General features: G+C 38.0%; 47 protein-coding genes. 35 read left to right on the plus strand and 12 right to left on the minus strand.

What is annotated here, in order from left to right:
• On the plus strand, positions 1–1,450 hold a 1,450-nt coding region (locus CXF64_RS04925; RefSeq protein ID WP_101216482.1), incomplete at its 5' end, for a DUF3466 family protein.
• 120 nt (positions 1,451–1,570) lie between these two features.
• On the opposite strand, the gene CXF64_RS04930 is transcribed toward CXF64_RS04925, so the two are convergent.
• Positions 1,571–2,077, minus strand: a complete 507-nt coding sequence (locus CXF64_RS04930; RefSeq protein ID WP_007586895.1) for a DUF2062 domain-containing protein — start codon at positions 2,075–2,077, stop codon at positions 1,571–1,573.
• Between CXF64_RS04930 and CXF64_RS04935 the strand changes: the two genes are divergently transcribed.
• From CXF64_RS04935 to tcdA, 7 genes are read left to right on the plus strand one after another with little or no spacing between them, the layout of a single operon-like run.
• Positions 2,057–4,324: a DNA internalization-related competence protein ComEC/Rec2 gene (locus CXF64_RS04935; RefSeq protein ID WP_101216483.1), complete on the plus strand. Its 2,268-nt coding sequence runs from the start codon at positions 2,057–2,059 to the stop codon at positions 4,322–4,324. The genes CXF64_RS04930 and CXF64_RS04935 overlap by 21 nt on opposite strands.
• 60 nt (positions 4,325–4,384) lie before the next feature.
• Entirely contained in the window at positions 4,385–6,130 is a 1,746-nt protein-coding gene (msbA, locus tag CXF64_RS04940; protein ID WP_033027175.1) for a lipid A export permease/ATP-binding protein MsbA, read from the plus strand.
• Positions 6,127–7,107 (plus strand): tetraacyldisaccharide 4'-kinase, encoded by a 981-nt coding sequence (gene lpxK, locus CXF64_RS04945; RefSeq protein WP_101216484.1) that lies wholly within the window; start codon positions 6,127–6,129, stop codon positions 7,105–7,107. The genes msbA and lpxK overlap by 4 nt, the downstream gene beginning before the upstream one ends.
• Positions 7,097–7,294 (plus strand): Trm112 family protein, encoded by a 198-nt coding sequence (locus CXF64_RS04950; RefSeq protein ID WP_002961789.1) that lies wholly within the window; start codon positions 7,097–7,099, stop codon positions 7,292–7,294. The genes lpxK and CXF64_RS04950 overlap by 11 nt, the downstream gene beginning before the upstream one ends.
• Positions 7,282–8,043: a 3-deoxy-manno-octulosonate cytidylyltransferase gene (gene kdsB, locus CXF64_RS04955; RefSeq protein WP_010552668.1), complete on the plus strand. Its 762-nt coding sequence runs from the start codon at positions 7,282–7,284 to the stop codon at positions 8,041–8,043. Before CXF64_RS04950 ends, kdsB begins: the two co-directional genes overlap by 13 nt.
• Positions 8,040–8,720, plus strand: a complete 681-nt coding sequence (locus CXF64_RS04960) for a TIGR01621 family pseudouridine synthase (protein WP_101216485.1) — start codon at positions 8,040–8,042, stop codon at positions 8,718–8,720. The genes kdsB and CXF64_RS04960 overlap by 4 nt, the downstream gene beginning before the upstream one ends.
• Positions 8,721–9,518: a tRNA cyclic N6-threonylcarbamoyladenosine(37) synthase TcdA gene (tcdA, locus tag CXF64_RS04965; protein WP_101216486.1), complete on the plus strand. Its 798-nt coding sequence runs from the start codon at positions 8,721–8,723 to the stop codon at positions 9,516–9,518. It abuts the gene before it with no gap.
• A gap of 6 nt (positions 9,519–9,524) precedes the next feature.
• Here the strand turns inward: tcdA and CXF64_RS04970 are convergent, their stop codons facing one another.
• From CXF64_RS04970 to CXF64_RS04980, 3 genes are all read right to left on the minus strand, one after another.
• On the minus strand, positions 9,525–9,941 hold the full coding sequence (locus CXF64_RS04970; RefSeq protein WP_007586879.1) for a SufE family protein: 417 nt from the start codon (positions 9,939–9,941) through the stop codon (positions 9,525–9,527).
• A gap of 33 nt (positions 9,942–9,974) precedes the next feature.
• Positions 9,975–11,201 carry a SufS family cysteine desulfurase gene (locus tag CXF64_RS04975; protein ID WP_101216487.1) on the minus strand — a complete coding sequence of 409 codons (1,227 nt, stop codon included), beginning with the start codon at positions 11,199–11,201 and terminating at the stop codon, positions 9,975–9,977.
• Between the two features lie 115 nt (positions 11,202–11,316).
• On the minus strand, positions 11,317–12,603 hold the full coding sequence (locus tag CXF64_RS04980) for a citrate synthase (protein WP_007586875.1): 1,287 nt from the start codon (positions 12,601–12,603) through the stop codon (positions 11,317–11,319).
• A 420-nt stretch (positions 12,604–13,023) separates the two neighbouring features.
• Here CXF64_RS04980 and sdhC point away from each other — a divergent pair, with 420 nt between their 5' ends.
• The 8 genes from sdhC (at position 13,024) to sucD (ending at position 22,890) form a co-directional block, all read left to right on the plus strand.
• Positions 13,024–13,401 carry a succinate dehydrogenase, cytochrome b556 subunit gene (gene sdhC / locus CXF64_RS04985; protein WP_076914908.1) on the plus strand — a complete coding sequence of 126 codons (378 nt, stop codon included), beginning with the start codon at positions 13,024–13,026 and terminating at the stop codon, positions 13,399–13,401.
• Positions 13,392–13,739, plus strand: coding sequence for a succinate dehydrogenase, hydrophobic membrane anchor protein (gene sdhD, locus CXF64_RS04990; protein ID WP_007586873.1), 348 nt, complete (start codon positions 13,392–13,394; stop codon positions 13,737–13,739). Before sdhC ends, sdhD begins: the two co-directional genes overlap by 10 nt.
• Positions 13,740–15,512, plus strand: a complete 1,773-nt coding sequence (gene sdhA / locus CXF64_RS04995) for a succinate dehydrogenase flavoprotein subunit (protein ID WP_007375750.1) — start codon at positions 13,740–13,742, stop codon at positions 15,510–15,512. It abuts the gene before it with no gap.
• Positions 15,513–15,522: 10 nt separating this feature from the next.
• On the plus strand, positions 15,523–16,239 hold the full coding sequence (locus CXF64_RS05000; protein ID WP_007375751.1) for a succinate dehydrogenase iron-sulfur subunit: 717 nt from the start codon (positions 15,523–15,525) through the stop codon (positions 16,237–16,239).
• A 94-nt stretch (positions 16,240–16,333) separates the two neighbouring features.
• Positions 16,334–19,153 (plus strand): 2-oxoglutarate dehydrogenase E1 component, encoded by a 2,820-nt coding sequence (sucA, locus tag CXF64_RS05005; RefSeq protein ID WP_010552673.1) that lies wholly within the window; start codon positions 16,334–16,336, stop codon positions 19,151–19,153.
• A 3-nt stretch (positions 19,154–19,156) separates the two neighbouring features.
• Positions 19,157–20,674 carry a 2-oxoglutarate dehydrogenase complex dihydrolipoyllysine-residue succinyltransferase gene (gene odhB / locus CXF64_RS05010; RefSeq protein WP_007586871.1) on the plus strand — a complete coding sequence of 506 codons (1,518 nt, stop codon included), beginning with the start codon at positions 19,157–19,159 and terminating at the stop codon, positions 20,672–20,674.
• A gap of 177 nt (positions 20,675–20,851) precedes the next feature.
• Positions 20,852–22,018 carry an ADP-forming succinate--CoA ligase subunit beta gene (sucC, locus tag CXF64_RS05015; protein WP_007586870.1) on the plus strand — a complete coding sequence of 389 codons (1,167 nt, stop codon included), beginning with the start codon at positions 20,852–20,854 and terminating at the stop codon, positions 22,016–22,018.
• Complete coding sequence (gene sucD / locus CXF64_RS05020) at positions 22,018–22,890, plus strand: succinate--CoA ligase subunit alpha (protein ID WP_010552674.1); 873 nt, start codon at positions 22,018–22,020, stop codon at positions 22,888–22,890. Before sucC ends, sucD begins: the two co-directional genes overlap by 1 nt.
• 60 nt (positions 22,891–22,950) lie before the next feature.
• Here sucD and CXF64_RS05025 read toward each other — a convergent pair whose 3' ends face one another.
• Positions 22,951–24,021 carry a DUF3083 family protein gene (locus CXF64_RS05025; protein WP_101216488.1) on the minus strand — a complete coding sequence of 357 codons (1,071 nt, stop codon included), beginning with the start codon at positions 24,019–24,021 and terminating at the stop codon, positions 22,951–22,953.
• Between the two features lie 218 nt (positions 24,022–24,239).
• Between CXF64_RS05025 and glnS the strand changes: the two genes are divergently transcribed.
• Complete coding sequence (gene glnS / locus CXF64_RS05030; protein WP_010552676.1) at positions 24,240–25,898, plus strand: glutamine--tRNA ligase; 1,659 nt, start codon at positions 24,240–24,242, stop codon at positions 25,896–25,898.
• Positions 25,899–26,206: 308 nt separating this feature from the next.
• Here glnS and fur read toward each other — a convergent pair whose 3' ends face one another.
• The 5 genes from fur to CXF64_RS05060 all read right to left on the minus strand — a co-directional run bounded on the left by fur (position 26,207) and on the right by CXF64_RS05060 (position 28,744).
• The gene (gene fur / locus CXF64_RS05040) at positions 26,207–26,650 is read right to left on the minus strand and encodes a ferric iron uptake transcriptional regulator (protein ID WP_007586857.1); all 444 of its coding nucleotides are present in this window, start codon (positions 26,648–26,650) and stop codon (positions 26,207–26,209) included.
• A gap of 186 nt (positions 26,651–26,836) precedes the next feature.
• Positions 26,837–27,364: a flavodoxin FldA gene (fldA, locus tag CXF64_RS05045; protein WP_007586856.1), complete on the minus strand. Its 528-nt coding sequence runs from the start codon at positions 27,362–27,364 to the stop codon at positions 26,837–26,839.
• 14 nt (positions 27,365–27,378) lie between these two features.
• Complete coding sequence (ybfE, locus tag CXF64_RS05050; RefSeq protein WP_002962928.1) at positions 27,379–27,657, minus strand: LexA regulated protein; 279 nt, start codon at positions 27,655–27,657, stop codon at positions 27,379–27,381.
• A gap of 2 nt (positions 27,658–27,659) precedes the next feature.
• The gene (locus CXF64_RS05055) at positions 27,660–27,881 is read right to left on the minus strand and encodes a DUF2788 domain-containing protein (RefSeq protein WP_002962930.1); all 222 of its coding nucleotides are present in this window, start codon (positions 27,879–27,881) and stop codon (positions 27,660–27,662) included.
• 95 nt (positions 27,882–27,976) lie between these two features.
• Positions 27,977–28,744 carry an alpha/beta fold hydrolase gene (locus CXF64_RS05060; RefSeq protein ID WP_101216490.1) on the minus strand — a complete coding sequence of 256 codons (768 nt, stop codon included), beginning with the start codon at positions 28,742–28,744 and terminating at the stop codon, positions 27,977–27,979.
• Positions 28,745–28,964: 220 nt separating this feature from the next.
• On the opposite strand from CXF64_RS05060, the gene seqA reads away from it, so the two are divergent.
• From seqA to CXF64_RS05095, 7 genes are all read left to right on the plus strand, one after another.
• Positions 28,965–29,561: a replication initiation negative regulator SeqA gene (seqA, locus tag CXF64_RS05065; protein ID WP_024589204.1), complete on the plus strand. Its 597-nt coding sequence runs from the start codon at positions 28,965–28,967 to the stop codon at positions 29,559–29,561.
• 9 nt (positions 29,562–29,570) lie between these two features.
• Positions 29,571–31,208: a phosphoglucomutase (alpha-D-glucose-1,6-bisphosphate-dependent) gene (gene pgm, locus CXF64_RS05070; protein ID WP_101216491.1), complete on the plus strand. Its 1,638-nt coding sequence runs from the start codon at positions 29,571–29,573 to the stop codon at positions 31,206–31,208.
• A 121-nt stretch (positions 31,209–31,329) separates the two neighbouring features.
• Positions 31,330–32,382 (plus strand): succinylglutamate desuccinylase, encoded by a 1,053-nt coding sequence (astE, locus tag CXF64_RS05075; protein WP_101216492.1) that lies wholly within the window; start codon positions 31,330–31,332, stop codon positions 32,380–32,382.
• A gap of 265 nt (positions 32,383–32,647) precedes the next feature.
• Entirely contained in the window at positions 32,648–33,862 is a 1,215-nt protein-coding gene (locus CXF64_RS05080) for a thiamine pyrophosphate-dependent dehydrogenase E1 component subunit alpha (RefSeq protein WP_101216493.1), read from the plus strand.
• A complete protein-coding gene (locus tag CXF64_RS05085; protein WP_101216494.1) occupies positions 33,862–34,839 on the plus strand; it encodes an alpha-ketoacid dehydrogenase subunit beta in 978 nt (325 codons plus the stop codon). The genes CXF64_RS05080 and CXF64_RS05085 overlap by 1 nt, the downstream gene beginning before the upstream one ends.
• A gap of 8 nt (positions 34,840–34,847) precedes the next feature.
• Entirely contained in the window at positions 34,848–36,431 is a 1,584-nt protein-coding gene (locus CXF64_RS05090) for a dihydrolipoyllysine-residue acetyltransferase (RefSeq protein WP_101216495.1), read from the plus strand.
• Positions 36,432–36,580: 149 nt separating this feature from the next.
• Entirely contained in the window at positions 36,581–36,946 is a 366-nt protein-coding gene (locus tag CXF64_RS05095) for a DUF805 domain-containing protein (protein ID WP_101216496.1), read from the plus strand.
• A gap of 69 nt (positions 36,947–37,015) precedes the next feature.
• Here CXF64_RS05095 and CXF64_RS05100 read toward each other — a convergent pair whose 3' ends face one another.
• Together CXF64_RS05100 and CXF64_RS05105 are read right to left on the minus strand one after the other, a co-directional pair.
• Positions 37,016–38,191 (minus strand): putative manganese transporter, encoded by a 1,176-nt coding sequence (locus tag CXF64_RS05100; RefSeq protein WP_101216497.1) that lies wholly within the window; start codon positions 38,189–38,191, stop codon positions 37,016–37,018.
• 160 nt (positions 38,192–38,351) lie between these two features.
• Positions 38,352–39,977, minus strand: coding sequence for a M28 family metallopeptidase (locus CXF64_RS05105; protein WP_101216498.1), 1,626 nt, complete (start codon positions 39,975–39,977; stop codon positions 38,352–38,354).
• 113 nt (positions 39,978–40,090) lie between these two features.
• Here CXF64_RS05105 and CXF64_RS05110 point away from each other — a divergent pair, with 113 nt between their 5' ends.
• The 11 genes from CXF64_RS05110 to CXF64_RS05155 form a co-directional block, all read left to right on the plus strand.
• Positions 40,091–40,903: a DUF3025 domain-containing protein gene (locus tag CXF64_RS05110; protein ID WP_101216499.1), complete on the plus strand. Its 813-nt coding sequence runs from the start codon at positions 40,091–40,093 to the stop codon at positions 40,901–40,903.
• Positions 40,900–41,688 (plus strand): ABC transporter ATP-binding protein, encoded by a 789-nt coding sequence (locus CXF64_RS05115; RefSeq protein WP_101216500.1) that lies wholly within the window; start codon positions 40,900–40,902, stop codon positions 41,686–41,688. Before CXF64_RS05110 ends, CXF64_RS05115 begins: the two co-directional genes overlap by 4 nt.
• Positions 41,681–42,889: an ABC transporter permease gene (locus tag CXF64_RS05120; protein ID WP_101216501.1), complete on the plus strand. Its 1,209-nt coding sequence runs from the start codon at positions 41,681–41,683 to the stop codon at positions 42,887–42,889. The genes CXF64_RS05115 and CXF64_RS05120 overlap by 8 nt, the downstream gene beginning before the upstream one ends.
• 138 nt (positions 42,890–43,027) lie before the next feature.
• Positions 43,028–43,582 (plus strand): hypothetical protein, encoded by a 555-nt coding sequence (locus CXF64_RS05125; protein WP_101216502.1) that lies wholly within the window; start codon positions 43,028–43,030, stop codon positions 43,580–43,582.
• A 170-nt stretch (positions 43,583–43,752) separates the two neighbouring features.
• Positions 43,753–44,019 carry a hypothetical protein gene (locus tag CXF64_RS05130; protein WP_101216503.1) on the plus strand — a complete coding sequence of 89 codons (267 nt, stop codon included), beginning with the start codon at positions 43,753–43,755 and terminating at the stop codon, positions 44,017–44,019.
• Positions 44,020–44,254: 235 nt separating this feature from the next.
• Complete coding sequence (locus CXF64_RS05135; RefSeq protein ID WP_133120251.1) at positions 44,255–44,953, plus strand: hypothetical protein; 699 nt, start codon at positions 44,255–44,257, stop codon at positions 44,951–44,953.
• 93 nt (positions 44,954–45,046) lie between these two features.
• Complete coding sequence (locus tag CXF64_RS20755) at positions 45,047–45,184, plus strand: hypothetical protein (RefSeq protein WP_157823661.1); 138 nt, start codon at positions 45,047–45,049, stop codon at positions 45,182–45,184.
• A gap of 20 nt (positions 45,185–45,204) precedes the next feature.
• Positions 45,205–45,627 (plus strand): hypothetical protein, encoded by a 423-nt coding sequence (locus tag CXF64_RS05140; RefSeq protein WP_101216505.1) that lies wholly within the window; start codon positions 45,205–45,207, stop codon positions 45,625–45,627.
• Positions 45,624–46,040: a hypothetical protein gene (locus CXF64_RS05145; RefSeq protein ID WP_101216506.1), complete on the plus strand. Its 417-nt coding sequence runs from the start codon at positions 45,624–45,626 to the stop codon at positions 46,038–46,040. The genes CXF64_RS05140 and CXF64_RS05145 overlap by 4 nt, the downstream gene beginning before the upstream one ends.
• Before the next feature lie 100 nt (positions 46,041–46,140).
• Positions 46,141–47,304, plus strand: coding sequence for a hypothetical protein (locus CXF64_RS05150; protein WP_101216507.1), 1,164 nt, complete (start codon positions 46,141–46,143; stop codon positions 47,302–47,304).
• Between the two features lie 90 nt (positions 47,305–47,394).
• On the plus strand, positions 47,395–47,639 hold a 245-nt coding region (locus tag CXF64_RS05155; RefSeq protein WP_157823662.1), incomplete at its 3' end, for a hypothetical protein.

Consider the following 47,639-nt stretch of genomic DNA (forward strand, 5'->3'; position numbering starts at 1 on the left):
TAATGATGCAGTACTTACTAATTCTGATGCACATACTTTCATGGTTAGTTTTTTATCTTCAATTTCTACAAATTTTGAATATCAAAAATTAAGCTCATTAGTTGGCATAAAGTACAATGACACACAAGTAACAGAGCAACCGTTATTTGATGTTGCATCTGTTGATTATGATGGCTTAACGCGTTCAACTATTAACCTTTTTAATGCTGTAAGTGAAGACGGCGTTACTGTTGGTTGGGGCGGTGCTCCTTACGATAAAGTATCTTTTACACCTGATGGTGAAGATGATGCAGAAACGTGGTTCACACATGAGTTTATAGAACGTGGGATTGTAATAAGTGCTGATGGCAGTATAAGTGTTGAGTTAGAGCCTGAGTTTAATGAATACGGTGGCACAAGCCGCGCTAACGATATTGTCAAAACAAATAGTGGTTACACTGTTGTAGGTAATATCTCTACAAGTATTCCTGATGACAGACAAGATAATATTGATGATAACTGTGATAATGAAGACGAACCAACGTCAGTGTGTATCAATTTATTAAATTCTAATATTTCACGAGGCTTATTTAATAAGCGTGCTGTTAAATGGGAACTTGATGAATCGTTAAATATTATTTCTGTTGAAGAGCTTGGTATGGCACTTACACCTGATGAAGGTGAAACGGAAGATGACGCATTTACGAGTACTGCTCTAGCAGTGAACAACAACGGTACAATTGTAGGTTCATCAAATACGCGTTATTACAAAAATGATGATACGATTCTTACAATGCCAGTCTATTTTAAAGACGGTGCAGTCACTGACTTTATTAATCAAGAAGATGACTGGCAGGCTGGTAAATCAATCGCTATTAATGATAATGATGTAATTACAGGTTATGCGACAAAGCGTATTGAAGGTACTCTTCGTAATAAATTCTTCTATCATGACATCGAAACAGGTAATACAGTTTTTCCAACTGATTATTTTTCAAGCTCAAGTTCTTATGGCAACGATATAAATAATCAAGGTTATATTGTAGGCGAAGGGGAAGTGGGTGTATCTGATAGCTCACGACTTAAAGAAGCCTTTATTTACAAAATTGGTGAAGATAAAATCACTAATCTAAACGATTTACTGCCTTGTTATGATACTGATGGCGAAACTGATTATGCTTATTCTATGGTTGAAGCAACAGCTATCAATGAAAATAATGAAATATTTGGTACTGCGACTAAGACAGTTGAAAAACTTGATTCTTTAGGCGGTGTTGTAACTGATATCAATGGTGAAATTGAATATGAAAGTATTGCAGTTGCAGTTAAGTTAACGCCAATTGCAAATGGTGAAGTAGAAAACTGTGCTCCAGTAGAAGCAGAAGTCTATGAGCGTAACTCTGCTAGCTTTCCTTGGTATACATTATTGCTATTACCATTAGTTGGCTTAAGACGTATATTTCGCTTTTAAAGTTTAATAATATTGATTATAAAAAAACCAACTTAATAAAGTTGGTTTTTTTTCGTCTATAATATTTTATAAGATTAGGATTGCCATGAATCTTATAATTATTATTTAGCTTTAACGCTACTAATTATTTCGCGATAACCATGCCTTTTTAACAGAACGGCGCCAAATAATATCAATACCAAAATAGCCGATAATTGATGCAATAGAAGCACATACTAACGAACCTAGTAAAAATGCAGGACCAATAGTTTCTATGCTCTCAAGAAACCAAGACCAACTAGCTTCAAATACAAAGTGTTGCTCAGGCTGATTAAGTATTAATGTACCCACTAAGTATGAGCCATAAAAAATAGGTGGCATAGTTAGAGGGTTTGTAAGCCATACTAATGCTACTGAGATAGGTAAATTAACTCTAAATAATATAGCGCCGGCTGCTGCTAAAACCATTTGAAAAGGAACAGGGATGAAAGCAAAAAATAACCCGACTGCAAATGCACCTCGAGCAGAACGTCTATTTAAATGCCAAAGATTTGCATCTTGTAAAAGGCGTCCAAATATTCTTAGTGATTTATGATGTCTAATTTTATTTGGATCAGGTAAAAATCTTTGGATCGTTTTTTTAGCCATTTAAAGCAACCATTTACATCAGTGTGGATAAGTCTTGGGTTTGTAATTGGCTGTATAGCAACCGTATTTTATTATCAAACTCTCGAATTTACAGTATTTACAATTTTCATTGTTATAGTGAGCGCTTATTTTAAGCCGTTTTTAAATGTATTGTTAGGCTTTATTTGTGCAATTTGCTTCGTTGGTCTGCATTTTTACGTTTTTTATAGTTTTGAAATACCAAAACCGGATGAAAAGTATGCACTTGATTCTACATTAATTGTTGAAGAGGTTATTTCTGACAAAAAACCTCAATATATTAAAGTTAAAATAGTGGCATTAGAAGGGAGTAATTTTTCGGATTTTAGAGCACCCAAAGCAATGCTCAGTGTTAATTCTGCACAGCCTTTAATAGTAGGTGATGAATTTTCTGCTTTAATTCATTTAAAACATTTTCGTAGTAATAAAAATTTTAATGTATTTGATAATGAACGTTATGCTTTTATAAGTAGAATATTATTTAAAGGTAAAGTGCTTAATAAAAATCTTAATATTATAAATAGCGACAAACAAAGCATAATTTTAGATTATCAGCACTTCCTTAAAAACACTTATACGGATACAAAATTACAGTGGCTCTATTATGCATTGCTTAGCGGTGAAAAATCTTTGATGAGCTACGCTGACAAACAATTAATGCAATCTCTTGGGCTAAGTCATTTACTTGCTATATCGGGGTTACATATTGGTTTGATTTTTAGCTTCGGTTATCTATTTACTCGATTCATTTTTGCAAAAATTAATTCTTCGATTGGGCAATCATTCAACCTGACTCTTTATTACAGTTCATGCGGATTTTTAGTAGCCTTGGTTTATGTGTACTTAAGTGACTTTTTAGTATCGGCAACGCGAGCGCTTATCATGCTGGGTTGTTATTTATTATTGTATTTTCTTGCTAAGCAGCCGCTGCGTTGGCGGAGCATTTTATTTGCCTTGGTTATTGTTTTTATTGTTAACCCATTTAATTTACTCAATCCAGGTCTCTACTTTTCATTTTTAGCTGTTGCTATCATTTTTACAGTTATTAATAAATTACCAATATTAAACACTCGCATAAAAAACAAAGTTATTTCACTGTTTGTTATTCAAATAGCGTTATTTATTGGTTTATTGCCACTTTCACTCTATTTTTTTAATGGGGTAAGTATTGCAGGTTTGATAATAAACTTAATTGCTATACCGCTGCTTTCAATCATTATCTTACCTTTTTTAATTGTTTTTACATTACTGAGTATTTTCTTAGATATAAGTATTTTAATAAACCTGTTTGATACAGGCTTATATGCGCTATTTAAATTGCTTAATGAAATACCAGAATCGTTAAGATGGATAACGACTGGCAGAATTGACTCAATATTTGTCGTTTTTACTTATATTATTATGTTGATGGTTTATTTTCTTCCTTATAAATGGCTCGCTTTTATTCCAGCAATAACGCTTTTATTAAATTATTGGCTAACAGAAAAGTCTAAGTGGCAACTACATGTATTTGATGTTGGGCATGGACTTATGGCATTAATTGAAAAAGATAAACAAGTGCTTATTTATGATTTTGGCCCCAGTTATTTCAATCGCTTTAGCCGTGCGCGAAGTATTTTATTGCCTTATATTAAAGCAAATAATTTAACAGTGAAAACGGCGATTCTAAGTCATGAAGATAATGATCACGCTGGAGGATTACAACATTTCATAGATGCTGGCTTTGGTGAAACATTACAACAATTTCATCCTAAAAATACACATAATGTATGTGAAGTCATAAACATTGATTTTGCTGGATTAAAAGTACAAAGCTTTAGTACAAAAGGGTTTGGAAATGAAAATGATGATTCATGCGTTGTTAGGGTATCAGATAATACTCATAGCGTGTTACTTACCGGTGATATATCAAAGGCGCGTGAAGCATCGTTATTAGCGGATAATACATCATTAAAAAGTACAGTAATGTTAAGCCCGCATCATGGCAGCGATACATCCTCAAGTGTTAATTTTATAAATAACGTTGCTCCCCAAGTAGTCATTCATTCAAGTGCCTATAAAGGGCAATGGGAATTCCCCAAGCCCATTGTCGTTGAACGGTATAACCAAATAAATGCTCAGCAATTTACGACAGGCGTTGAAGGGCAAATTAGTATTAAATTTTATGCAAAGAATTTGGCTATAGAAACAGCAAGAGGGCAGGAAAGTTACTGGTTTATCAAAGATTGACGTTTAGTTTTATCTCATCGGAGGATACAATACAGATTGTTTCTGTATTTAGAGAGTGTTATGGATCAAAGTACTACACAAATTTATAAACGTCTTGTCTCATATGTTGGCACCTACAAAAGCGTCGCATTTGTCGCAATTATTGGGATGATAGGCTATTCAGCAATGGATGCTTTATTTATTCAATTAATGAAGCCGTTTATTGATCAAGGTTTGAACCAGCGTAATACAGAAGTTTTAAAGTACGCTCCTTTTGTCGTTATCGCGTTAGTTCTAGGGCGTGGTGTTTTTAACTTTATGTCTTCTTACTGCTTAAGTTATGTAGGCTCCCAAGTTGTACGCTCTTTACGCCAAGAGTTATTTGAGCACATATTGCACTTACCCGTTTCTTTTCATGACAAAAACTCAACGGGAGATTTAATTTCAAAAATCACATTTGATACAGAACAAGTTCAACAAGCGATTACTAAAGCCTTGCTAATAGTTGTACGTGAAGGGGCATTTGTTGTATTTTTACTTGCGGTAATGTTCTATACCAGTTGGCAACTATCACTGATATTTTTAGTGATCATCCCACTTGTTGCTATTATTGTCGCCGTCGTCTCTAAACGTTTTCGCCACATTTCTAAAAACATTCAATCTGCCATGGGGCAAGTTACCCGTAGCTCAGAACAAATGCTGAGCGGACATAAAGTTATTCATGGTTTTGGTGGTCAAGATCAAGAGATTAATCACTTCTCGAAAATTAATAATCATAATCGTCAGCAACGTATCAAAATGGACGCAACTAAAGCGCTTAGTGTGTCTATAATTCAAATTTTAGCGGCAAGTGCCATGGCAGTTATTTTGTGGGCGGTGTCGTTGCCATCAATGATTGATACGATTACATCTGGTGACTTCATGGCATTAATTGCCTCAATGATGATGTTATTGCGTCCGCTAAAACAACTTGCCAATGTTAATAGTGATATGCAACGTGGTATCTCTGCCGCGCAAAGTATATTTTTAGTTTTAGACGAAGAAATGGAAAAAGATACAGGCACTGTTTCGGTTGATAAAGTTAAAGGTTTAATTGAAGTTAAGAACGTAACCTTTAAGTACCCAACGAAAGATGAAGCTGTATTAAACGATTTGTCGCTAACGATTGAGGCGGGTGAAAGTATTGCTTTAGTTGGGCGCTCAGGTTCAGGTAAGTCCACAATTTCTAACTTGTTACCCCGCTATTATGATTTAGAACTACCGAGTGAAATATTACTTGATGGCATAGCACTGCAGGACTATAAATTAACTGATCTGCGTCGCCAATTTGCTTTAGTGTCTCAGCAGGTCGTGTTATTTAACGATACGATTGCTAACAATATTTGTTATGGCATAAAGCACGATGTGTCTGTTGAAGAGTTAGAACAAGTTGCCAAACAAGCGCACGTGTGGGAATTTGTTAAAGACCTGCCAGAGCAATTAAACACCATGGTAGGCGAAAATGGGGTAATGCTCTCAGGTGGTCAACGCCAGCGAATAGCGATAGCGCGTGCAATATTAAAAGATGCACCTATTTTGATTTTAGATGAGGCAACGTCAGCACTTGATACCGAATCTGAAAAGCTTATTCAGCAAGCGTTAGAAACGCTAATGAAAGATAAAACCTCTATTGTTATAGCACATCGCTTATCTACTATTGAAAACAGTGACCGAATTTATGTTATTGATAACGGTCGTGTGATAGAAAGTGGCGATCATAGTAGCTTATTAGCAAATGACGGTACTTATTCAGCACTTTGCAAAATGCAGTTTGGTGATCAGGCGTGAGCAAAATAGAGCAAAGCTGGTATAAACCATTTGGTCTAATTACTTTATTGTTATTACCATTAAGTGCTTTGTTTTGGGTTGTATCGGCATTTCGAAAACTCTTGTACAGCGCTAAAATACTTAAACCTTTTGAGTGCAAAACGCCTGTTATTGTAGTCGGCAATATAAGCGTAGGCGGCAATGGTAAAACACCTTTTGTTTTGTGGTTGTATGGTCATTTAACAGAGCAAGGTTTATCAGTGGGAATTATTAGTAGAGGATATGGTGGGCAATCAGAAAATTACCCGCTGTTAGTTACTGGCCTTATAGGTGCTCAGCAGGCTGGAGATGAGCCCGTACTTTTATACCATCGTTTAAAGTGCCCAATAGCGGTTGGGCCTAATAGACAACACAATATCGATTTATTAGAAAAAAATTATACGCTTGATGTCATTATTTCTGATGATGGGATGCAGCATTATAAAATGCCTCGTAGCATTGAGTGTTGTATTGTTGATAGTGAACGCCGCTTTGGTAATGGTTTTGTTATGCCCGCAGGGCCACTACGCGAAACAACTAAACGCTTACAAAGTGTTGATATAGTAATTGAAAATGGCGGTGAGGCTAATAATAGCTACGTGCTGCAAGTAAGTAACCTTCGCTTAGTTAATTCAAGTGATGATGCAAAAAGTAACGTAAGCGAGGCACATGCAATAAGTGCAATTGGGAACCCTAAACGGTTTGAAAACTCATTAGAAGCACAAAATATTAAGCTATTGTCGACTCATCATTTTAGAGATCATTATGCTTATACAGCAGATGATTTTACCCAGTTTGGTGATGATTGCATTATAATGACCGAAAAAGACGCGGTTAAATGTAAGTCCTTTGCAAAACCTAATTGGTATTATTTACCTATAGATGCAGAGCCTTCCGATAGCGTAATAAACACATTAAATTCATTATTAAAAGAAAAAGGAATACTCAATGGCCTTTGATACAAAATTACTCGAGATAATTGCCTGCCCAGTTTGTAAGGGTAAACTACGCTTTGATAGAGAAAACAACGAACTAATTAGTACTGCAGCTAAGCTTGCTTACCCCGTTCAAGATGATATTCCAGTATTGCTTGAAAACGAAGCACGTGAGTTATCTTTAGAAGAGGTTGAAAAGTGGAATTCGTAGTTGTAATTCCTGCACGTTTTGCATCAACCCGACTACCGGGTAAGCCGCTTGCTGATATTTGCGGTAAGCCAATGGTTCAACATGTTTACGAAAAAGCATGTTTATCAGGTGCAAGTAAAGTGGTTATAGCAACCGATCATCAAAAAGTGTTTGATGCAGTAAGTTTATTTACTAGTGATGTTGTAATGACTCGCGAAGATCACCAATCGGGTACTGAGCGTTTAGCCGAAGTAGTTGATTTACTTGATCTCGACAGCGATACAATTGTGGTTAATGTACAAGGCGATGAGCCCTTACTTGCGCCAGAAAATGTATCCCAAGTTGCTGCACTATTAAGTGATTCAACAGCACCAATGGCAACGTTAAGTGTTGCTATTGAAGAGCGTGATGAAGTATTTAATCCTAATGCCGTTAAAGTGGTTAGCGATATAAATAAAAATGCGCTGTATTTTTCTCGTGCAAGTATTCCGTTTGATAGAAGCACAATGATGAATGACAGCAGTGCTCTTAATTTAGCGCCATTTCAGCGCCACGTAGGTATTTATGCGTACAGAGCGGGTTTTATTAAACAATATATAGAATTGAGCGTATCGCCACTTGAGCTACTTGAATCGCTTGAGCAGTTACGTGTGTTGTATCATGGTTATAAAATCAAAATAGAGCAAGCTCAAATAGCACCCCATGCTGGAGTTGATACGCCCGATGACTTAGCTAAAGTGATAGCGCATATTAAAAGTAAAAACGTGTGAGTGAGCAAGTAAGTAAGATATTAAAAGTTGTTTATACACATAACGATTTTTATATTTTAGAAAAGCCAGCGGGTCTTAATTTTCATTCAGAAGATGGCCCCGGCTTTGTTGTGTTAGCCGAACAACAATTATCGCAAAAGCTTTATGCCGTTCATCGTTTAGATAAAGTGACATCAGGGCTGATTATTTTAGCGCGAAACAAAGCCGCTGCGGCCAGCTTTACTGTTATGTTTACTGAGCATGCGATTGCTAAATTTTATTTAGCGGTTAGTGACGCTAAACCGAAAAAGAAGCAGGGGTGGATCAAAGGCGATATGGCTAAATCTCGCCGTGGCTCGTTTAAGTTACTAACGAGTAAGCTGAATCCTGCAATCACCCGATTTTATTCGCTAAGCTATAAGCCTGGGTTTAGAGGGTATATTTTAAAACCTTACTCAGGAAAGACGCATCAATTAAGAGTGGCACTAAAAAGTGTTGGCTCACCTATTTTAGGCGATGCAATGTATTCAGGCACGCCATCAAATCGTACCTATTTACATGCATATGCGTTGAGCTTTTTATGGCAAGGTGAACAAATACAGCTAACTTTATTACCCGATAATGGTGATGAGTATTTGGCGTTAATTAAACATCAAGATTTTCAAGCATGGCAATCGCCATGGCAACTGGATTGGTAAATGAGCGAAAAAGTTACAGATATACGTTTTGGTGGTATTAAACGTTTATATGGTCATCAACAGTTTGATTGGCTTCAAGAAGCACATTTTTGTGTAGTAGGGATTGGTGGTGTAGGGAGCTGGACAGCAGAAGCACTTGCACGTACTGGTGTTGGTAAAATAACATTGATTGATTTGGATGATATTTGCGCGACTAACGTCAATAGACAAATTCATGCGTTAACGGGCACTATTGGTCAAGCTAAAGTAGATGCAATGAAAGCGCGCTGCGAGCTTATTAATTCACAGTGCCAAGTTAATGTAATAGATGACTTTATTACGCTTGATAATATTCAAGAGCATATTCAAGGTTTTGATTATGTGATTGATTGTATTGATGCAGTTAAAGAAAAAGCAGCATTAATTGCTCACTGTAAACGTAATAAACTACCTATAATTACAACTGGTGGTGCTGGCGGGCAAACAGATCCTAGCCAAATAACTTTTGGTGATGTAGCTAAAACTACGCAAGACCCATTGCTTGCAAAAGTACGTTATATTTTGCGTAAGCAGTATAATTTTAGTAATAATCCTAAACGTAAGTTTAATATTGATTGTGTTTACTCAACAGAGCAACTGGTTTACCCAGGAAGCGATGGCAGTGTATGTCATGCAAAGCAAAGTGCTGATGGCTCGATGAATATGGATTGTAATAATGGTTTTGGATCTGTGACTATGATCACAGGAAGCTTCGGCTTTTTTGTTGCGGCAAAAGCGGTGCGTAAATATCTAGATAAAAAACAACGCTCGCAAGCTTAGTTTTTGCTAACTAAGCTTTTGTTGTGCCATGGTTTGTATTTTATCAACCATGGCTTTAATACCATTACCACGTGATGCGCTTAAGTGGCTTATAAGGCCGAGCTTTTCAAATTCTTCATACGCATTTTTATTCACTACTTGCTCTGGTGTGAGGCCATTGTAAAGCGCTAAAATAATGGCTAATAATCCTTTTACTATACGTGTATCTGAGTCACCAATTACAACAAGTGTATTTTCTGTTAAATCAAATTCAACAAACATCCATACTTTGCTTTCACAGCCAGGTACAAGTGCATCATCAGTTTTCAAAACATCAGCTAAAACAGGTAAAGTTTTTCCTAAAAGCATTATCTCACGATATTTTTGCTGCCAAGCGGGCGCATTTTTTATAGATTCTGTGACTTTGTTAAACGTATTTGTCATGAGTTATCCTAATTAATTCTATTAAAGTGACGTTTAGTCCAGTAAAGCGATACATTTTTTAAGTGAATCAATGAATATATCTACATCTTCATAGGTATTATAAAAACAAAAGCTCGCTCTTAGCGTTCCATTAAGCCCTAAATGTGTCATTAATGGCTGTGTACAATGGTGTCCACTCCTTACTGCAACCCCGTACCCGTCAAGTAAAGTTGCCAAATCATAAGGATGTTCATCATTTAAGTTGAAACAGAATGTACCAATATTGTCAGATAGGTTGCTGTATATTGTAATACCATCAACCTTTACCAATTTTTGAGCTGCATAACTAAACAATTTTTGCTCATATTGCTGAATTTTTGCGTGATCTAATTCATTTAAATAGTCTAATGCGGCACCAAAGCCTAAAACTCCAGAGATATTTGGTGTTCCAGTTTCAAATTTTGCAGGCGCAGGACGATAAGTACTGTGAGTTAAGTACACTTTATCGATCATTTCCCCACCTGATTGGTAAATCTCAAGGGTATTTAATTGCTCATATCGACCATAAAGCACACCTAATCCTGTTGGGCCGAGCATTTTATGGCTTGAGCAGACATAAAAGTCACAGTTTAATTCACGTAAATCGGGTTTTAAATGCAGTGCACCTTGTGCACCATCGACTAAAACAAGAGAATTGACGTCTTTTGCAGCTCTAATTAGTGGTTTTAAATCGGTTATATTACCCAGTGTGTTAGATGCTTGTGTAATAGCTAATAGGGCAGGTTTTGTTTCTTTTATAAATTCACAGCATTCTTTAGTGTTCAGCGTGCCATTTTTATTTAGTGGAAGCGCTATTAATTTAGCACCCGTTTGTTGACTCACTATTTGCCAAGGCACTATATTTGCATGATGCTCAAGCGGAGATATCATTATGGTATGACTTTCATTTAAGCGCTTTTTTAATCCGTTAGCGACCAAGTTAATGGCTTCTGTAGCGCCTTTAGTCCATACAATCTCTTTACTAAATACATTGAAATACTCTGCAGTTTTATCCCGTACTTGTTCATATGAATAAGTTGCTTGCTCGCTAAGTGTATGGCGTCCACGGTGTACATTAGCGTTTTGAAACGTATAGAATTCAGTAATTGTATCTATAACTGATTGAGGCTTTTGTGAGGTTGCTGCTGAGTCTAAATAAACAAGCGGGCAGCCGTTTATTGTTTGATTTAATGTTGGGAAGTCGTTTCTAATTTTATTTATATCAAACTTTAAAGCAAGCATGGCTCATCTACATAGTGTTTTTAAGGCAGGAATTGTAATCGGTTTATGATAATTCTCAAGTGTTGTTAATAAAAAAGGCCGCAAAATGCGGCCTTTTTAAACTAACCAACGTTAATTAACGCTTGTCAGTTGATACGTAGTCACGTTGAGTGTAACCAGTATAAAGTTGACGAGGGCGGCTGATCTTATGACCAGGTTGAGATAGCATCTCATCCCAGTGAGTGATCCAACCAACAGTACGTGCCATTGCAAAGATTACAGTGAACATGCTTGTTGGAATACCAATCGCTTTTAAGATAATACCAGAGTAGAAATCTACATTAGGGTATAGTTTTTTCTCTACAAAGTATGGGTCTTCAAGCGCAATTTGCTCAAGCTTCATAGCAATATCAAGAAGTGGATCTTGGATATTCAGCTCAGCTAAAACTTCGTGACACGTTTGACGCATTACTGTAGCGCGTGGGTCAAAGTTTTTGTAAACACGGTGTCCAAAGCCCATAAGGCGAAACGGGTCAGCTTTATCTTTAGCTTTAGCTACGTATTCATCAATACGGTCAACAGAGCCAATCTCTTCTAACATGTTTAAACATGCTTCATTAGCGCCGCCGTGAGCAGGGCCCCATAAAGATGCAATACCAGCTGCAATACATGCATACGGGTTAGCACCAGATGAACCAGCAAGACGAACTGTTGAAGTTGATGCATTTTGTTCATGATCTGCATGAAGCATAAAGATTTTATCCATTGCTTTTGCAGTTACAGGATTAACTTTATATTCTTCAGCAGGTACAGAGAACATCATGTGTAAGAAGTTTTCTGCGTAGCTTAAATCGTTACGTGGGTATACAAACGGTTGGCCGATATTTGTTTTATAAGCCATTGCCGCGATTGTTGGTAACTTAGCAACAAGCTTAACTGCGCTTGTTTTACGTTGTTCAGCATCAGTAATATCAAGGTCTTCATGATAGAAAGATGATAATGCACCTACTACGCCACAAAGCATTGCCATTGGGTGAGCGTCAAAGCGGAAACCTTGGAAAAAGTTAGCAATCTTCTCGTCAAGCATAGTGCTTGTAGTGATTTCATTCTTAAAAACTTCATATTGTTCTTTAGAAGGTAACTCACCATTTAAAAGTAAGTAACAAAGTTCAATGTAATTTGAGTCTTCAGCTAATTGCTCAATTGGGTAACCACGGTGAAGTAGTACACCTTTACCACCATCAATATAGGTGATTGCAGATTCACAAGAACCAGTCGACATGAAACCTGGGTCATAAGTAAAGTGACCGTGTGAACCTAACGTACGTACGTCGATTACATCTTGGCCAGCAGTGCCTTGATAAATTGGAAGTTCGATTGGATCTAGTCCATCAATTTGGACTGTGGCTTTTTTATCTGCCATCGTTATGTATCTCCTATTAAGATATCTATTCTGATTTTTAGATTTTAAAGTTCTGAAATCTGTTTTAAGCACATCTTCTCATTTTAACGTGAAAGAGGGGGTTAAAGTCAATTTTTATAAACATTATGCATATATGTATAATAAATATTCGGTATTAATTAAATATAATACTATTGGCTAATTCGCAAACATCTCTAAATAAACAAGAATTGTAAAAAGCCCTGTGGGTATATATACTAACGGTGGTTTTAAACCGTATTGTATTTGGGTAAACATATTCTTAACAGCTTAAAATTTACAGGTTTGTGAACTTTAATTGTTTTGGTACGTTTATTTTGATAGTTCCATCAGTAATATTTGGTGGGTTTTTAGAAAAACAAGTAGATGAGCTCCACTGTGAGCAAAGATGGGCAAGTAACTGTGAAAAAGCAAAGACCTGTAAATCTAGATCTAACAACTATATCTATGCCGGCAACGGCTAAAGCTTCAATTTTTCACCGCGTCACCGGTGTTGCATTATTTTTTGCTTTAACGTTTGTCATTTGGGCTTGGTCTGAGTCTCTCTCTTCAGCTGAAAGTTTTGAATTCGTCAAGGGTCTGTTTAACGGATTCATTGCCAAATTTATAGCTTGGGGCACTGTTTCTGTATTAGGTTATCACCTTATTGGTGGTATCCGTCATATGATTATGGATATGGGACATTGGGAAGAACTTGAATCAGGTAACCTCAGCGCTAAAGTTTCAATGGCTCTTGGTGTTGTGTTTGCCGTATTGGCAGGGGTGTGGATATGGTTTTAAATCAAGCAACTCTAAAACGTGATGGTGTACAAGATTTCGTATCTTTACGTACCACGGCATTAATAATCAGCGCTTACGCGATTTTTATTATCGGCTATTTTTTAGCGACGCCAGAAGTCACTTTCGAAGCCTGGACAGGCCTCTTCTCTAACCTAGCAATGAAAGGGTTTACGTTAATTACCCTTGTTTGCATTATGGTTCATACCCGCATTGGCCTTTGGCAAGTTCTTACAGACTATGTTAAGTGCGCAAAGCTTCGTGCAGTTTTAGGTTTTGTATTAAACCTAATGGCCGTTGCTTACGTAGCTATTGGTCTAATCGTATTATGGGGTGTTTAAGTGAAATATTCTGTTCGTGAATTTGACGCCGTAGTAATTGGTGCAGGTGGTGCAGGTATGCGCGCTGCTTTAGCAATTACAGAATCTGGCAAAACGTGTGCATTAATATCTAAAGTATTTCCAACGCGCTCACACACTGTATCTGCTCAAGGCGGTATTACGGTTGCGCTTGGTAATTCACACGAAGATAACTGGGAATGGCATATGTACGATACCGTTAAAGGTTCCGATTTTATCGGTGACCAAGACGCTATTGAATACATGTGTCAAACTGGCCCAGAAGCTATTACCGAATTAGAAAACATGGGTTTACCATTTTCTCGTTTTGAAAATGGCCGTGTTTACCAACGTCCTTTCGGTGGTCAATCGAAAAACTTTGGTGGTGAACAAGCCGCACGTACTGCAGCAGCTGCTGACCGTACTGGTCATGCTTTATTACACCTTCTATATCAACAAAACGTTAAAAACAAAACAAATGTATTCTCTGAATGGTATGCACTTGATTTAGTTAAAAACGATAATGGTGATGTAGTAGGGTGTACTGCAATTGAGATTGAGACAGGTGAAGTTACCTTCTTCAAATCTAAAGCTGTTGTATTAGCTACTGGTGGTGCAGGTCGTATATTCGCATCAACCACTAATGCTCACATTAACACTGGTGACGGTGTTGGTATGGCAACACGTGCTGGTATTTCTATGCAAGACATGGAAATGTGGCAGTTCCACCCAACGGGTATCGCAGGTGCTGGTACGCTAGTAACTGAAGGTTGTCGTGGTGAAGGCGGTTATCTTCTAAATAAAGATGGCGAACGCTTCATGGAACGTTACGCACCAAACGCAAAAGACTTAGCGTCTCGCGACGTTGTTGCACGTTCAATGATGACTGAAATCCGTGAAGGTCGTGGTTGTGATGGTCCTTGGGGTCCACATCTTAAGTTAAAACTTGACCACTTAGGTGAAGAAACACTTAACTTACGTCTTCCTGGCGTATGTGACCTTGCTAAAACATTTGCTCACGTTGACCCTGCAAAAGAGCCAATTCCAGTAATTCCAACTTGTCATTATATGATGGGTGGTGTTCCTACTAATGTAAATGGACAAGCGCTACAAATCGATGCTCAAGGCAACGAAACAGTAGTTCAAGGTTTATTTGCAGTAGGTGAGATTGCATGTGTATCTGTACACGGTGCAAACCGCTTAGGTGGTAACTCATTACTTGATTTAGTTGTGTTTGGTCGTGCTGCGGGTAACTTCTTAGGTAAGTACCTAAATGACGTTGAAATATCTAAAGCTGCTTCAGAATCAGACTTAGAAGCGTCTCTTGCACGTTACAATCGTTGGGAAAATTCAACGGCTGGCCAAGGTGAAGATCCAGTTCAAATCAAAAAAGACCTACAACAATGTATGCAGCTTAACTTCTCGGTATTCCGTGAAGGTGACTCAATGGCTGCAGGTCTTCAAGAACTTAAAGAAATTCGCGAACGTCTGCAACATGCTCGTCTTGATGATAAATCATCAGACTTCAACACGCAGCGTATCGAATGTCTTGAACTAGACAACTTAATGGAAACAGCTTACTCAACTGCAGTAGCTGCAAACTTCCGTACAGAAAGCCGTGGTGCACATTCTCGCTTTGACTACCCAGATCGTGATGACGAAAACTGGTTATGTCACTCAGTATTCAATCCTGTAACGGATGAAATGAGTAAGCGTGATGTAAACTATGCGCCTAAAACGCGTGAAGCTTTCCCACCTAAAGCACGTGTTTACTAGGAGATAGACGATGGCACAAGTACAATTTTCAGTTTATCGTTATAATCCAGATGTTGACAACGCTCCTCGTATGCAAGAATACACCTTGCAAACAGAGGAAGGTCACGACATGATGGTGTTGGATGCACTTATTCTTTTAAAAGAACAAGATCCTACATTATCTTTCCGTCGTTCATGCCGTGAAGGTGTGTGTGGATCTGATGGTGTTAACATGAATGGTAAAAATGGTTTAGCATGTATTACTCCTTTATCTACGCTACAAAAAAATGGCAAAGGTAAAATCGTAGTACGTCCATTACCAGGTTTACCTGTGGTTCGTGACCTTGTTATTGACATGAGTCAGTTCTACACTCAGTACGAAAAAGTTAAACCTTATTTAATTAATGATCAGCCTGCAGCAGGCGAACGTCTTCAAACTATTGAAGAACGTGATAAATTAGATGGGCTTTATGAGTGTATTTTGTGTGCATGTTGTTCAACATCGTGTCCTTCGTTCTGGTGGAATCCAGACAAGTTCATTGGTCCAGCAGGCCTTCTTCATGCTTATCGTTTCTTGGCTGATAGCCGAGATACAGCAACTGAAGAACGTTTAGCGGATTTAGACGATGCGTTCAGTGTGTTCCGTTGTCACAGTATCATGAACTGTGTTAGCGTTTGTCCTAAGGGTCTTAATCCGACCAAAGCAATTGGACAAATCAAATCTATGTTACTAAACCGAGCGGTTTGATAGCTTAGTAAAGGTAAGATGGCTAATATTAAATTATATTAGCCATCTTGTTATAATAACTATTAATTTCTGCGCTAAAAAAAAGGGCTTATAAATGCACGAAGGTGTGATGAAGGCATGGCTAGAATCTTCACATTTAAACGGCGGCAACGTTGCTTATGTAGAAGAGCTTTATGAAGCGTATTTAGACGATGCGACTTCTGTGCCAGACGAATGGCGAGAAGTGTTTGAACAATTACCTAAAGTTGATGGTGTGGATGTTGAAGTAAAACATTCAGAGGTTCGAGCACAGTTTGCACAGCTTGCAAAAAACAAGCATAGAGAAGTAGTGGTAGCAGAGGGTAGTGGCGGTGACCTTAAACAGGTTAAAGTTCTACAACTTATTAATGCTTTCCGTTTTCGTGGGCACCAAAATGCAAACCTAGATCCATTAGGTATTTGGCAACGAGAGCGCGTACGAGATTTAGAGCTAGAGTACCACGACCTATCTTCAAGTGATTTTGACCGCGAGTTTAACGTAGGATCGTTTGCCGTAGGGCGCGATACTATGCCTTTAGGTGAACTATACCAAGCACTAAAAACTACATATTGTGGTTCAATTGGCGCTGAGTATATGCACATCACATCAACAGAGGAAAAACGTTGGTTACAACAACGTCTAGAATCTGTCCAGTCTAGGCCTAAATTCTCAAAAGATGAAAAGCTACGTATCCTTAAAGGGCTTACTGCAGCAGATGGTCTAGAAAAATATTTAGGGTCTAAGTTCCCTGGTGCTAAGCGCTTTTCACTTGAAGGTGGCGATGCGTTAGTTCCAATGCTTAAAGAGCTTATTCACCGCGCTGGTGAAAGCGGCCAACAAGAAGCTGTTATTGGTATGGCTCACCGTGGTCGTTTAAACGTTTTAGTTAATGTACTTGGTAAAAATCCATCAGAATTATTTGATGAATTTGCTGGTATACATAAAGAAACGTTAGGTTCTGGTGATGTTAAATATCACATGGGTTATTCGTCTGACTTTGCTACCAAAGGTGGCAATGTACACATGGCGCTTGCGTTTAATCCATCTCACCTAGAAATCGTAAACCCTGTTGTAATGGGCTCTGTACGTGGTCGTCTCGACCGTTTAGGTGATAAATCAGGCATTAAAGCACTACCTATTACCATCCATGGTGATTCTGCTATTGCTGGACAAGGTGTTGTTCAAGAAACGTTTAACATGTCACAAACTAATGCGTTTAGTTGTGGTGGTAGTATTCGTATTGTTGTCAACAACCAAGTAGGTTTTACAACCTCTAAGCAAGATGACGTTCGCTCAACGCCATACTGTACTGACATTGCTAAAATGGTTCAGTCTCCAATATTCCATGTTAATTCTGATGATCCTGAAGCCGTTGCATTTGTTACTCAACTTGCTCTTGATTTTAGAAATCAGTTTAAGCGTGACGTAGTAATTGATTTAGTTTGTTACCGTCGCCATGGTCACAATGAAGCTGATGAGCCTAATGCAACTCAGCCTGTCATGTACCAAAAAATTAAAAAGCATCCAGTGCCGCGTTTAATCTATGCAGACCAACTTATTGCTGAAGGCTCTTTTTCTGAACAAGAAGTTAAAGCCTTAGCTGATGAGTACCGTGATGCACTAGATGAAGGCAGCTGTGTTGTTTCAGAAATACAGCCAGAGACGTCGCATTCTTCTGAGTGGGCCAAATATATTGGTCATGAATGGAATGTTGACTACGATGCTAGCGTATCTGTAGAGAAGCTAAAAGCTCTTGGTGAGAAAGTAGCTTCTTACCCAGAACAACATAAAGCTCAATCTCGCGTTAAAAAGATTTATGACGATCGTAAGCTAATGGCCACAGGTGAAAAACCACTTGATTGGGGTATGGCAGAGACACTTGCCTATGCAACAATTGCGTCTGAAGGTACTGACATTCGTTTAACAGGACAAGACACAGGTCGAGGAACATTCTTTCATCGTCATGCTGTTGTTCATGGTCAATCCGATGGTACAACTTACACTCCTTTAGAGCATTTAAGTGAAGATCAAGGCACATTTGAAGTCTTTGATTCTGTTTTGTCTGAGGAAGCTGTCGTTGCGTTCGAATATGGGTATGCTACCGCTGAACCTAAGTCTCTCGTAATATGGGAAGCGCAATTTGGTGACTTCGCCAATGGTGCACAAGTTGTATTTGACCAGTTCTTAAGTTCTGGTGAGCAAAAGTGGGGCCGTTTATGTGGGCTTACAATTTTGTTACCTCATGGCTACGAAGGTCAAGGGCCAGAGCATAGTTCAGCGCGCTTAGAGCGTTTCTTGCAACTATGTGCTGATCACAACATGCAAGTATGTGTTCCTTCAACGCCGGCGCAAGTTTACGCTATGCTTCGTCGTCAATCAGTTCGACCACTTCGTCGTCCTCTGATTGTTATGACGCCTAAGTCGCTACTTCGTCACCCGCTTGCAACTTCATCACTTGAAGAGCTTTCACACGGTGTTTACCATAATATGATCGACGAAGTTGATGATATTAACCCTGAGAAAGTAGAGCGCGTTGTATTTTGTAGCGGTAAAGTTTACTACGAGTTACTACAAGAGCGTCGTAAGCTTGAGCAAGATAATATTGCAATTGTACGTGTTGAACAGTTATACCCGTTCCCACACGATGAAATGCAAACAATTATAGAGCGCTACCAACACGTAACTGATTTTGTATGGTGTCAAGAAGAGCCACAAAACCAAGGTGCATGGTACTGTTCACAACATCACTTTATTGATGCAATCCCACAAGGTGCTAAATTAAAATATGCAGGACGTAAAGCGTCTGCATCACCAGCGTGTGGTTACATGTCAGTACATACTAAAGAACAACAAGCGCTCGTTGCCGACGCGCTTACTATAGAAAATAAAGGATAAGCAATGAGCACAGAAATTAAAGTTCCTGTTCTTCCTGAGTCGGTTGCAGATGCTACCGTTGCTACATGGCATGTAAGTGTTGGCGACAAAGTAACTCGCGATCAAAACTTAGTAGACATTGAAACAGATAAAGTGGTTTTAGAAGTTGTTGCACAGCATGACGGTGTAATAACAGAAATATCACAAGAAGAAGGTGCAACCGTACTTGGCGACCAAGTTATGGGTTTACTTGGTGATGCTGATGCAGCGCCAGCAAGTGAAGGTTCAACTAAAGAAGAATCAGCACCAGCTAAATCAGAAGACGCGCCAGTGGCGCAATCAGCACCAGCATCAGAAGGTAAAGAAGTGGATATTAAAGTACCTGTACTTCCAGAATCAGTTGCAGACGCAACAATTGCTACATGGCATGTACAACCAGGTGACGCGGTAACACGCGACCAAAACTTGGTAGATATTGAAACAGATAAAGTTGTTCTTGAAGTAGTAGCTCAAGAAGATGGCATCATGGGTGATATCATTCACGGCGAAGGCGATACTGTACTAGGCGAGCAAGTAATTGGTTCGGTTAAAGCAGGCGGTGCACCAGCGGCTCCAGCTGCAAAAGCAGACGCAGCGCCAGCAGCAGATTCAAGCGAAAGTTCAGATGTGTTAACACCATCAGTTCGTCGTTTAATTGCTGAGAAAGGCCTAGACGCTTCTAAAATTAAAGGCACGGGTAAAAATGGTCGTGTAACTAAAGAAGACGTTGATACTTTCTTAAAAGCACCAGCGCCAGCGGCTAAAAAAGCAGAAGCTTCTGCTCCTGCAGCACCAATGGGCGATCGTACTCAAAAACGTGTACCTATGACTCGTTTACGTAAAACGATTGCGACACGCCTTCTTGAAGCTAAAAACTCAACTGCAATGTTAACTACATTCAACGAAGTGAACATGGGACCAATCATGAGCCTTCGTAAGCAGTACCAAGAAACGTTTGAAAAGCGTCACGGAATTCGTTTAGGTTTCATGTCTTTCTATGTGAAAGCGGTAACTGAAGCTCTTAAGCGTTTCCCAGATGTAAATGCATCAATTGATGGTGACGATATTGTTTACCATAACTATTTCGATATCAGCATTGCAGTATCTACTCCACGTGGCTTAGTTACTCCAGTACTTAAAGATTGTGACAAACTATCTGTTGCTGAAATCGAAAAAGGTATTCGTGAGCTAGCACTTAAAGGTCGTGATGGTAAGCTTACGCTTGCTGATATGACGGGTGGTAATTTCACTATTACTAATGGTGGCGTATTTGGTTCATTGCTATCTACACCTATCATTAACTTGCCACAGTCTTCAATCTTGGGTATGCATAAAATCCAAGACCGTCCGATGGCTGTAAATGGTAAAGTTGAAATACTACCTATGATGTATTTAGCACTTTCTTATGACCACCGTATCATTGATGGTAAAGAATCTGTTGGTTTCTTAGTAACTATTAAAGAGTTACTTGAAGATCCAACTCGCTTATTGCTAGATGTTTAATCTAGTTGTATGAAATGTAAGCTGTGAATGAACATTCACAGCTTTTTTTTTGCGCCTTTGGTCGTACTGGGGTTTTCATGTTAAGCCTTGGGATCTATACTAGGTGCGCAATTTGGGATAGTTGTTTATTTGAAAAAATATTCAGCTCTTTTAGTATAAAAAATTGGATAAAGCATCATGAATTTGCATGAGTATCAGGCAAAACAACTTTTTGCCGAATATGGTTTACCCGTTTCTACAGGTTACGCTTGCGATACACCTGAAGAAGCTGCTGCAGCTGCTGAAAAAATTGGCGGCGATATGTGGGTTGTTAAAACTCAGGTTCACGCAGGTGGACGTGGTAAAGCTGGCGGTGTAAAGCTAGTTAAAACTATCGAAGAAGTAAAAGCGTTTGCAGCTAACTGGTTAGGTAAAAACCTAGTTACTTACCAAACAGACGAGAAAGGCCAGCCAGTAGCTAAAATTTTAGTAGAAAGCTGTACTGACATTGCTAACGAATTGTACCTAGGTGCAGTAGTTGACCGTGCATCTCGTAAAGTAGTTTTCATGGCGTCTACTGAAGGCGGCGTTGAAATTGAAACTGTTGCTGAAGAAACACCAGAGCTTATCCACAAAGCAGAGATCGACCCGTTAGTAGGTCCTCAAGCTTACCAAGCACGTGAACTAGGTTTCAAATTGGGTCTTAACCCAGTACAAATGAAACAGTTTGTTAAGATCTTTATGGGTCTTGGTAAAATGTTCACTGATTTTGATTTCGCATTACTTGAAATCAACCCGTTAGTAATTACAGACGAAGGCAACCTTCACTGTCTTGACGGCAAAATCGGTATTGATGGTAATGCACTTTACCGTCAACCTAAAATCCGTGAATTCCACGATCCATCTCAAGAAGATGCTCGTGAAGCACACGCAGCAAGCTTCGAGCTTAACTACGTTGCTCTAGACGGTAATGTTGGTTGTATGGTTAACGGTGCAGGCCTAGCAATGGGTACTATGGACATCGTAAACCTACACGGCGGCAAGCCGGCTAACTTCTTGGATGTTGGTGGCGGTGCTACTAAAGAACGTGTTTCTGAAGCATTCAAAATCATTCTTTCTGACGACAATGTTAAAGCTGTTTTAGTAAACATCTTTGGCGGCATCGTTCGTTGTGACATGATTGCTGAAGGCATCATTGGCGCAGTTAAAGAAGTTGGCGTAACCGTACCAGTAGTTGTACGTTTAGAAGGTACTAATGCTGAATTAGGTCGTGAAGTTCTTAAGAACTCTGGTCTAGATATCATTGCTGCTGAATCACTAACAGACGCTGCTGAAAAAGTTGTTGCTGCTGCGGAGGGCAAATAATGTCTGTATTAATCAATAAAGATACAAAAGTTATCTGTCAAGGTTTCACTGGTGGCCAAGGTACCTTCCACTCAGAGCAAGCGCTTGAGTACGGTACACAAATGGTTGGTGGTGTTAGCCCAGGTAAAGGCGGTCAAACGCACCTTGGTCTTCCTGTATTCAACACAGTTCGTGATGCTGTAAAAGAAACTGGCGCAACTGCTTCAGTTATCTACGTACCAGCTCCTTTCTGTAAAGATGCAATCTTAGAAGCTATCGATGCTGGCATCGAGCTAATAGTTTGTATTACTGAAGGTATCCCTACACTTGATATGGTTGATGTTAAAATCAAACTAGATCAAACAGGTACTCGTATGATCGGTCCTAACTGCCCAGGTGTTATTACTCCTGGTCAAACTAAGATTGGTATCATGCCTGGTCATATCCACAAACCTGGTAAAGTAGGTATTGTTTCTCGCTCTGGTACTTTAACGTACGAAGCAGTTAAGCAAACTACTGATGCTGGTTTTGGTCAGTCTACGTGTGTTGGTATTGGTGGTGATCCAATTCCAGGTACTAACTTTATCGACGTTCTAGAAATGTTCGAAAAAGATCCACAAACTGAAGCAATCGTAATGATTGGTGAAATTGGTGGTACTGCAGAAGAAGAAGCTGCAGAGTACATCAAAGCTCACGTAACTAAACCTGTAGTATCTTACATTGCTGGTGTTACTGCACCAGAAGGTAAGCGTATGGGTCACGCTGGCGCAATCATTGCCGGCGGTAAAGGTACTGCTGATGAGAAATTTGCTGCATTAGAAGCTGCGGGCGTAAAAACTGTACGTTCACTTGCTGATATCGGTAAAGCACTTAAAGAGAAAACAGGCTGGTAATCGCTTGTTTTTCTTTGAAAAGGCCCGCATATGCGGGCCTTTTTGTTATTAGATGAAAATTTAGAACGGGTAACTAATATGCTGGAAAAAACGTACAGATAAGTCTTGGCGTTGTTTATTTATAGCCAGCTCATTACACAGAGTATGGATTGTTTTTTCTACTAGGTTCATAAATCGACCGTAGCCCATTTCATGTTTATCCTGCTGCGTTGCGACCACTACAAAATGCAGCGTTTCTACTAATTTACTTGCTTCATAAAAGTGCTTAATTTGATTTTCATTAGATTCAATATCAAAACTTAACTTTTGAAGTTCATCATTGCCTTCACTTTTATCTATTTTACTGTTTCGTATAATAGGCGTTGCACCGTTAGCAACCATAGCGCCATGGTTTAAGTTATTATTTTGACACGCACGTATAAATGCATAAGCAAAGTAGTCATAAAATTTAGCATAATCGTTTGTGTTCATTAGTGTTTGAAACTGCGTTTTAATAGCGCGCGAAACCGGTATAGTAAAAGTGGCGTAAGTCATCTCTGCATAATCATTGGGTATGCTGCATTGTCTTGATTGGTAGCGAGGGTAGAGACTTCTTAATTTGTAACCATAGCTTTCCTTGTTGCCTTTTTCTTTAGCAAATAGGTCATACGTTAAGTGTTGATGGTCGCGTAGTTTAAACTGGGGCTGATTTATTAAGAGTTGTCCTTGTAAAGTGTCTAACACTTTTTGGACTTTATTATGAAATTCTGCAGAGTTGGCTCGTAAATCATCGCCTGTTGCTAAAAATAGAATGCGTATTTTTTTACTTGGTGTACCTTCAGTGTAATAAATCTTATGCGCTTCGTGATAACGGGGGTTATAGAAAAACAACATTTGTTTATCTGTTTCTAATTGATAAGACTCATCATTAAATCTTACAACGGGTAGTTTATCATTCGCTAATAAGTGCACATTATAAAGCTCATACTCATCACAAGAAGCAAACAGCTGGCGTGCTATACGTTCATAGCAGCAATTTATATCACTAAAGCTTTTATAAAAATCGTGATTAGGGGTTATTTCAGCTAAAAGGTAGTGGTTAGCGCGTGCATTAGTTGGAATATATACACGATGTTGATTAAGTGTCGCCATCTTTAAATCCTTATAATGTAGGTTATTTACCTACTATAAACTGTTTAGATGACTTAAATATTGCGTTAAAACAAATTTTATTCATAAACAATGGTTCAGCTGAATTAAAGTTAAGCAATATCAAAAATAAACCTTAATCTAGTGCTGTATGTTAGTGTATGTTTTTGTAATAATGCATTAGATTTGTTATTACGTAATATTTAGAGGACTGCACTCCTATGGCGGAAATTGAGAATCGCCCAAGTAACTTTATTAGAACCCGAATTGATGAAGACTTAGCAAGTAAAAAGCATGCAACAACGCATACACGTTTTCCACCTGAACCAAATGGCTTTTTGCATATTGGTCATGCCAAATCAATTTGTTTAAATTTTGGCATCGCAAAAGATTATAACGGTTTATGTAACTTACGTTTTGACGATACAAACCCAGAAAAAGAAGACATTAACTACGTTAATTCTATAAAAGAAGACGTACAGTGGTTAGGTTTTAACTGGGATGGCGATATAAAGTATTCTTCTAACTATTTTGATACTTTATATGGTTACGCTGTTGAGCTTATAAATAAAGGCTTAGCGTACGTTTGTTTTTTAACAGCAGACGAAGCACGCCAATACCGTGGTACATTGAAAGAGCCAGGTAAAAATAGCCCGTACAGAGATACATCAGTTGAAGAAAACCTAGCGTTATTTGAAAAAATGCGTGCTGGCGAATTCAAAGAAGGCGAATGTGTCCTGCGTGCTAAAATTGATATGGCTAGCTCATTTATGGTGCTTCGCGATCCAATTATTTATCGCGTACGTTTTGCTCATCATCATCAAACAGCAGACAAGTGGTGCATTTACCCAATGTATGACTTTACGCACTGTATTTCTGATGCACTCGAAGGTATTACACATTCATTATGCACACTCGAGTTTCAAGATAACCGTCGTTTGTACGACTGGGTACTTGATAACATTAGTTTAGAGTGTCACCCACAGCAAATTGAGTTTTCACGTTTAAATCTTGAATACACAATTATGTCTAAGCGTAAGCTAAGCGATTTAGTGGTAAATAACCATGTAGAAGGGTGGGATGACCCACGCATGCCTACAATTGCAGGCCTACGTCGCCGTGGTTATACACCAGGTTCAATCCGTGAGTTTTGTTTGCGTATTGGTGTAACAAAACAAGAGAATATGGTTGAAATGGGTATGCTTGAAGCATGTATCCGTGAAGATCTAAACGAAAATGCACCACGTGCAATGGCCGTACTCGATCCTGTTAAAGTTGTTATTGAAAACTACGATGCAGACAAGGTTGAGGTTTTATCTGTGGCTAACCACCCAAATAAAGAAGAAATGGGTCGTCGTGATGTACCATTTACTCGTGAAATCTATATTGAACGAGAAGACTTTAAAGAAGAAGCGAATAACAAGTTTAAACGTTTAGTGCTTGATAAAGAAGTACGCTTACGTGGTGCTTATGTTATTAAAGCACAGCGTGTTGAAAAAGACGAAAATGGTGAAATTACAACTATCTTCTGTACTTACGATACTGAAACACTTGGTAAAAATCCAAGTGATGGACGTAAAGTAAAAGGTGTTATTCACTGGGTTTCAGCACCAGAGTCTATTACGGCAGAAGTTCGTTTATACGATCGTTTGTTTAGTGTTCCAAACCCAGCAGCCGCTGATGAGTTTGAAACAACATTAAATCCAGAGTCACTGGTTGTTTTATCAAACGCTAAATTAGAGCCATCGCTTGCTAATTCACAAGCAGAGCAGGGCTTTCAGTTTGAGCGTACGGGTTATTTCTCTCGTGATTCTAAATCAGAGAACGTTGTATTTAACCAAACAGTGGGTCTTCGTGATTCTTGGTCTAAAACCCAATAAGTAATATCTAAAAAACCTGAACTCTGGATAATAAATCTATCTCGAGCAGCTATTTTCAGCGCTAACTGCGTTGAATTTACTTGCAATAGGCCAGCTATAGACGCGTGAATTCGCCTTGTTTTCACTTAAAATCTCTGGCTAGAGAAAATAAATTTAAATATCACCATGATTCAATACGTTGGTAAATCTCTTAACCAGAGTTCAGGTTTAATATTCCCAGTATTTACTGGGTATATTCATTACAAGCGTATTTTAGACACAAAAAAACCTGCACTTAGCAGGTTTTTTATTGCTTTTTAAAAGCGGTATTAGCTGTTAGCGTCGCTAAATTCTTTACACGCTGCTTTATCGTTACACTCACCGTATAAATATAAAGAATGGTTTGTAAGTGTAATACCATTTTCTTCAGAAATTTCAAGTTGACGACGTTCAATCATTTCATCTTCAAACTCTACCACTTTGCCACACTTCAAACATACTAAATGATCGTGGTGTGTGCTTCCTGAAAGTTCAAATACTGATTTGCCACCTTCAAAGTGATGACGGCTTACAATACCCGCATCATCAAATTGGTTAAGTACGCGATATACAGTTGCAAGACCAATTTCTTCACCTAGATCCAAAAGAATTTTGTAAACATCTTCAGCACTGATGTGTTGGTTATCTGGAGATTGTAAAATCTCTAATATTTTAATACGCGGTAAAGTTACTTTTAAACCGGCTTTTTTAAGTTCCAAGTTATGATCAGTCATTAAATCTGTCTCAATTTTATTTGGTTATACTAGACATCTTGCAAAGATGTACACGACACATTAGCAACAAACAGGATAACGTGCCTAAGCGTTAAGTGCAAAGAACAATTGATTTATATTGCCACTAAAGCTTAAAACGCTAACTGTTTGATAATTATTTAAACAGCTAGCGATATGTGCAGTAAATTAGTCAGCTAATTCACTTAAACACATTTCTTCATATACTTGAGCAGACCATGCTTTAACACGTTGTTCTGTAAGCTCTGGTTGACGGTCTTCGTCGATACCCAAACCTACAAAATGCTTATCATCAGCCATGCCTTTAGATGCTTCAAAGTCATAGCTTTCGCTCGGCCAATGACCAACAACAATAGCGCCACGTTCAGTAACGATATCGTTGATCATGCCCATCGCATCTAAAAAGTACTCAGCGTAATCTTCTTGGTCTCCACAACCAAAAATAGCAACAAGTTTACCTTCAAAGTCTACTTCTTCAAGTTCTGGAAAAAAGTCATCCCAGTCACATTGTGCTTCGCCGTAGTACCAAGTAGGGATACCGAATAAGATCAAATCAAATTCAGCAATCTCTTCTTTAGAGCTTTTTGCAATATCATGAACAGCCACTAGCTTCTTACCCAATTCTTTTTGGATCATTTTTGCTACGTGTTCTGTGTTACCTGTGTCACTTCCGAAAAAAATGCCTACACTTGCCATGGATTTAAAACCTTTTATGTATCAATAGCCAATCTTTCTTGTAAAATCGTTTCAATCAGCGCACTGCGGCTAATATTTTGTGCATCTGCCATATCACTCAATGCTTGATATAACTGCGATGAAACTTTAAATTCAACACGCTTTAAGCCACGTGCTTTATCTCTTTTTATTTGATTACGTTTATTTACCTTTAACTGCATATCCCGTGAAAGGGGATTGGTTTTAGGTCTGCCTGGGCGTTTTTCGTATTCAAATAAATCGAGTGTAGTTCTATCTGTTTCTGACTTCGCCATGCTTAACCTACACCTGCGCCTTGCCAAAATACTTGAATAAGACCTTTAGCAATAAAGCCTGAACAACCTAAAAAGAGCACACCCCAGACAATGTATTGTCCGAACTTAGGCACATTGCCACTTTTTAGTACGTCTTTAATTGCCATGCCGATGAATATGAAAATACCGGCTAAGCCAAAATACAACCCTAGGGTATCAAATTCGTTAATTAACTGACTGACCATCAACGTATAACCTTTAAATTAAACGGCGCGTACTATAGCATATAATTATTCATATATTTAGTGCGCAAAATCAAAAACACGCGATTAAAATTGCTTTAAACCGCAGTTAAAAAGTCGTTTATCGCTTTATTTACGGCAAGTGGCTTTTGAGCATGAAGCCAATGGCCTGCGCCATGAATTATTTTAGCCTTGGTATTTTTAAAGCGAGCTTTAATTGCAGTACGATGCTCGGGCAAAATATAGTCAGAATCATTACCTTTAATGAAAAGAGTATCGCATAAACAAGAATTGTTTTCATTAACATTGGATGTGATTGTAGAATATTTTTCGTCAAGCACATTTAAATTAAATCGCCATGCAAAATGACCTTCCTCATTTTTAGCGAGGCTTTTAAGTAGAAACTGTCGAACTCCCAGTTCTTTTATGTAAGGCTGCATAATTGCATCAGCTTGTTTTCTATCGTCAATTGATTGTGCTGAAACCGCTTTTAATGCCTGTAATATTTTTGTGTGCCGAGCAGGGTAACTAACAGGTGCTATATCAAGTACAACAAGCTTATTTACAAGTTCAGGATGTGTAAGCGCTAATTCCATTGCCACTTTACCACCCATAGAGTGCCCAACTAAATGTGCTTTATCTATGTTCAAATGTGCTAATAACTCAATAATATCTTGTGCCATTGCCGGGTAGTTCATTTCATCACTATGAGGAGAAAGCCCGTGGTTACGTAAATCGACGTTAATAACAGTAAAGTGTTCACTTAATGGTTTTGCTATTACATTTAGGTTTTCTAATGATCCAAAAAGCCCATGTATCAAAATAACATTAGGACCTTGCCCTTGTTGCTTGTAATTTAACTGCATACCCGCCTCCTGAAAATTTCGCCATAGTTTGCCGAGCATTGCTCTAAAAAGCAAAAAATACAGCGACTATTTATTAAATTGGGCTTTTGTTTGTTAAATCAACAACAATGAGGTAAATATTAATATGTTTACGGGAGTGCTTGTTGTAACTCGCATTTCTGATTGGTTTGGGTATAATCACACGGGAGAAAAAAATGTGACCCGTAATGACAGGAAGAACATGAAACAAATCGACATAGACGACGAGTTATATCAATATATTGCTAGCAATACGCAAAGTATTGGTGAAAGTGCATCCACTATTTTACGTCGTTTATTAAATCTGAGCGGCGAAAAAATTCAAACCGCAAACGTAGAACTAACTCAAAATAATCAAACTGCGACTACGTCTACCGCCACATTAAAAAGCTCAGAGCCATCTGCTGCTGAGACTTCAAAAAAACAAACGCCTGTAGCTCACGCACCCGTGAAGCAAAAAAGCGATAATGTTTTTAATGTATTAAATAAAGAAGAGCTGGCAATGCAAAAAGGTGTTGTTGGACGCTTTTTGTTTATTTTAAGTGCATTTTACCGCACACATAAAACTGATTTTTCTGCGGTATTAGACATAAAAGGGCGTGACCGTGTTTACTTTGCTACTAGTAAAGAAGCTTTAGTAAATAGCGGTAGTAGTATGAATCCTAAAAACATAACCGATAGTGAATATTGGGTTATGACTAATTCTAATACAACGCGTAAAAAAATGATGCTTCATGAAGTTGCTCTTTGCCTTGGATATAGTGCAGAGCAAGCTGAAAAAATTCGCGATTACCTGTAAGGAAATATAATGGCTATTCACTCAGGCGCAGGCAAAACTGCTCCACAATCGGCGCTTATTAACGTACCTAAATTAGTATCTGCGTATTACTTAAATGAACCTGATCTTGAACAAAATCCAGAGCATTGTGTTGCCTTTGGTACCTCAGGCCACCGTGGTTGTTCTTACGATGTTAAATTTAACGAGTCACACATTTTAGCGATTACTCAGGCTATTTGTGATTACAGAAAACAAAATGACATATTTGGTCCGTTATTTTTAGGCAAAGACACACACGCATTGAGTGAAGCCGCATTTAACTCGGCTATTGAAGTATTAGTTGCTAACGAAGTGCAAGTGATAACGCAAGAAGACGGCGATTTTACACCAACGCCAGTTATCAGCCATGCCATAGTTAGCCACAATAAGCTACACCCAAATGAATTAGCAGACGGGATTGTTGTTACGCCTTCGCATAACCCTCCTGAAGATGGTGGCTTTAAATACAACCCACCTAATGGCGGACCAGCAGATACCGACGTCACTAAATGGATTGAAGACAGAGCTAATCAACTTTTATTAGAAGATTTAGTTGAAGTTGAGTTATTCCCATTCGCTAAAGCATCGCGTTCTGGCTTTATCCGCTACGAAGATTTAATGACTCCTTATATTGATGACTTAGCAAATATCGTTAATTTAAAAGCAATTAGCGATGCAGGTATCAAAATTGGTATCGATCCACTAGGTGGTTCAGGTATTAATTTTTGGCCAGTCATTGCAAAAAAATATAATTTAGATTTAACCGTAGTTAATGATGTTGTTGATCCACGTTTTGCTTTTATGCCACTTGATAAAGACGGCAAAATTCGTATGGATTGTTCATCACCTTATTCAATGGCAAATCTTATTGCACTAAAAGATGATTTTGATGTGTCTATTGGTAACGATCCTGACTACGATCGTCACGGTATTGTAACGCCAGATGGTTTAATGAATCCAAACCACTTTTTAGCAGTGGCAATCGATTACTTACTTAAACACCGTGATTGGAATGAAACCGTAGAAATTGGTAAAACATTGGTTTCTAGCTCTATGATCGACAAAGTAGCTGCTCGTAACAACCGTAAGGTTAAAGAAGTACCAGTAGGCTTTAAATGGTTTGTTGAAGGCTTAAGCAAAGGCAAGCTTGCCTTTGGTGGCGAAGAAAGCGCAGGTGCTGCATTCTTACGTTTTGATGGCTCTGTATGGTGTACAGATAAAGACGGCTTCATTATGGGTCTACTCGCTGCAGAAATACTTGCTGTAACAGGTAAAACGCCATCAGCGCTTTATAAAGAATTAGAACAAGAGTTTGGTTCTCCAATTTATAAACGCCTAGATGCACCAGCCACAAGCGGTCAAAAATCACGTTTAAAAGCATTGAGTGCTTCTGATGTTAAAGCAGATACACTTGCTGGCGAGCCTATTTTGCAAAAATTGACTCATGCACCCGGTAACGATGCCGCCATTGGTGGTTTAAAAGTGGTCACTGAGAATGGCTGGTTTGCAGCGCGTCCATCAGGTACTGAAGATATTTATAAAATATACCTTGAATCATTTAAAGGTGAAGAGCATTTAGCGTTACTTGAAAAAGAAGCTAAAAAGCTTGTAGATTCAGTTATAAGCTAACTTAATCTAATAATTTTAAAACGGCTGATTTATTCAGCCGTTTTCGTTTCTATACCTTGTGTATTTATAAAAATATATGCATAAGAGTCTACTCTCACATTATTTTTAAAGGGCTTATTATATGTCAGCCAATCCATCTTACTTAAATGAATTAAAACAAACAGGCGATTTTTTAACGCTTAGTCGTGACAACGAATGGCATTTAGATGCAGGTGAGTTTGTTTTAGATAATGGGACTCGTGTAAATATACACGATACCGGAGTCATTGAGTTTCAACCTGCTGTTATAACGTCAAAAGATGTAGTTTATTCAAGCGCTGTACACGGTAACGAAACTGCGCCAATTGAAATTTGTGATGCACTTATTAAACAAATTATAAAAGGCGAGCTGATACTTAAGCAGCGCGCTTTGTTTATTTACGGTAATCCACAATCAATTAATATTGGCCTGCGTTTTGTAGAAGAAAACTTAAATAGATTATTTAATGGTCACCATACAGTTGAAGGTGTACCAATGAATAATGAGCGAAACCGCGCTGCAAAGCTTGAGCAATACGTAAGCGATTTTTATACGCGTGGCGAGCAAGGCAGTAGCCGATGTCATTACGACTTACACACTGCAATTAGAGGCTCTAAAAACGAAAAATTTGCTGTGTATCCATTTTTACATGGTAAGCCATGGAAAAAGTCGCAGTTACAATTTTTATTGAGTTGTGGTGTAAATACCGTGCTTATGATGAAATCTCCTGCAACAACATTTAGCTATTATTCGTCATTTATACACGGTGCTGATTCTTTTACGGTAGAGCTGGGTCAAGTTAAGCCATTTGGTCAAAACGATATGGCTCGCTTTGAAAAAACAAAGCAAACCTTAACTGCATTAATTAGTCAAAATGAAGTTAAATATCCTGAATTTAATGCAAACGATTTTGAATTATTTGCTGTCCATCGCACAATTAATAGAACGCAGAACGATTTTAGCTTTCCTTTTTCTGACGATGCCGAGAACTTTACTGGCTTTGCGAAAGGTGAACTACTTGCAACCGACGGTGATACAGCGATTTACGCTGACGTTGAAGGAGAGGCTATTATTTTTCCAAATGCGAGCGTAGCATTAGGGCAAAGAGCACTCCTTACTGTTATTCCAATGGATATTGATAGCAATTTCGTCTAATTTAACTCATCAGACCACTATTAACTTAAAGTTAACTATATGATTACTATCAATTAAAGTAACCGTATCGTTAACTTGCCACTTATTTAACCAGTATTTGCTTTTGTTTCGTCCTAGATCTGTTGAATAACACTTTACGTTAACGTAAAGTGTTGGCAGCTTTAATTAAAGATAGTGCAGATGTTGCAAAGTTTAACCAGCAACAATCACCCACAATAATAATTTAAAGGGGCACTGTTTTACCGACAACAAAAGAAGGTAGGTTATGAGTAATCCAAATAACGTATCGCTGAATATTAACCACGAGCTTGAATTTATTGATGGTCAAGCGCTTAATATTCCAACCCTTAGTATTTTAACTGAGGACGGCGACATTCATCCTAGTGCAACCGCACCTGACATTTCAAAACATACCGCTATTAAGTTATATGAAACAATGCGTTTTATACGTTTGTTAGATGAACGTATGCAAGGCGCGCAGCGCCAAGGCCGTGTTAGTTTTTATATGCAATGCCTAGGCGAAGAAGCCGCAGTTACAGCCTCTGCTGCTGCACTTGATCAAGACGATATGATCATGGCTCAATATCGTGAACAGGCAGCCCTGCATTATCGTGGCTTTACGCTTGATCAATTTATGAACCAAATGTTTTCAAATGAATTGGATTTAGGCAAAGGCCGTCAAATGCCAATTCACTATGGTTCTAAAGCGCTAAACTACATGACGATTTCATCGCCATTGGGTACGCAAATACCACAGGCAACGGGTTATGCATATGGCCAAAAAATAAAGCACATCGACGCTAAAACAGGCGAGCTTGCCAGCACAATTGATAATGTGACTATTTGTTACTTTGGTGAAGGTGCTGCATCTGAAGGTGACTTTCATGCCGGTTTAAATATGGCCGCTGTTCACAGAGCGCCGGTTATATTTTTTGCACGTAATAACGGCTATGCAATATCAACCCCTGCTGATGAGCAATTTAAAGGCGATGGTATTGCCTCGCGTGGTGTGGGTTATGGCATTAAAACAATTCGTGTTGATGGCACAGATGCACTTGCTGTTTATGCGGCAACTAAAAAAGCACGCGAAATAGCCTCAACACAAGGTGAGCCTGTACTCATTGAATCGATTGCTTATCGTTTGGGTGCGCACTCTACGTCAGACGATCCAAGTGGTTATCGCTCTAAAGATGAAGAAGCTAATCATCAAACGTGCCCTATTGATAAATTTAGAAAATGGCTGGTCAAGCAAGACTGGTTAAACGAAGAAGACGATATAAAAGCAAAAGAGTCGATTCGTGAAGAAATTTTAGCAGCGCTTAAACGTGCTGAAGTTGTTGCAAAGCCCGCTTTAGAAGAACTGATATCAGACGTTTACGATACACCAATTCCATTATTGCAACGCCAGTACGAGCAACTAAAAGAACATATAAAACAGCATCCAGATGCTTACCCAGTAACCGCAGGGAGAATTAAGTAATGGCTAAAATGAACATGCTCCACGCAATTAACTCTGCTCTCGATATTACGATGAATGAACACCCTCAAGCCTGTATTTTTGGTGAAGATGTTGGTTACTTTGGTGGTGTATTTAGAGCAACATCGGGCTTGCAAGAGAAGTACGGTAAACATCGTGTTTTTAATACGCCTTTAACCGAGCAAGGTATTTTAGGTTTTGCTAATGGTTTAGCAGCTTTTGGTGCGCCTGCATTGGCAGAAATTCAATTTGCGGATTATATTTTCCCAGCGTTTGATCAAATAGTAAATGAAGCCGCTAAATTTCGTTATCGCAGTGGTAATGAATTTAATGTGGGTAACTTAACTATTCGTACACCTTATGGTGGCGGTATTGCTGGTGGTTTATACCATTCACAATCACCCGAGGCGTATTTTGCGCACACACCGGGTTTGAAAGTAGTTGTACCGCGTAACCCTTATCAAGCTAAAGGTTTATTACGTGCATCAATTAAAGATGATAACCCGGTCATATTTTTTGAGCCTAAGCGTTTATATCGTGCATCAATTGGCGAAGTGCCAGAAGAAGATTATAGTATTGAATTAGGCACGGCTGAAGTAGTGCAAGAGGGTGCCGATATTACGCTTTTAGCGTGGGGTGCTCAAATGGAGATTATTGAAGATGCAGCAAAGCAAGCAAGTGAGCAAGGTATAAGCTGTGAAGTTATTGATCTTCGTAGTATTTTACCATGGGATGTTGAAACGATTGCTAAATCGGTTACTAAAACCGGCCGTTTAATCGTGAGTCATGAAGCGCCTATAACCAATGGCTTTGGTGCAGAGATAGCCGCGACAATACAACAAGAGTGTTTCTTGCATTTAGAGTCGCCAATTTTACGTGTATGTGGTCTAGATACCCCATACCCGCTGGCACTTGAAAAAGAATACGTACCGGATGCACTAAAAGTGTTGGCTGCAATTAAACAATCAATGGATTTTTAGGGGTTACCATGGCTAAAGATTTTATATTACCCGATATTGGTGAAGGCATTGTTGAATGCGAAGTAGTTGAATGGCTAGTACAAGAAGGCGATACCGTATCTGAGGATCAACCAATTTGCGATGTTATGACAGACAAAGCATTAGTACAAATTCCGGCAGTGCATGATGGCGTAATTTCAAAGTTATATTATCAAAAAGGAGAGATTGCTAAGGTACACGCTCCTTTATTTGCTATGGATGTAGCCGGTGAAAGCATTAGCAATGAAGTAGTACAAGAGCCAGTACAAGCTGAAAATAAAACTAATGATGCAGCTGATGTGGTTGAGGACTTTATATTACCGGATATTGGAGAAGGTATTGTTGAGTGTGAGATTGTTGATTGGTTAGTTGCTGAAGGCGACGAAATAGAAGAAGACCAAGCGGTTTGTGACGTAATGACCGACAAAGCATTAGTACAAATTCCGGCAAAATATACAGGCACTGTACAAAAGTTATATTATCAAAAAGGCGAAATAGCCAAAGTACATAGCCCGTTGTTTCAAATGACAATTGCAGGCAGTGCAGTAAAACCAAGTGTTGATATAAACCAAGCGGTCGTAAAGGCTCAAACTAATGCCGTCGCTGAAAAAGTTGCCCCAGTTAAAACAGAGCAAGCTGCTAAAATTATCAATCAAAAAGCGGTGGCATCGCCTGCGGTTCGTCGTAAAGCACGTGAACTAGATGTTGATTTAACCTGTGTACCAGGTAGTGGTAAAAATGGACGTATTTACAAGCAAGATATTGAAGAGTTTGTAAAAGGCGAAGTGCCAAATACTATTGATACTTCACCGCTTGATAGCGATGCTTCTCAAAGTGCAGTACAAAACCAAACGCAGAATCAAAGCGGTGGCGTAAGAGTCGAGCAAATTAAAGGCATTAAAGCGGCCATGGCCAAGCAAATGGTAGCGTCGGTTTCAACTATTCCGCACTTTACGTTTAGTGATGAAATAGACTTAACGCAGCTTATAGCTTTGCGTAGTTCTTTAAAAGAGCAGTACAAAGCACAAGGCGTAAAGCTCACTATGATGCCATTTTTTGTAAAAGCATTGTCGCTAGCAATGAAAGAGTACCCTGTACTTAATTCAAAAGTGAACGATGAATGCTCAGAGCTTACCTATTATAACGATCATAATATCGGTATAGCGGTTGATTCTAAAATTGGCTTGTTAGTGCCTAATATTAAATCGTGCCAGAGTAAGAGCATTGTTGATGTGGCAAATGATTTAACCAGGTTAACTCATTCAGCGCGAGAAGGGCGTGTTGCACCGGATGATTTAAAAGGTGGGACAATTAGCATCTCTAACATTGGTGCGATTGGCGGCACTATTGCGACCCCTATAATTAATAAACCAGAAGTGGCAATTGTTGCGCTTGGTAAATTACAGTATTTACCGCGTTTTGACGAAAGTGGGCAGGTTGTAAGTAAAGCTATTATGCAAGTGAGCTGGTCTGGGGATCATCGTGTTATTGATGGGGGCACTATTGCTCGTTTTAATAATTTATGGAAATCGTACTTAGAAAATCCATCAGCAATGATGATGGCTATGAGTTAATAGCTAAATTGTTAATATGTAATAAAAACCGGCTTTTAGCTGGTTTTTTGTTTTAATTTGAGCTGTTTTTAATTAAGATACAAATGTTACTAAAAAGTAATTAGATTAACCCCGTTAGGGAATATAAAAAATAACACTAAGGAAATTTCATGGAACATTATATGAACGCGTTGCGTAGCTACGCAGATTTTTCAGGCCGTAATCGTCGTAAAGCATATTGGATGTTTATATTATTTAACTTCATTTTTTCAGTAGTTTGTAATGCGATTGATGGTGTACTAGGTACAATGTTCATTGGCTCTATTTATAGCTTAGCGCTATTAATTCCTGGCTTAAGTGCGGGTGCACGTCGTCTTCATGACACAGGCCGTTCAGGCTGGTGGCAGTTACTTTGGTTTGTGCCAATCATTGGTTGGATTGTTTTAATTGTTTTTCTTGCGCAAGATTCGCACGAAGGTGAGAACGATTTTGGTCCAAATCCAAAAGAATTAGCAGTAGAACCAGCAACTGTATAAGTAAGAACAACTTAACATGTTAAAAGCTCAGCAATTGCTGAGCTTTTTTGTGTTTTTAAATCTCATTTTTTAAATTTCAGCAAAAAAATACAACCCATAACCAACTATTAATGCGGGAATAGACGTATAAAGTGTAGCTATAACTGCAGCTTTGGGCGCCATTGCGATTGCTGGAAATAACGCATCACCATCGTTAGAAATTGCGTTTCCTGCTAAAGCACTAAAGGGAATAATGCCTTGAATATAAAGCGTTGTAACAATTATTTGCGGGCCACAGCCGGGTAAAAATCCAATAAGCACTGCAATTAATGGGGCTAAATAGGCGTAATGTACAAACCACGTTTTTAAATCAAGTCCGGCAATGTTAACCAAAATCTCAAATAGCATAAAAGAGGCTACAACCCATGCCGTAACAAAATGGGTATCTTGTAATACTTTTATTATTTTAGAAGGAGGGTGACAGGCATCGTCTTCTGACGTTACTTCTTGATAGCTTTCACCTCTTGACGAAAGTGCCCAAATACTAACAATAAATAAAGCCATTAATGCACCAAATAGCGTAACTAAAGTGCTTGTGCTTGCGCCAAACTGTGTAAAATTAACATTAAAGGCAATCAAAAAGGCAATTATAAGGCTTGGGATAATTGCTACCACCCAAATCGGTTTACTGATTTTAATAATGTTAGTTGAGAGTATTTTAATTTGGTGCTTTTGTTCTTGCGCTGTTGGGCGTAAAAAATCTTTTTTGTGTATTGTATTAACCAGTAAACCACTGAATGTACCCACAACTAACCCTATGCCCATAATTAACAAGCCTTCAGTAGGTCGGGTAGCAAGTAATAAAAACGCTGCATCGCCCATTGTAGCTGTTAGCACAGCAACAATAGCACCAAAGCTTGCTTGGCCTTTTGTAAATTGAGTAACCACAATAATAGCGCCACCACAGCCAGGTAATGCACCTAAAACCGCTGCAAAGCTAATTTCTAAAATAGGGGACTTGGCACTTAAATAACTAAGCTCTAATTGAGGTAAGTGTTCTATAGCGTAGTAATAAATTAACAGGGTAGCAGCAACAAACACACTTACTTGAAAAAATGCATCACTGAGTGCGGTCATTGTTATTTCGCGTAATTGCGGTATTGCAAGGCAAGTTAAAATAAATAAAGGCAGCAGTAAGCGTTTATTTTGGCTCAAAAATCGTTTTGAGGCAGGAGTAATAAAACCAATGTGAGGAAGTGAAATCATACAATGCGACCTAATAAATTAACTAGGTCACACTGTATATTTTAATTAAATGATAATCAATATCGTTAGCATCTATTTAAATCGATTACTCTGTTTGAGTTTTTCGATACCTAAACTCAAGTTAGTTTAAATTTGAATTTAAGGCTGTGATTAAACTAGGCTACTTACGCTGAAATTCAGAGTTTGTATTCCACGTTGGCCACTGTTCTGTTTCAGAAATATTAAAACCTACCTTATAAAATAATTGTAAGTCTTGAACAGCACCCGATAAATCCCATTCATCACGGTAACGGTCACATGGTTGATGATAACAACCGCGAAGTACTAAGCTCATACGTTTACGGTAATTAGCCGTTTCTTCATCAGCAGCGACTGTGCCGCCACCTGCGTACATAGCCGGAATACCCATGTTAGCGAATGCAAAGTGATCAGAGCGGTAATAGCCACCAGATGACGGTTTAGGATCGCCTGATATTGTTCTGCCTTGCTCTTTAGCTGCAGTTTCTAAAAACTCATCCATTTGTGATTTACCTATACCAACCACATTCATGTCTTTTACTTTGCCTAATAAATTTAAGCTATCCATGTTTATGTTAGCGACTGTTTTATCCGCTGCAATTACTGGATTTGCCGCATAGTATTTAGAACCTAATAAGCCTTGCTCTTCAGCAGTTACCGCTAAAAATGTCATTGAGCGGCTAGGATGCTTAGGTAATTTTGTAAAGGCTTCGGCTACTTCAATTAGCCCAGCGGTACCCGTTGCATTGTCGTGAGCACCGTTATAAATTTGATCGCCTTTACGTGTTTTATCTGTACCTAAGTGATCCCAATGAGCCGAGTAAATAACATGCTCATCTGGTTTCTCACTACCAGGTAAAGTGGCAATAAAGTTATACGACACTGATTTTTTAATCGTATTTTTAACATTAACAGAAGCAGTTAAATCGCCCATATCAACATGGTAAGCACCTTTAGCAGCATTTGTTTTAACGGTATCAAAATCTAAACCTGCTTTAGTAAAGAGCTCTTTTGCTACGTCAGTTGTAACCCAGCCTTCAACGGCTACACGGTCCATGTTGTTGTTTTCTTTTTGAAAACCAAACTGCTCGCCGCTCCACGAGTTTTCAACAACCGACCACGGGTAAGAAGCAGGTGCTGTTTCATGAATAATAATTGCACCAGCGGCACCTTGTCGACTCGCTTCTTCGTATTTGTATGTCCAACGACCATAATAGGTCATCGCGTCGCCAGTAAATAAAGCAGGGTCTTTTGTTGCAAAACCTGGATCGTTAACCAGCATTACAACCGTTTTGCCTTTAACGTCTAATCCTTCGTAATCATTCCAATTGTATTCAGGTGCGTTAACGCCGTAGCCCACAAATACAAGTTCAGAATTTTCTATGCCTTCTTGTGCGCTTATACGGCTGCTACCCATAACCATGTCTTTTTTGTATTGATAGTCTTTACCACCAATACTTAATACCATGTTCGAATCTGCTTCTAAAGAAACTAATGGCACTTCTTGTAAGTAACTGTCGCCATTGCCTGGCTCTAAACCTAGGGCTTTAAACTGCGCAGTTAAATAATCAAGCGTTAGCTTTTCGCCTGGTGATGAAGGAGCACGACCACCAAATTCATCTGATGCGAGTACTTTTACATGTTTAGCCAATTCATCAGCTTGAATACTGTTATAACCATTTGTTACATCAGTAGGTGTAATACTTGTTGTTGCGCAACCTGCTAAAACAGCAGTGGCAAGGAGTGTGAGAGAGAAATAATGTTTCATGTCAGCTCTTTTTTTGTTTTAAGTTGTGATTAGTATATTAACTTCTATTAAGTAGAACCAGTTTTTGCGGTAAACTTCTCGTAAATTATAGGCATAAATTGTTAAAGGTTTAAATGAAGCGTTTTACTCCCCCCGAGCAGTGGCAAATCAGTAGTTTAGAAACCGGTGCATTTTCGCACTTACGTGAGCTATTTAAAGTTAACGAACTAACTCATTGGCCGGCTCCGCAGTGGTTTTCTCCATTTTTAACCGCTATTAATGCGAATAATATTCCTATTACTTTTGAAGATGATGCAAAGGTAGATTTTGGCGATCGTTATTACGAACAAGTTATATTTGAAACGGGTGTTGTACCTACACGCAGTGAGAATTGGCATGACTTGTTTGGTGGCTTTATTTGGTGTTTATTTCCTAAAACCAAAGCGCTTATTAACCAGCGTCATGTGCAAGATATAGCTGAACATGGTTTGCAAAAGCGTACCAAACATCGTAATGCATTAACGCTCTTTGACGAATGTGGTGTGGTATTGGCAATAAGCGATACTAAATGGCAAGAATTGCTTCGCGATCATCAATGGGAAAAAGCATTTGTTGAGCATAAAAGTGAATGGGGAAAAAGCATTAAAGCGTTTATGTTTGGCCATGCTAATTATGAAATGCTCACCAAACCTTATATAGGTTTAACGGGTAAAGCATTGTTTGTTTGTGTACCAGATGAAACATTTTGTAAAGATTTAGTTACTCAATATCAGTACCTAGACCAAGCCCTTTATGAGATGATTAAAATAGATAACTGCTTAGCCGATAACAAACAGCTTTCGCCACTGCCATTATTAGGCGTGCCTGGCTGGCATGATGAAAACAAAGACGACTCTTTTTATAACAATACAGATTATTTTAGAGCGAAACGAAGGATACGAACATGATAGAAGTTGCTGGGCTTAAAAAGAAATTTAAGCTAACTAAAGATCACAAAAAAAATAAAATAGACGACATCGATCCTCGTGAAGATAAAGACTATTTTCATTCAGTACGAGACGTAAGCTTTAGCTGCGCGAAGGGTGAGGTACTTGGATTACTAGGACCCAATGGCGCAGGTAAAACAACAACACTTAGAATGATATCAACCGCATTAAAGCCCGATGAAGGTTCAATAACAATTGCTGGAAACGACATTGTAAAAAAACCGTTATTAGGGCGTAAGTCCATCGGTTTTTTATCAGGCTCTACCGGTTTGTATGGCCGTTTAACTGTAAAAGAAAACATAGAGTATTTTGCAAAGCTTCACGGTATGAGCAAAAGCGATATTGCATCGCGTTGTGATGAGCTATTTACATTGCTTGATATGCATAAATTTGTAGATAAACGCGCTGAAAACCTATCAACTGGTATGAAACAAAAAGCGAATATCGCTCGTGCTGTTGTACATCGCCCAGCAGTAGTGGTGCTCGATGAGCCAACAACGGGGCTCGATATAATGACCACGCAAACCGTTATTCAATTTATTAAGGGCTTAAAAGCGCAAGGTACTCCTGTTATTTTTTCTACCCATCATTTAGATGAAGTTGCACTTTTATGTGACCGAGTCGCTGTAATTAACGAAGGTATTAGCTGCTTTGACGGAACAGTAGATGAATTTAAAAAAGCAGGTAATAGTGATGAGCTTAATCAAGCGTTTATGAACATATTAACGGAGAAACATGATGTTTGAGGTATTTAAAAAGGAATTAAGAGAGTTATTACGCGACAAAAAAACGCTATTATTTGTTGTTGCGCTCCCTGTCGCTATATTTCCGTTATTGTTTGCTGTAATGGCATTTATAAGCTCACAAGCAGCGATGGATGCAGAACAAAAAGTAAATACGTATGCCATTATTAATGGTGAATACGCACAAGAGTTTACTGATAAAGTTTTTTATCACAAAAGTTTTGAGCTTTATAAAGGCACTAAAACCTTTAATAACATTGAAGAGCTTAAAGCTGGCGTTATAGCTGGCGATATTGATATGGGTATTTATTTACCAAGCCATGCTGAGCAAACATTAGATGATGGAAAACAAAGCCAGTGGCAGGTTGTATTTAACGATTCAAAATCTATCAATTTTTTATTCGAACGCGTTAAAGAACTCGCAAAAGAATACAGTGATGTGCTGCAAACTCAAAAGCTAATCAGTTTTGGTATTGAAGAGTCTGTTCAAAAATCCATTCTTAATCCAATTGAAGTCATTAAAGTAGATACAGCCGATAAACGTGAAAACCTTGGCGAAAAAATTGGCGGGTTTTTACCTTACTTACTTATACCATTAGTACTAATGGGGGCTACTTACCCAGCTATTGATTTAGGCGCTGGCGAAAAAGAACGCGGCACGCTAGAAACACTCCTACTTACACCTATTACGCGTACAGAGCTGGTACTTGGTAAATTTATAACCTTGTTAACTACATCCATTGCCTCCACAACCATAACTGTCTTAAGTATGGGCTGTTGGATAGCATTGGCGTTAGCATTTGCTGATCTTGATTTTATTAAAGCGGCATTTAGTACATTAGCGGTAACCGATTTACTGATGATATTTGTACTGTTACTGCCTGTGGCTGCTATATTTTCGGCTTTGGCACTGGCTATATCTATTTATGCACGTACGTTTAAAGAAGCACAAAACTACATGGCTCCGCTTAGCATGGGTGTGTTTTTCCCTATTATTATTTCAATAATGCCAAATATGGAACTCAATGCAAAAACAGCATTTATTCCAGTAACAAACGTAGCATTAGCAATTAAAGAAATAGTAAAAGGGACTGTTGATTACACATTTGTAGGCTTAATATTTTTAGCTACTGCAATCATTGCGGCTGGGCTACTTGCCTTTTGCGTTAAATGGTTTAACCGAGAAGATGTATTATTTAGGTAATATGTAACTGATTATAAAAGGCATCACTTTAGTGATGCCTTTTTGCTTTAAGCGATTATTTTAAAGTGGTTTGTATTAAGTCATTAAATAGTTTAAGTTTATGGGCTGAACTATGGATTACATAACAAGGATGGATTCTTGAAAATATCACTATTTCACCTCTCGCTTTTAACTGCTGGCTGCGCTTTTTGCTCTCTCATTTATACAGATCCGTCACACGCAAAAACTATTCAGCCAACTACCCATGTAGGCACATGGCAGAATAAAGACGAAGATGGCGATGCAGTGCCTGATGTTGATGATGATTTCCCATTTAATACTAATCGCTCTAAATTTATTGAAGTTCAAGACAGTGAGCCTAATGATAACCCCAGTGTTGCTTCACCATTAGCTGCAGGGATCCCTTTTAGGATAAAAGGTGCTATTTCAAACAAAGGAGACAATGGCGACCTTTATAGTTTTCATGGCAAAGAAGGAGATTTTGTTTCAGCATTAGTTACCTATGAATCTGAAAGCTTTGCTCCAAAAGCTTATTTTTCTGATGAAAGTGGCTTCGCTATTAACTCTTCTTTAATTCATTCTAGTAAAGGAAATAAAACCTTATTTGTAACAGTTATCATCCCTAAAAATGGTTTATTTCATTTGGGTGTGATTGATGCTAAATCAGACGGAAATCCAAGTTTTACATATTAAGTAGATGTTTTTTTGATGAAGATATTGATGGTATCCCAGACAACAAAGAGAGGGCATTAGGTATACTTCCTAATAGTCAAGATACCGATGGAGATGGGATCCCCGATTTTTATGAATACTATGTAGATGCATCTATTGGAATAGACTTCGATAGTGACGGCATTCTAAATATGCTCGACGAAGAAAGTGATGGCGATGCAATTAGTGATAAGTTCGAAGGGTACACCGATCCAGACGAAGACGGCCTGTACAACTTTATTGACTTTGATAGCGATGGTGATTCAATTTTAGATAATCAAGAAAAAGTAAATGATAAAGGCTTACCATTAGATTCGGATTATGATATAGCTGATTTTTTAGACTTAGATAATGATGGTGACTACATATTAGATATTCATGATTCAGCTCTTTACAAAAAAGTATTTGGGTATTCATAACTTTACAATCGTCGGTACTGAGGTGCTTGAGGATGCTAAAAGCAGCATATATCAAACATCACAAAAGAATGCATTAAAGTATGGTTATACTGGCGAGCTGTGGGTCAATTATACATTCACAACATCAAAAAATTTTTCTTGGTAAAAAGAAATATAATGTAACAATAAAAGGAAAATGTAAGTTTGGGTAAGTCGATGGCAAGTGGCTTATGGTCAACTTATTAAGAAGCTAAATATGAATAACAATGAGCAGCCAAACGGTCTAGACGATACAAAATGGTTTAAAAACACTCATTTTGAAGAGCAGGATACCTTAAGCCCAACGAGTGAAATTAAACTCCCTTTATTGCGTTTATTATGTCATTTGTCTTTTCCAGTGGAGCTTTTATTTACAGTTGCTTTAATTACGCTTTCATTGGTAGCCGGACTTTGGTTAGTTGATAGCTATAGCTTAGCTGGTTTAGTTATTTATATACCGCTACTTATTGGTACTCTATTATTAAAACGCATTCTTATATGGCGCAAGTTTGGGTTTAGTTCAAAAGAAGTAATGACCATAAGTAATAAGCAAATTCAAGTTAACCCATTTGTAAATGATTCATTAAAGCAAAGCAGGATATTTAAAAGGGATGACATCGAATCAATATTATTTAATTACAATCTCATTAATCACGTGTCTGATACACAAATTCAAGTAAATGCTGCGCTAAATAGGGCTTTTATAAAGCTAAAAACAGGCGAAAAAATTGAGTTGAACGTTAATAGAGTAGGGTTGTTTAATGTTTTGTATTTGTTGTATTACTTTGATTACCCATTAATTTATATAAAATCATTTGAAGGAGGGGGATCTAGTATCGGCTATTTGTTTTTACGAGTTTCTGGCATTTTGGCTAATTTCCCTATAATAGCGATGTACCTTGCCGAGTTTAAGTGAGTAACTAATATTAGAGTGTTTAAAGTCGCTGTGGAAAGCAGTTAAATGGACCAAGTAACTTAACAGGTTTCATGTCGAAAAGAGTTTAAATATTTGTACGAACAAAATTTGCGGGACGAGTCGCTTGACGCATTTTTAAAAGATGACTCTTATAGCATTATTGGCAAGGCCACTGCAGTGGCAGATGATTTATATAAAAAGCTAAAAAGTGAACGCAAAAATAATAATTAAGAGTATTTAAAAGGAACGCTATGTTAAAAAAAACAATATATGTATTGCTCGGCTCATTAGTTTTGCAAGGGTGTGTAGACTCTCATTCAGTAACGGCTGTTGTTAAAAATTCTGTTAAGTTTCAATCAGGTGACATGTTAATATATGATGTAGATATAGAAAGTAGTAAGCATAGTTGTACCATCCTCTTGTCTGTAATGGGAAAGGACTTGTGGGCGCTAGAAAAGGAAGAAAGCTTATTAAAAGGTTTAGCATGTATTAATAAAGAGGGGCTAATTTTATCTGGTCCTCCTGATGTAGACAGTTTTACTTGGAAACCAGTGGAGGGCGGTTTTGAATTTACAATGGACGCGACTGCTACAGAGCAAAATAATAAAAGTGAAAAACTAAATATTTACACGACATTCCCTTTATTTGTTCCGTTAACAAAGGATTTGAAATGAAATCACAATTAATAGCCCTTTCTAGTATTATGGTATTAAGTACAGCAGCATTTGCTAATGAATCAAATGTGAATTTTCCTGCTAAGGATAATCAAGATCCATTATTTATAAAAAAATGCGAAGAGTTTAGACAAGCAAAAGCCGATAAAGATATTGATACCTTGATGTCTTTTGTACCAAAGCATTTTAAAGATACAGAAGACGAAAAAAAACGCGCTATCGCATACTTGAGTAAAAAGGCAGAAAAGTTTCAAAAGTATGTAACAAGCCCTGAATTCAAGGTTTTATCTCAAAAATTATCAACTGAATCGAAATCTAATTATGCACAGGTTGACATAAGAGCCCAGTATGGTGAAAAAAATTCGTGTCTGACGGCTGTGTATTTGAACTTACTAAAGAAAACGGTTGGATAATTATTATTGCGTCTAGCTAATTGGCTTTTCGAATACCTTAAGTATTTATATGTTATGAGAGTATGCAATCAAGCATACTTTTTTATTCAAAGAGGGAATTTTGGCTAATTCAATTATATTAAAATCACTATTAGAAACGATTAAATGGCTATTCATTTGGCTAACTGTAGCAGGGCTTGTACTAGGTGTTTTAAGTCAAGGTTTGTTTTTTGATACAAGTGATGGGCTTGATGTTTTATTAATTCTTGCGCTTTTGATGTTCCAACATCGATTAAAATTTGATGAACACAATAATCAAATAGATGTAAAGTTGGGGGCTTACTTTTTTAAGAAAGAAATCTTCACGTATAGTCACCACACCATTGATACAAACAGTATAAACACAATATCGTTTAGAGCAGATAAAGCTGTAAATATCATAGATATTAATTACACCTCAGTACAAGGCAAATTGAGCACTTATACGTTTAGGTGTTTCAAGCAAGCTAAACAAGCACAGCTAATAGTGAGTAAACTCTCAACCGTTGAGCGCGTTTATACAGCTAAACGTGAAGAGGCCGAGGCTGAAAAAACAAACTCAGTAACAGTAAACAAATTTTCAAAAATATTTCCGCAAAACACTATTTTAGGTAATGCTGAGGCTAAAAATAACCTTTCTATACTTAGGTGTGCGCTACCGCTCCCTGATAGTAAGAAAAGCTTAGTTCACATTATCGTAGTGTGTTTTGCTTTGCTTACGCTATTTATTGCGTTTTCATCACAAAATTGGAAACCCTCTTTTGCATTTTTAGTAATAACTTATGTAAGTTATTACTTTGCTAGGGTTATTGTTTGTAATAAATACTATTTTATAAAAACAGCGCCTTTAAGCTCCATAATAATAGATGATGATGAACTTTATTTACCCGCGTTATTATTCACTGATAAAACACCGCGCACACTAACTAAGCAGGATATTATTAGTATTGAGGCTAAGTGGAATTACGATTACGACTCAGTTGAAGGCACGATTGGCAGAACTTCAAAAAGGTCGCATTTAATCTCACTAGTATTTAATACAACAAAGGGGCAGAGTATCCCACTGTCTCATTGGAGTGTTGATAGTAAAACACTCGTGTTTTCATTATTAAAATATAAATATCCAGTATCGTTAGACAGAACAAGCCAAATGGTTTACCCATTTAAACTTCATGTTGGATTATTCGTTTTTATGTTTATACTCATCATACTTGCTATGAGCCTACCAAAAGTTATATCTATTTAATGTAATAGGTACTTTAGTATAGGCGCTAATAATAGCTAAATACGATGTGGTTTCGTCGATTTTTAATTACTAAATTTTAAGGATGAAATTTTGAAAAATATATTTAAATTTATAATCGTTCTCACTGCAAGTTTATGTGGACACGCAAACGCGCAAAACTACCTTTCACTCAATTATCAAGTAACTAAAGAACTAAATCATTTCGCATACATTAAAATAAAAGTCACCGATAAATACCTTCGTACAGACTATGTTTTGCCAAATAAAACCTTTACAGAAATGACTATTAAAGATGATGGACAATATATTTTAGATCATCAAAAAAATATCGCATA

The sequence above is a fragment of the Pseudoalteromonas sp. GutCa3 genome (assembly GCF_002836155.1).
Lineage (GTDB): Bacteria > Pseudomonadota > Gammaproteobacteria > Enterobacterales > Alteromonadaceae > Pseudoalteromonas > Pseudoalteromonas arctica.

Excerpts from the sequence above, each read along its gene's own strand:
- CXF64_RS05095 (WP_101216496.1), top strand. The coding sequence starts at position 36,581 with ATGGAACATTATATGAACGCGTTGCGTAGCTACGCAGATTTTTCAGGC.
- glnS (WP_010552676.1), top strand. The coding sequence starts at position 24,240 with ATGGCGGAAATTGAGAATCGCCCAAGTAACTTTATTAGAACCCGAATT.
- CXF64_RS05055 (WP_002962930.1), bottom strand. The coding sequence starts at position 27,881 with ATGGTCAGTCAGTTAATTAACGAATTTGATACCCTAGGGTTGTATTTT.
- CXF64_RS05025 (WP_101216488.1), bottom strand. The coding sequence starts at position 24,021 with ATGGCGACACTTAATCAACATCGTGTATATATTCCAACTAATGCACGC.
- CXF64_RS05140 (WP_101216505.1), top strand. The coding sequence starts at position 45,205 with ATGTTAAAAAAAACAATATATGTATTGCTCGGCTCATTAGTTTTGCAA.
- tcdA (WP_101216486.1), top strand. The coding sequence starts at position 8,721 with ATGAGCGAAAAAGTTACAGATATACGTTTTGGTGGTATTAAACGTTTA.
- seqA (WP_024589204.1), top strand. The coding sequence starts at position 28,965 with ATGAAACAAATCGACATAGACGACGAGTTATATCAATATATTGCTAGC.
- CXF64_RS05000 (WP_007375751.1), top strand. The coding sequence starts at position 15,523 with ATGGCACAAGTACAATTTTCAGTTTATCGTTATAATCCAGATGTTGAC.
- CXF64_RS04970 (WP_007586879.1), bottom strand. The coding sequence starts at position 9,941 with ATGACAAATACGTTTAACAAAGTCACAGAATCTATAAAAAATGCGCCC.
- sucA (WP_010552673.1), top strand. The coding sequence starts at position 16,334 with ATGCACGAAGGTGTGATGAAGGCATGGCTAGAATCTTCACATTTAAAC.
- CXF64_RS05115 (WP_101216500.1), top strand. The coding sequence starts at position 40,900 with ATGATAGAAGTTGCTGGGCTTAAAAAGAAATTTAAGCTAACTAAAGAT.
- sdhD (WP_007586873.1), top strand. The coding sequence starts at position 13,392 with ATGGTTTTAAATCAAGCAACTCTAAAACGTGATGGTGTACAAGATTTC.
- CXF64_RS05120 (WP_101216501.1), top strand. The coding sequence starts at position 41,681 with ATGTTTGAGGTATTTAAAAAGGAATTAAGAGAGTTATTACGCGACAAA.
- CXF64_RS04950 (WP_002961789.1), top strand. The coding sequence starts at position 7,097 with ATGGCCTTTGATACAAAATTACTCGAGATAATTGCCTGCCCAGTTTGT.
- CXF64_RS05110 (WP_101216499.1), top strand. The coding sequence starts at position 40,091 with ATGAAGCGTTTTACTCCCCCCGAGCAGTGGCAAATCAGTAGTTTAGAA.
- odhB (WP_007586871.1), top strand. The coding sequence starts at position 19,157 with ATGAGCACAGAAATTAAAGTTCCTGTTCTTCCTGAGTCGGTTGCAGAT.
- fur (WP_007586857.1), bottom strand. The coding sequence starts at position 26,650 with ATGACTGATCATAACTTGGAACTTAAAAAAGCCGGTTTAAAAGTAACT.
- CXF64_RS05105 (WP_101216498.1), bottom strand. The coding sequence starts at position 39,977 with ATGAAACATTATTTCTCTCTCACACTCCTTGCCACTGCTGTTTTAGCA.
- CXF64_RS05085 (WP_101216494.1), top strand. The coding sequence starts at position 33,862 with ATGGCTAAAATGAACATGCTCCACGCAATTAACTCTGCTCTCGATATT.
- astE (WP_101216492.1), top strand. The coding sequence starts at position 31,330 with ATGTCAGCCAATCCATCTTACTTAAATGAATTAAAACAAACAGGCGAT.
- CXF64_RS05130 (WP_101216503.1), top strand. The coding sequence starts at position 43,753 with ATGCTCGACGAAGAAAGTGATGGCGATGCAATTAGTGATAAGTTCGAA.
- msbA (WP_033027175.1), top strand. The coding sequence starts at position 4,385 with ATGGATCAAAGTACTACACAAATTTATAAACGTCTTGTCTCATATGTT.
- fldA (WP_007586856.1), bottom strand. The coding sequence starts at position 27,364 with ATGGCAAGTGTAGGCATTTTTTTCGGAAGTGACACAGGTAACACAGAA.
- pgm (WP_101216491.1), top strand. The coding sequence starts at position 29,571 with ATGGCTATTCACTCAGGCGCAGGCAAAACTGCTCCACAATCGGCGCTT.
- CXF64_RS05135 (WP_133120251.1), top strand. The coding sequence starts at position 44,255 with ATGAATAACAATGAGCAGCCAAACGGTCTAGACGATACAAAATGGTTT.
- CXF64_RS05060 (WP_101216490.1), bottom strand. The coding sequence starts at position 28,744 with ATGCAGTTAAATTACAAGCAACAAGGGCAAGGTCCTAATGTTATTTTG.
- sucD (WP_010552674.1), top strand. The coding sequence starts at position 22,018 with ATGTCTGTATTAATCAATAAAGATACAAAAGTTATCTGTCAAGGTTTC.
- CXF64_RS05100 (WP_101216497.1), bottom strand. The coding sequence starts at position 38,191 with ATGATTTCACTTCCTCACATTGGTTTTATTACTCCTGCCTCAAAACGA.
- CXF64_RS05090 (WP_101216495.1), top strand. The coding sequence starts at position 34,848 with ATGGCTAAAGATTTTATATTACCCGATATTGGTGAAGGCATTGTTGAA.
- sucC (WP_007586870.1), top strand. The coding sequence starts at position 20,852 with ATGAATTTGCATGAGTATCAGGCAAAACAACTTTTTGCCGAATATGGT.
- CXF64_RS04975 (WP_101216487.1), bottom strand. The coding sequence starts at position 11,201 with ATGCTTGCTTTAAAGTTTGATATAAATAAAATTAGAAACGACTTCCCA.
- CXF64_RS04930 (WP_007586895.1), bottom strand. The coding sequence starts at position 2,077 with ATGGCTAAAAAAACGATCCAAAGATTTTTACCTGATCCAAATAAAATT.
- CXF64_RS05080 (WP_101216493.1), top strand. The coding sequence starts at position 32,648 with ATGAGTAATCCAAATAACGTATCGCTGAATATTAACCACGAGCTTGAA.
- ybfE (WP_002962928.1), bottom strand. The coding sequence starts at position 27,657 with ATGGCGAAGTCAGAAACAGATAGAACTACACTCGATTTATTTGAATAC.
- CXF64_RS04980 (WP_007586875.1), bottom strand. The coding sequence starts at position 12,603 with ATGGCAGATAAAAAAGCCACAGTCCAAATTGATGGACTAGATCCAATC.
- CXF64_RS05145 (WP_101216506.1), top strand. The coding sequence starts at position 45,624 with ATGAAATCACAATTAATAGCCCTTTCTAGTATTATGGTATTAAGTACA.